Annotated in this window: 52 protein-coding genes and 2 pseudogenes (2 of these 54 cut by a window edge); 24 read left to right on the top strand and 30 right to left on the bottom strand. The window is 71.1% G+C overall.

From position 1 onward, the window contains the following. Together ACZ5DS_RS30545 and ACZ5DS_RS30540 are read left to right on the top strand one after the other, a co-directional pair. A protein-coding gene (locus ACZ5DS_RS30545; protein WP_468245280.1) for a thymidine phosphorylase crosses the window boundary here: on the top strand, window positions 1–113 show its end. The gene continues 1,165 nt to the left of window position 1, outside the view; the window shows 113 of its 1,278 coding nt (coding positions 1,166–1,278); its start codon lies beyond the left edge, outside the window; its stop codon occupies window positions 111–113. A 170-nt stretch (window positions 114–283) separates the two neighbouring features. After that, window positions 284–763, top strand: coding sequence for a Uma2 family endonuclease (locus ACZ5DS_RS30540; RefSeq protein ID WP_468244885.1), 480 nt, complete (start codon window positions 284–286; stop codon window positions 761–763). A 3-nt stretch (window positions 764–766) separates the two neighbouring features. Here the strand turns inward: ACZ5DS_RS30540 and ACZ5DS_RS30535 are convergent. Then, window positions 767–1,686, bottom strand: a pseudogene (locus tag ACZ5DS_RS30535) (AEC family transporter). A 62-nt stretch (window positions 1,687–1,748) separates the two neighbouring features. Here ACZ5DS_RS30535 and ACZ5DS_RS30530 point away from each other — a divergent pair. Next, window positions 1,749–2,135: an STAS domain-containing protein gene (locus tag ACZ5DS_RS30530; protein ID WP_468245278.1), complete on the top strand. Its 387-nt coding sequence runs from the start codon at window positions 1,749–1,751 to the stop codon at window positions 2,133–2,135. Here ACZ5DS_RS30530 and ACZ5DS_RS30525 read toward each other — a convergent pair. From ACZ5DS_RS30525 to ACZ5DS_RS30515, 3 genes are all read right to left on the bottom strand, one after another. Further along, the gene (locus ACZ5DS_RS30525; RefSeq protein ID WP_468244883.1) at window positions 2,019–3,032 is read right to left on the bottom strand and encodes a sigma-70 family RNA polymerase sigma factor; all 1,014 of its coding nucleotides are present in this window, start codon (window positions 3,030–3,032) and stop codon (window positions 2,019–2,021) included. The two genes, ACZ5DS_RS30530 and ACZ5DS_RS30525, sit on opposite strands and share 117 nt — an antisense overlap. Before the next feature lie 108 nt (window positions 3,033–3,140). Continuing rightward, window positions 3,141–4,262 carry a DNA polymerase III subunit beta gene (gene dnaN, locus ACZ5DS_RS30520; protein WP_468244881.1) on the bottom strand — a complete coding sequence of 374 codons (1,122 nt, stop codon included), beginning with the start codon at window positions 4,260–4,262 and terminating at the stop codon, window positions 3,141–3,143. Window positions 4,263–4,359: 97 nt separating this feature from the next. Next, window positions 4,360–5,649, bottom strand: a complete 1,290-nt coding sequence (locus ACZ5DS_RS30515; protein WP_468244878.1) for an MFS transporter — start codon at window positions 5,647–5,649, stop codon at window positions 4,360–4,362. 63 nt (window positions 5,650–5,712) lie between these two features. Here ACZ5DS_RS30515 and ACZ5DS_RS30510 point away from each other — a divergent pair, with 63 nt between their 5' ends. After that, window positions 5,713–6,675: a LysR family transcriptional regulator gene (locus tag ACZ5DS_RS30510; RefSeq protein ID WP_468244875.1), complete on the top strand. Its 963-nt coding sequence runs from the start codon at window positions 5,713–5,715 to the stop codon at window positions 6,673–6,675. On the opposite strand, the gene ACZ5DS_RS30505 is transcribed toward ACZ5DS_RS30510, so the two are convergent. Both ACZ5DS_RS30505 and ACZ5DS_RS30500 read right to left on the bottom strand, forming a co-directional pair. Continuing rightward, entirely contained in the window at window positions 6,646–8,013 is a 1,368-nt protein-coding gene (locus ACZ5DS_RS30505) for a S28 family serine protease (RefSeq protein WP_468244872.1), read from the bottom strand. The genes ACZ5DS_RS30510 and ACZ5DS_RS30505 overlap by 30 nt on opposite strands. Before the next feature lie 202 nt (window positions 8,014–8,215). Beyond that, a complete protein-coding gene (locus ACZ5DS_RS30500) occupies window positions 8,216–8,977 on the bottom strand; it encodes a prolyl oligopeptidase family serine peptidase (protein ID WP_468244869.1) in 762 nt (253 codons plus the stop codon). A 121-nt stretch (window positions 8,978–9,098) separates the two neighbouring features. Between ACZ5DS_RS30500 and ACZ5DS_RS30495 the strand changes: the two genes are divergently transcribed. Continuing rightward, window positions 9,099–10,262, top strand: coding sequence for an adenosine deaminase (locus ACZ5DS_RS30495; protein ID WP_468244866.1), 1,164 nt, complete (start codon window positions 9,099–9,101; stop codon window positions 10,260–10,262). Between the two features lie 153 nt (window positions 10,263–10,415). Then, window positions 10,416–10,790: an ATP-binding protein gene (locus tag ACZ5DS_RS30490; protein WP_468244863.1), complete on the top strand. Its 375-nt coding sequence runs from the start codon at window positions 10,416–10,418 to the stop codon at window positions 10,788–10,790. A 77-nt stretch (window positions 10,791–10,867) separates the two neighbouring features. On the opposite strand, the gene ACZ5DS_RS30485 is transcribed toward ACZ5DS_RS30490, so the two are convergent. The 5 genes from ACZ5DS_RS30485 to afsQ1 form a co-directional block, all read right to left on the bottom strand. After that, window positions 10,868–11,071: a PspC domain-containing protein gene (locus ACZ5DS_RS30485; protein WP_468244861.1), complete on the bottom strand. Its 204-nt coding sequence runs from the start codon at window positions 11,069–11,071 to the stop codon at window positions 10,868–10,870. A 93-nt stretch (window positions 11,072–11,164) separates the two neighbouring features. After that, window positions 11,165–11,722 carry a VanZ family protein gene (locus ACZ5DS_RS30480; protein ID WP_468244859.1) on the bottom strand — a complete coding sequence of 186 codons (558 nt, stop codon included), beginning with the start codon at window positions 11,720–11,722 and terminating at the stop codon, window positions 11,165–11,167. Window positions 11,723–11,814: 92 nt separating this feature from the next. Further along, on the bottom strand, window positions 11,815–12,417 hold the full coding sequence (locus ACZ5DS_RS30475; RefSeq protein ID WP_468244856.1) for a hypothetical protein: 603 nt from the start codon (window positions 12,415–12,417) through the stop codon (window positions 11,815–11,817). Beyond that, window positions 12,414–14,000: an ATP-binding protein gene (locus ACZ5DS_RS30470; protein WP_468244853.1), complete on the bottom strand. Its 1,587-nt coding sequence runs from the start codon at window positions 13,998–14,000 to the stop codon at window positions 12,414–12,416. Before ACZ5DS_RS30470 ends, ACZ5DS_RS30475 begins: the two co-directional genes overlap by 4 nt. Further along, entirely contained in the window at window positions 13,997–14,674 is a 678-nt protein-coding gene (gene afsQ1 / locus ACZ5DS_RS30465) for a two-component system response regulator AfsQ1 (RefSeq protein ID WP_190012869.1), read from the bottom strand. The genes ACZ5DS_RS30470 and afsQ1 overlap by 4 nt, the downstream gene beginning before the upstream one ends. Before the next feature lie 229 nt (window positions 14,675–14,903). On the opposite strand from afsQ1, the gene ACZ5DS_RS30460 reads away from it, so the two are divergent. Next, the gene (locus ACZ5DS_RS30460; RefSeq protein WP_468244849.1) at window positions 14,904–15,665 is read left to right on the top strand and encodes a SigE family RNA polymerase sigma factor; all 762 of its coding nucleotides are present in this window, start codon (window positions 14,904–14,906) and stop codon (window positions 15,663–15,665) included. A gap of 175 nt (window positions 15,666–15,840) precedes the next feature. On the opposite strand, the gene ACZ5DS_RS30455 is transcribed toward ACZ5DS_RS30460, so the two are convergent. Then, window positions 15,841–16,476 (bottom strand): uridine kinase family protein, encoded by a 636-nt coding sequence (locus ACZ5DS_RS30455; protein WP_468244846.1) that lies wholly within the window; start codon window positions 16,474–16,476, stop codon window positions 15,841–15,843. A gap of 127 nt (window positions 16,477–16,603) precedes the next feature. On the opposite strand from ACZ5DS_RS30455, the gene ACZ5DS_RS30450 reads away from it, so the two are divergent. Next, window positions 16,604–16,966 (top strand): hypothetical protein, encoded by a 363-nt coding sequence (locus tag ACZ5DS_RS30450; protein WP_468244843.1) that lies wholly within the window; start codon window positions 16,604–16,606, stop codon window positions 16,964–16,966. Between the two features lie 91 nt (window positions 16,967–17,057). Here the strand turns inward: ACZ5DS_RS30450 and ACZ5DS_RS30445 are convergent, their stop codons facing one another. From ACZ5DS_RS30445 to deoC, 3 genes are read right to left on the bottom strand one after another with little or no spacing between them, the layout of a single operon-like run. Continuing rightward, on the bottom strand, window positions 17,058–17,966 hold the full coding sequence (locus tag ACZ5DS_RS30445; protein ID WP_468244840.1) for an aldehyde dehydrogenase family protein: 909 nt from the start codon (window positions 17,964–17,966) through the stop codon (window positions 17,058–17,060). Further along, window positions 17,959–19,395, bottom strand: a complete 1,437-nt coding sequence (locus ACZ5DS_RS30440; protein WP_468244837.1) for an aldehyde dehydrogenase family protein — start codon at window positions 19,393–19,395, stop codon at window positions 17,959–17,961. Before ACZ5DS_RS30440 ends, ACZ5DS_RS30445 begins: the two co-directional genes overlap by 8 nt. A 5-nt stretch (window positions 19,396–19,400) precedes the next feature. After that, complete coding sequence (deoC, locus tag ACZ5DS_RS30435) at window positions 19,401–20,360, bottom strand: deoxyribose-phosphate aldolase (RefSeq protein ID WP_468245276.1); 960 nt, start codon at window positions 20,358–20,360, stop codon at window positions 19,401–19,403. A gap of 137 nt (window positions 20,361–20,497) precedes the next feature. Between deoC and ACZ5DS_RS30430 the strand changes: the two genes are divergently transcribed. Further along, window positions 20,498–21,169, top strand: a complete 672-nt coding sequence (locus ACZ5DS_RS30430; RefSeq protein ID WP_468244835.1) for a PH domain-containing protein — start codon at window positions 20,498–20,500, stop codon at window positions 21,167–21,169. A 132-nt stretch (window positions 21,170–21,301) separates the two neighbouring features. Here the strand turns inward: ACZ5DS_RS30430 and ACZ5DS_RS30425 are convergent, their stop codons facing one another. From ACZ5DS_RS30425 to ACZ5DS_RS30410, 4 genes are all read right to left on the bottom strand, one after another. Beyond that, a complete protein-coding gene (locus ACZ5DS_RS30425) occupies window positions 21,302–22,948 on the bottom strand; it encodes a phospho-sugar mutase (RefSeq protein ID WP_468244832.1) in 1,647 nt (548 codons plus the stop codon). Between the two features lie 65 nt (window positions 22,949–23,013). Then, window positions 23,014–23,838 carry a purine-nucleoside phosphorylase gene (locus ACZ5DS_RS30420; RefSeq protein ID WP_468244830.1) on the bottom strand — a complete coding sequence of 275 codons (825 nt, stop codon included), beginning with the start codon at window positions 23,836–23,838 and terminating at the stop codon, window positions 23,014–23,016. A gap of 104 nt (window positions 23,839–23,942) precedes the next feature. Next, on the bottom strand, window positions 23,943–24,224 hold the full coding sequence (locus ACZ5DS_RS30415; RefSeq protein ID WP_468244828.1) for a type II toxin-antitoxin system RelE family toxin: 282 nt from the start codon (window positions 24,222–24,224) through the stop codon (window positions 23,943–23,945). 53 nt (window positions 24,225–24,277) lie between these two features. Beyond that, entirely contained in the window at window positions 24,278–24,715 is a 438-nt protein-coding gene (locus tag ACZ5DS_RS30410; RefSeq protein ID WP_468244826.1) for a gamma-glutamylcyclotransferase family protein, read from the bottom strand. A 110-nt stretch (window positions 24,716–24,825) separates the two neighbouring features. Between ACZ5DS_RS30410 and ACZ5DS_RS30405 the strand changes: the two genes are divergently transcribed. Further along, the gene (locus ACZ5DS_RS30405) at window positions 24,826–26,274 is read left to right on the top strand and encodes an NAD(P)H-quinone dehydrogenase (RefSeq protein WP_468244823.1); all 1,449 of its coding nucleotides are present in this window, start codon (window positions 24,826–24,828) and stop codon (window positions 26,272–26,274) included. A 202-nt stretch (window positions 26,275–26,476) separates the two neighbouring features. After that, complete coding sequence (locus ACZ5DS_RS30400; RefSeq protein WP_468244820.1) at window positions 26,477–27,373, top strand: DeoR/GlpR family DNA-binding transcription regulator; 897 nt, start codon at window positions 26,477–26,479, stop codon at window positions 27,371–27,373. 100 nt (window positions 27,374–27,473) lie between these two features. Here the strand turns inward: ACZ5DS_RS30400 and ACZ5DS_RS30395 are convergent, their stop codons facing one another. After that, a complete protein-coding gene (locus tag ACZ5DS_RS30395) occupies window positions 27,474–29,246 on the bottom strand; it encodes an acetyl/propionyl/methylcrotonyl-CoA carboxylase subunit alpha (RefSeq protein WP_468244817.1) in 1,773 nt (590 codons plus the stop codon). Window positions 29,247–29,636: 390 nt separating this feature from the next. On the opposite strand from ACZ5DS_RS30395, the gene ACZ5DS_RS30390 reads away from it, so the two are divergent. Then, window positions 29,637–30,203, top strand: a complete 567-nt coding sequence (locus ACZ5DS_RS30390; protein ID WP_468244814.1) for a hypothetical protein — start codon at window positions 29,637–29,639, stop codon at window positions 30,201–30,203. Here ACZ5DS_RS30390 and ACZ5DS_RS30385 read toward each other — a convergent pair. From ACZ5DS_RS30385 to ACZ5DS_RS30370, 4 genes are all read right to left on the bottom strand, one after another. Next, on the bottom strand, window positions 30,175–30,792 hold the full coding sequence (locus ACZ5DS_RS30385; protein ID WP_468244811.1) for a Maf family protein: 618 nt from the start codon (window positions 30,790–30,792) through the stop codon (window positions 30,175–30,177). The genes ACZ5DS_RS30390 and ACZ5DS_RS30385 overlap by 29 nt on opposite strands. Window positions 30,793–30,861: 69 nt before the next feature. Further along, window positions 30,862–30,990 (bottom strand): morphogenic membrane protein MmpB, encoded by a 129-nt coding sequence (gene mmpB, locus ACZ5DS_RS30380; RefSeq protein WP_468244809.1) that lies wholly within the window; start codon window positions 30,988–30,990, stop codon window positions 30,862–30,864. Between the two features lie 175 nt (window positions 30,991–31,165). After that, window positions 31,166–31,375 carry an acyl-CoA carboxylase epsilon subunit gene (locus ACZ5DS_RS30375; RefSeq protein WP_468244806.1) on the bottom strand — a complete coding sequence of 70 codons (210 nt, stop codon included), beginning with the start codon at window positions 31,373–31,375 and terminating at the stop codon, window positions 31,166–31,168. Between the two features lie 24 nt (window positions 31,376–31,399). Next, window positions 31,400–32,995: an acyl-CoA carboxylase subunit beta gene (locus ACZ5DS_RS30370; RefSeq protein ID WP_468244803.1), complete on the bottom strand. Its 1,596-nt coding sequence runs from the start codon at window positions 32,993–32,995 to the stop codon at window positions 31,400–31,402. Between the two features lie 111 nt (window positions 32,996–33,106). On the opposite strand from ACZ5DS_RS30370, the gene ACZ5DS_RS30365 reads away from it, so the two are divergent. Both ACZ5DS_RS30365 and ACZ5DS_RS30360 read left to right on the top strand, forming a co-directional pair. Next, window positions 33,107–33,967, top strand: a complete 861-nt coding sequence (locus ACZ5DS_RS30365; protein WP_468244800.1) for a biotin--[acetyl-CoA-carboxylase] ligase — start codon at window positions 33,107–33,109, stop codon at window positions 33,965–33,967. Window positions 33,968–34,288: 321 nt separating this feature from the next. Then, the gene (locus ACZ5DS_RS30360) at window positions 34,289–35,413 is read left to right on the top strand and encodes an adenylate/guanylate cyclase domain-containing protein (RefSeq protein ID WP_468244798.1); all 1,125 of its coding nucleotides are present in this window, start codon (window positions 34,289–34,291) and stop codon (window positions 35,411–35,413) included. Window positions 35,414–35,444: 31 nt separating this feature from the next. On the opposite strand, the gene ACZ5DS_RS30355 is transcribed toward ACZ5DS_RS30360, so the two are convergent. Then, the gene (locus ACZ5DS_RS30355; RefSeq protein ID WP_468244795.1) at window positions 35,445–36,023 is read right to left on the bottom strand and encodes a hypothetical protein; all 579 of its coding nucleotides are present in this window, start codon (window positions 36,021–36,023) and stop codon (window positions 35,445–35,447) included. 202 nt (window positions 36,024–36,225) lie between these two features. Here ACZ5DS_RS30355 and ACZ5DS_RS30350 point away from each other — a divergent pair, with 202 nt between their 5' ends. The 3 genes from ACZ5DS_RS30350 (at window position 36,226) to hutH (ending at window position 39,934) form a co-directional block, all read left to right on the top strand. Beyond that, window positions 36,226–37,020, top strand: coding sequence for an enoyl-CoA hydratase/isomerase family protein (locus ACZ5DS_RS30350; RefSeq protein ID WP_468244793.1), 795 nt, complete (start codon window positions 36,226–36,228; stop codon window positions 37,018–37,020). A gap of 124 nt (window positions 37,021–37,144) precedes the next feature. Further along, the gene (locus ACZ5DS_RS30345) at window positions 37,145–38,296 is read left to right on the top strand and encodes a GGDEF domain-containing protein (RefSeq protein ID WP_468244791.1); all 1,152 of its coding nucleotides are present in this window, start codon (window positions 37,145–37,147) and stop codon (window positions 38,294–38,296) included. Window positions 38,297–38,395: 99 nt separating this feature from the next. Beyond that, window positions 38,396–39,934: a histidine ammonia-lyase gene (hutH, locus tag ACZ5DS_RS30340; protein WP_468245274.1), complete on the top strand. Its 1,539-nt coding sequence runs from the start codon at window positions 38,396–38,398 to the stop codon at window positions 39,932–39,934. A 61-nt stretch (window positions 39,935–39,995) separates the two neighbouring features. Here hutH and ACZ5DS_RS30335 read toward each other — a convergent pair whose 3' ends face one another. Then, complete coding sequence (locus tag ACZ5DS_RS30335; protein ID WP_468244788.1) at window positions 39,996–40,766, bottom strand: hypothetical protein; 771 nt, start codon at window positions 40,764–40,766, stop codon at window positions 39,996–39,998. Window positions 40,767–40,808: 42 nt separating this feature from the next. Then, the gene (locus ACZ5DS_RS30330) at window positions 40,809–41,126 is read right to left on the bottom strand and encodes an LAETG motif-containing sortase-dependent surface protein (protein WP_468244785.1); all 318 of its coding nucleotides are present in this window, start codon (window positions 41,124–41,126) and stop codon (window positions 40,809–40,811) included. A 109-nt stretch (window positions 41,127–41,235) separates the two neighbouring features. On the opposite strand from ACZ5DS_RS30330, the gene ACZ5DS_RS30325 reads away from it, so the two are divergent. The 6 genes and pseudogenes from ACZ5DS_RS30325 (at window position 41,236) to ACZ5DS_RS30300 (ending at window position 49,103) form a co-directional block, all read left to right on the top strand. Further along, the gene (locus tag ACZ5DS_RS30325) at window positions 41,236–41,583 is read left to right on the top strand and encodes a hypothetical protein (protein ID WP_468244783.1); all 348 of its coding nucleotides are present in this window, start codon (window positions 41,236–41,238) and stop codon (window positions 41,581–41,583) included. 218 nt (window positions 41,584–41,801) lie between these two features. Further along, window positions 41,802–43,049, top strand: coding sequence for a L,D-transpeptidase (locus ACZ5DS_RS30320; protein ID WP_468244780.1), 1,248 nt, complete (start codon window positions 41,802–41,804; stop codon window positions 43,047–43,049). Window positions 43,050–43,376: 327 nt separating this feature from the next. Further along, window positions 43,377–44,579, top strand: coding sequence for an RNA-guided endonuclease InsQ/TnpB family protein (locus ACZ5DS_RS30315; protein ID WP_468244778.1), 1,203 nt, complete (start codon window positions 43,377–43,379; stop codon window positions 44,577–44,579). A 33-nt stretch (window positions 44,580–44,612) separates the two neighbouring features. Further along, window positions 44,613–44,705 (top strand): annotated as a pseudogene (locus tag ACZ5DS_RS30310) (ABC transporter ATP-binding protein); the annotation flags it as partial. 242 nt (window positions 44,706–44,947) lie between these two features. Next, on the top strand, window positions 44,948–48,250 hold the full coding sequence (locus tag ACZ5DS_RS30305; RefSeq protein WP_468244775.1) for a S8 family peptidase: 3,303 nt from the start codon (window positions 44,948–44,950) through the stop codon (window positions 48,248–48,250). 82 nt (window positions 48,251–48,332) lie between these two features. Further along, window positions 48,333–49,103 (top strand): globin domain-containing protein, encoded by a 771-nt coding sequence (locus tag ACZ5DS_RS30300; RefSeq protein WP_468244773.1) that lies wholly within the window; start codon window positions 48,333–48,335, stop codon window positions 49,101–49,103. A gap of 19 nt (window positions 49,104–49,122) precedes the next feature. On the opposite strand, the gene ACZ5DS_RS30295 is transcribed toward ACZ5DS_RS30300, so the two are convergent. Then, window positions 49,123–50,022 (bottom strand): helix-turn-helix domain-containing protein, encoded by a 900-nt coding sequence (locus ACZ5DS_RS30295; RefSeq protein ID WP_468244770.1) that lies wholly within the window; start codon window positions 50,020–50,022, stop codon window positions 49,123–49,125. Window positions 50,023–50,200: 178 nt separating this feature from the next. On the opposite strand from ACZ5DS_RS30295, the gene ACZ5DS_RS30290 reads away from it, so the two are divergent. After that, complete coding sequence (locus tag ACZ5DS_RS30290; RefSeq protein ID WP_468244767.1) at window positions 50,201–51,244, top strand: NAD(P)-dependent alcohol dehydrogenase; 1,044 nt, start codon at window positions 50,201–50,203, stop codon at window positions 51,242–51,244. 24 nt (window positions 51,245–51,268) lie between these two features. Here ACZ5DS_RS30290 and ACZ5DS_RS30285 read toward each other — a convergent pair whose 3' ends face one another. Together ACZ5DS_RS30285 and ACZ5DS_RS30280 are read right to left on the bottom strand one after the other, a co-directional pair. Next, complete coding sequence (locus tag ACZ5DS_RS30285) at window positions 51,269–53,686, bottom strand: SpoIIE family protein phosphatase (RefSeq protein ID WP_468244765.1); 2,418 nt, start codon at window positions 53,684–53,686, stop codon at window positions 51,269–51,271. A gap of 108 nt (window positions 53,687–53,794) precedes the next feature. Beyond that, window positions 53,795–55,648: the 3' portion of a SpoIIE family protein phosphatase gene (locus ACZ5DS_RS30280; protein WP_468244763.1), read on the bottom strand. It continues 597 nt past the right edge of the window; 1,854 of the gene's 2,451 nt are visible here — the last part of the coding sequence; its start codon lies beyond the right edge, outside the window — the gene reads right to left on this strand; its stop codon occupies window positions 53,795–53,797.

Here is a 55,648-nt window from a genome sequence, read left to right as displayed (position 1 = left end):
ACACCCCCGAGCGCTTCGAGTACGCACTCCAGGCGGTCGAGGGCTCGTACGACATCGCGGCGGCGGGGACGGACTTCACGGCTTCGCCGGTGGTGCTGGAACGTATTGCCTGACCTGGGGATTCATCTTTCGGGTGAACGGGATCGGTGGACCACTGCCGGTCCCGTTCGGCATGTTTGATGAGCCCATGGACGCGTTCGAGGGCGACTACCTCCTGACCGATGACGAGTGGGAAGAACTCCTCTGGGTCTGAAAGCAGACCGACGCGCCCAAAGGCTGCAAGGTGGAGATCATCAAGGGGCTCGTCACCGTGGCTCCCTATTCCGCCGTTGCCCACCACAGGGTCTTGGAGCCCATGCAGCGGCACCTTTATGGGGTGATCCCGGAGTCCTGGGGCGTCTACCAGCGCTTGGCCTTGGCCGTTCCATCGCGGCTGGAACTGTATGTGCCGGATCTGTGTGTGGTGCCCGAGAAGGGGCAGTGGGGAGAGGACGAGTACTTCGCTCCCGCAGGCGTGGCCGAACTCGTCGTGGAGATCACCTCGGCCACCACCGCGCAGAACGACCGTACGACGAAGGCTGCGGGCTACGCAGAGGCAGGCGTCCCGTTGTACATCCTCGTCGACAGGCTGGCCCCGGCAGGACCGACGGTCACGCTGTACGGGGATGCGGAGGGTGGGGCCTACCGGGCATGCGAGGTGGTGGGGTTCGGTACACCGGTCGGGTTGCCGGGGCCCTTCCACCGCACGCTCCCAGCCGGCTGACCCTCACCCCAACACCGCCGCCACCCCCACCAACACCGGCACCGACACCACCGTCGACAACAGAACCGACTCCCGGGCCAGAGCCTCGGCCACCCGATACCGGCTCGCGTACGTGAACAGGTTCTGCGCGGCCGGCAGCGCCGACGTCACCACCACGTCCAGCAACGGCGCTCCGTGCAACCCGAAGACGCCCCGCGCCAGCACCCACGCCACCAGCGGCTGTCCCACCGACTTCAACACCACGGACAGCTGGACCAGTTTCCGGTCCCGCCCCCGGCCAGGGGCCGCGCTGCCGTGCAGGGACATGCCGAAGGCCAGCAGGGCCGCCGGGACGGACATGTTGCCGATCAGGGTGAGGGGGTCCATGACGGGGTCCGGGACCTTCCAGCCCGCCGTGGACACCACGACACCCGACAGTGAGCCCACCGCTATGGGGTTGCGCAGCGGGGTCAGCAGGCGCCGCCACACCGTGCCCTTCTCGCCCTTGCCGGAGAGGTCCAGGATCGTCAGCGCGACGGGGTGACCAGGACGACCTGGAACAGCAGCACCGGTGCCACCAGGGACGCGTCGCCCAGGACGTACGCGGCGATCGGGATGCCCAGGTTGCCCGAGTTGACGTAGCCGGAGCACAGGGCGCCGATCGTGGTGCGGCCCACGCCCCAGCGGCGCAGCGCGCCGATCGCCACGAAGCCCCCGGAGACCGCCGCCGTGCTCAGGGCCGTCACCAGCAGGCGGGACGAGAACAGCACCGAGAGGTCGGCACGCGCGAGGGTCGTGAAGAGCAGCGCCGGGCCCGCCACCGTGAAGGCCAGACCCGTCAGCACCTCGCGGCCCTGAGCGCCGAGCGAGCCGCGCCGCCCGAGCACATAGCCCACCCCGATGACGACCGCGATCACCGCGAACCCGCTCAGCACCCCCTGCACGCAGCCCACCCTCCGGCGGAGCGGGGGAGCGGGTCAATGTGATCTTTGCCTGGGCCGCCGCGATGAGTTACGCCCGCCGTGCCGGTCTACCGCACGTGGACGATGAGACACCCGCTGTGCTCGTGCTGGCCGGATTCGTCACCCGGGACGAGGTGCCGGGGCTGTGCGACGACGTACGGGCGCTGCTGGACGTCACCGGGGCCGGGGTTGTCGTCTGTGACGTGGGCGGGCTCGGGCCGCCCGGCCTGGGCGCAGTCGATCTGCTCGCCCGGCTGGAGCTGGCCGCACGGCGGGCCGGGGGGCGGATACGGCTCCGGGAGCCCAGCCCGGGACTACGCGCCCTCCTCGATCTTGTCGGGCTCCGCTTCCAGGTGGAGGGGCAGGCCGAAGAGCGGGAACCACCGCTGGGTGTCGAGGAAGAAGTGGAACCCGGTCAGCCAGCCGTCTGATATCTCCAGGACCTGGATCGACCACGGTGTGAAGCCGCCCGCTTCCGGGTCCGGCTTGTACTGGGCGAAGCCGGGCAGCCCGTTGACCTGCACGGGCAGCAGGCGGGAGCCGGCGCAGGCGGCGCCCAGGGTGGTCATGAAGCCGGTGATGTCGTCATGGCCGGTCAGCCACAGGTCGAACGGCGGCATCGTCATGACGGCGTCCTCGTGCAGCAACGCCGTCAGCGCCGTCATGTCGTAGCCCTCGAAGGCCTTCACATAGCGCTCCAGGAGCTTCTGCTGCTCCTCGTCGAGCGGGTCGGAGACCGCCGCGCCGACGCCGGACTGCTCCCGCTCGGCAAGCGTCGCCCGAGCCCGCTGGAGCGCGCTGTTCACCGAGGCGACCGAGGTGTCCAGCAGCTCGGCGACCTCGCTCGCCTTCCAGGCCAGCACCTCGCGCAGGATCAGCACCGCCCGCTGCTTGGGCGGCAGCTGCTGCAGGGCTGCCATGAACGCCAGCCGGATCGACTCCTTGGCGACGGCCGCCTCCGCCGGGTCCTCGACCGTCGGCAGCACGCGCGCGTCCGGCACCGGCTCCAGCCAGGTGTTGTCCGGGCGAGGGGCGAGGGCCGCCTGCGCGAGGGGCGTCGAGTCGGTGAGGTCCATGGGCCGGGCCCGCTTGTTCCCGGCCGTCAGCATGTCCAGGCACACGTTCGTCGCGATCCGGTACAGCCACGAACGGAGGCTGGAACGGCCCTCGAACTTGTCGTAGCTCCGCCAGGCCCGCACCAGGGTGTCCTGCACCGCGTCCTCGGCCTCGAAGGACGAGCCGAGCATCCGGTAGCAGTACCCGGTCAGTTCGGTCCGGTGCTTCTCCAGTGCGACGTCCAGGTCCGCCGTCGCCGTGCTGTTGCCCATCGTCCACCCACCCCTGTGGCCGTCCCGTACACGCGCCTTCGCGTTCCAGCACTTCGGAAGCTACCGCAGCCCACTGACAATGGCTCCCGGAGCGCGAAAAGGCCCAGCTCAGACCAGTTGCTTCACGGACATGAGCAGATGCCGGTGCCCGGCGCCCGCGCCCAGCAGGACCCGCTGCCCCGACCCGAGCAGCTCCAGCCGCAGCTCAGGCCCCTCGAAGGAGTTCAGCGCGTCCAGCAGATACGCCGGGTTGAAGGCCACGACGACCTGTTCGGCACCGCGCAGCACGGCCGGCAGTCGCTGCGCCGCCACGTCGTCGCCGAACCCGGCCCGCACCGCGACGGACCCGTCCTCGCCGGAGAACTCCAGCCGCACCGGGCCGTTCGCCTCCGCCACCACGGCCACCCTGCGCACCGCCTCGGTCAGCGCCCCGCACGCGACCTCGGCGACCGCCGCCCCCGCAAGATCGAACAGTGAGCCGTACCCCGGCAGCCGCCCCTCCAGCCGCAGCAGCACCGTCCGCGTCCGCCCGCCCTCGAACCCGACCATGCCCCCACCGGCCTCTTCGGACGGATCGAGCCCGATCCGCAGGGTCCCGCTCCGGGCCAGCGACCGTGCCGCCTCCAGCAGCCGCCGCGCGGGCAGCAGCACCTCCACGGCCTCCCCGGTCGCCCCCACTTCAGGCTTCCACTCCAGCCGCCGCACGGCATACCGGTACCGGTCGGACGCCGACAGGATCATCTCCTCGCCCTCCAGGCGCAGTTGGACCCCGGTGAGTACCGGCAGCGTGTCGTCCCGGCCCGCCGCCACGGCCACCTGCCCGACGGCCGTCGCGAACGCGGCCGCGTCCACACCGCCGTACACCGGGGGCACCTCCGGAAGCGCCGGATACTCCTCGTACGGCAGCGTCGACAGCCCGAACCGGGTGCCGCCCGCCTCCACCGTGAACCGGGAGCCCTCCAGCACGCAGCTCACCGGACCTTCCGGCAGCACCCGGCAGATGTCCAGCAGTCTGCGTCCCAGGACCAGCACCCGCCCCTCGGCCACGGTCTCGGCGTCCGTCTCGACCCGAGCGGCCGTCTCGAAGTCGAACCCCGACACCGTCAGCCGTCCCGCCCCTGCCGTCAGTGCGAGGCCGCCCAGCACCGGCACGGGCGTCCGGGCCGGCAGTGCCCGTGCCGCCCACGCCACCGCCTCGGCGAGGTCCGCCCGTGCGATCCGGAACTCCATACGACAATCCCCCTGCTCGTCCGTCCAGTTGATCTGCGGACGCTATCCGCGGCCACTGACAACGGGCGGTGAGCAGGGGGAATGCGAGGAGCGAAGGTCAGTGCGCCGCCACCGGCGCCCGCCGGGCGGCCACCCGGGCCGCTCGCGAGCCGAACACCGTGATCGTGACGACGCCGAGGACCGCGAGGATGCCGACCGTGACCGTGCCGGCCCAGCCGCCCCCGCGGAAGGCCATCGCGCCGACCGTGCTGCCGGCGCTGGAGCCGATGTAGTACGCGGACTGGTAGAGGGCCGAGGCCTGGGCGCGGCCGTGGGTGGCCGTCCTGCTGACCGCCGAGGAGGCGACCGCGTGGCCCGCGAAGAAGCCCGCGGTGATCAGCACCAGGCCCAGCAGGACCAGGAGGAGGGAGTCGGCCAGCGACAGGAGCAGGCCCGTCGCCGTCGTGCCGCCCGCCAGGTACAGCGCGCCCCGGCGGCCGAGGCGGCCCACCAGACGGCCCGCGGTCGACGCCGACACCGTGCCCACCAGGTACACCAGGAAGATCGAGCCGACGATGCCCTGGGGGAGGGAGAAGGGGGCTTCCGTCAGCCGGTACCCGATCACCGTGTAGACACCGCCGAACACCGTCATGAACAGCGCGCCGATCGCGTACAGGCGGCGCAGCAGCGGGTCGGAGAGGTGGTCGCGGACCGTGCCGAGCAGGACACGCGGGCGCAGCGAGCCGGGCCTGAAGTGCTGCGGGGCCGGCAGCAGCAGGCGGAACGCCACCGCGCAGGCCACCGCGATCGCGCCGATCACGCCGACGGCCACCCGCCAGCCCCACTCCTGCGCGACCCAGCCGGTGATCACCCGGCCGCTCATCCCGCCGACGCTGTTGCCCGCCACGAACAGCCCGATCGCCGTGACCAGCGCCTTCGGCCGGACCTCCTCGGCCAGGTACGCCGTCGCCGAAGCGGGCAGTCCGGCCAGCGCCGCGCCCTGCACCGCCCGCAGCACCACCAGGGTGCCGAGGGAGGGCGCGAAGGGCACCAGCAGGCCGACGCCCACCGCGACCGCCAGCGAGGCCGTCATCACCGTACGGCGGCCGTAGCGCTCGGAGAGGGCGCTCATCGGCAGCACGAACAGCGCCAGACCCGCGGTCGCGGCCGCCACCGTCCAGCTCGCCTCGCTCGCCGCGACCCCGAACTCCCCGGAGATCAGCGGGAGCAGGGCCTGCGTGGAGTAGAGGAGGGCGAAGGTCGCGACTCCGGCGAGGAAGAGGGCGAAGCTCATCCGGCGGTAGCCGGGTCCGCCCGGCGCCATGCGGGAGTCGGACGCGGAGTCGGAGGAACGGACGGGCGCGACGGCGTCCACGCTGGTGGACGCCCCGGTACTGGCGGGAGACATGCTTCGAAGCTACGTACGGGTCCGCTCATCCGTCCAATGCATGGAATCGCCATAATCGTTCCCATGGTGCATCAGCAAAGCTCACAGGCTCGACTGTCACCGTCCGGTGACACAGAAGACATGACCGAGATGTCGAGGCTGCTCGCGCCTCGCCTCGCGTACTTCGCCGGCGTCGCCCGTACCGAGCACGTCACCCGGGCCGCCCACGACATGAACGTCCCGCAGTCGACCCTCTCGCGCGCGATGGCCCGGCTGGAACAGGACCTGGGCGTCGACCTCTTCGCCCGCCACGGCCGTACGGTCTCCCTCACCACCGCCGGCCGTACCTTCCTCGCCTCCGTCGAACGTGCCCTCGCCGAGGTGGAGCGCGCCGCCGAGGAGGTCCGGGCCGACGCCGATCCGGCCACCGGCAAGGTCGCCTTCGGCTTTCTGCACACCATGGGCGCCGAGACCGTCCCCGGCCTGCTGCACGCCTTCCGCGCCGACCATCCGCGCGTCCGCTTCAGCCTCGTCCAGAACTACGGCGAGGCGATGCTGGAGCGGCTGCGGGCCGGTGAGCTGGACCTCTGTCTGACCTCGCCGGTGCCCGACGCCCCCGACCTCGTCGCCCGCCGCCTGGACGAGCAGAAACTCCGCCTGGTCGTCCCGGCCGACCACCGCCTGGCCGCCCGCAGACGTATCCGGCTGGCCGAGGCGTCCGACGAGACCTTCGTGACCCTGGAGCCCGGCTACGGCCTGCGCCGCATCACCGACGCCCTGTGCCGCGAGGCCGGCTTCAAGCCCCGCATCGCCTTCGAGGGCGAGGAGGCCGAGACCCTGCGGGGTCTGGTCGCGGCCGGGCTGGGGGTCGCCCTGCTCCCTCCCCCGACGGTCCCGCGCCCGGGTGTGGTGGAACTGACGGTCACGGCCCCGAGGGCGGTCCGGGAGATCGGCGTCGCCTGGCTGGCGGACCGCCCGGACACCCCGCCCGTGTCCGCCTTCAAGAAGTTCCTGCTGTCACGCCGAGGGAGCCTCCTGCCCGCCTGACGGGACCCGGGCCCAGCGGGTCAGCATGCCGACGGCCTCCGCCCGGTCGGCGGGGGAGAGCTCGGCGATCGCGGTGCTGTGGTTGGCGTCGGGGGCCCACAGGATACGCGCGTCGCGGGTGCCGGGCCGGAAGGGCTCGGCGACGGAGGGGTCCTGGGCGCCGTTGACGAAGAGCATCCGGCTGCCGTGCCGGCGGACCCAGCGGTCGATGTCCGGCATCGCGTCACGGTCGAAGCGCATCGGGATGTCGCGCGGGACGAACGTGCGGGGCTCGATGGCGTTCGGGTACCGCAGGAGGTCGGACAGGTGGCCGGTGGCGAAGCCGACGTACCCCAGCTGGGTGCCGAGTTGGTAGAAGTACGGGATGTAGTGCTGCAGGGCCGCGTCGGCGTAGAGGGGCAGGCCCGTGATGTCGTCCAGCCACGCGTACAGCTCGTCGGTGCCGGCGTCCGGGCCGGGTATGACGGCGCCCTCCGCCGCGGTGTGGCGCTGCCAGAACATGAACGGGGCGCGCAGGACGGCGATCTCGAGGGCCTTGTCGGCGCTGCCGACGAGCCGGAACGCGGTGTTGTGGGCGGCGGCCCAGGCCTCGTAGCGGGCGACCAGGTCGGCGCGGCGCAGCAGGGCCTGCCGCTGCACGGTCCGCAGGGCCTCGCGGAGCTCGGCGCTGCCCACGCTCTCCAGGAACCGCACATACGCGGTGTTGTCACGGTCGTCGACGTTGTTCGGGGCGGAGTAGGCCACGGTGCCGTCCACGTCGTGGGGGTGGAAACGCCGGTGGTAGACGCTGGTCATGCCGCCCTTGCTGCCGCCGGTGGAGATCCACGCGCCGCGGTACAGCCCGCGGAAGAGGCGGACGACGCGGTGGTGGTCGTCGGCGGCCTGGCGGATGGTCAGCAGGGAGTAGTCGGCTGTCGCCGGGCGTGAGGTGCCGAAGAAGCGGTGCTCGACCTGGAGCTGGTTGCCGCCCAGCAGCACGGTCGGTTCGGCTCGCCGGGGCGAGAGCACCGCCTCGTAGCCCGTGGTGAACAGGACGGTGGGGCGGTCGACGGACGTGTGCAGCAGGGTGAGGCGCTGCTCGAAGGTCCCGGCCGCGGGGTTCGTGTGGTCGGCCGGCTGGCGCAGGCCGAGGACGAAGAAGCGGTACCCCGGCTCGGCGCCCTGGCGTTCCTCGATCACCCGCAGTCCCGGCAGCGCCTGCAGGGCGGTCAGGATGTCGTCGTTGCCGAGGCGGGCCCGTGACCCCACCGCGGCGGTCGCGGGTGCGGCCGCCGTGACGGCGAGGCCCGCCGTCATCGCCGCCGAGGTCAGCAGACGCCGTCTCGTCCACCTGTGCATCGTGATTCCTCCCGGGCCCACGGCCGCCGCCACGGCACCGGACCCGGTGCGGTGCAGCGGTCTCTTCCCTGACTGGCTGACCGCTCCAGTACAGCCGCCGGGCGCCGTAGAAAGATCCCGCGCTCGGGGGGATCGTCTCCCCCGGGCGGGGGAGACGCGGGACACCGCGCGATGTGCCCCGGACGGGAACCAGGCCCGGGTCCTAGCGCCGCAACGACCTGCCGAACCCCGCGGCCAGCGGCATCCGGAGGCCGATCGGCGGCGGAGCGGCCAGTGCGTCCTCCACCGGACGGGACAGCGCGCACCCGAACAGCGCCCCCATCACGAAGTCCACGGCGAGGGACAGCACTTCGTCCCGGTGCTGGTGCAGCCCATGACCGTCGGAGTGCACCTCGAACCGGCACACGTCCCGGTTCGCCTTCTTCGCCCGCGCCGCCAGCCGGAAGGACAGTTCCGGATCGGTGCGCTCGTCGTTCGTGCCGTGCACGATCAGCACCCGGCGCCCGGCCAGCTGCCGCACCGGCTCCTCGGGTGCGGCGACATCCTCCTCCGGCAGCCAAGGGGCCAGCGCGACAATGGAGTTGACCGCCTCATGGCCTGCGGAGCGCAGCGCGGCCCGGCCGCCCATGTCCAGGCCGACCAGGCACACCGGAACATCCCCGTAGCGTCGTACGATCTCGTCGGCGGCCCACTCGGCATCGGCCGCCAGATGCGCCTCGTTGCCGTTCCAGCCCCGGTAGCGGTAGTGGACGGTGTGGACGGCCAGCCCCTCCTCGCGGCCCGCGCGGGCGAGGCGGCGGCCGAGGGAGCGGACGAAGGGCGCCGCCCGGACGAAGGACGGCCTGCGGGCGGAGACCTCCTCGCCGCCGGGGAGCAGCAGGACCGCCCCGCTCACCGCCGTCGGCTCCGGGCCGACTGCCTTTCCCAGCCCGGCCGTTCGCACCGGCGTCGCTTGCTGTCCCATGACAGAACAGTGTCAGAAGGCTCGGTGTACGAAACCCGTCCGTGCGGTCACCGTTCCATCTCGACGGAAAAGTACCTGCGGCCTACGAGCGCTCTACGCGCGTAGGCGTTAGAGTGCGGCAATGACGAGCCAGACTGCACCGACTGGGACCGTCCCGACGTCTGACCAGATCCGGCGGGCACCCAAGGTTCTGCTGCACGATCATCTCGACGGCGGCCTCCGCCCCGGAACCGTCGTCGAACTGGCCCAGGAGACGGGCTACTCCCACCTCCCCGAGACCGACCCCGACAAGCTGGGTATCTGGTTCCGCGAGGCCGCCGACTCCGGCTCGCTGGAACGGTATCTGGAGACCTTCTCGCACACCGTCGGCGTGATGCAGACCCGGGAGGCGCTGGTCCGGGTCGCCCGGGAGTGCGCCGAGGACCTCGCCGAGGACGGCGTCGTCTACGCGGAGGTGCGCTACGCGCCCGAGCAGCACCTTGAGGCCGGGCTGAGCCTGGAGGAGGTCGTCGAGGCGGTCAACGAGGGCTTCCGGCAGGGGGAGCGGCTCGCCCGCGAGAACGGCCACCGCATCCGGGTCGGCGCCCTGCTGACCGCCATGCGGCACGCGGCCCGCGCCCTGGAGATCGCCGAACTCGCCAACCGCTACCGCGACCTGGGCGTGGTCGGCTTCGACATCGCCGGCGCCGAGGCCGGCTACCCGCCCACCCGGCACCTGGACGCGTTCGAGTACCTCAAGCGGGAGAACAACCACTTCACCATCCACGCCGGCGAGGCCTTCGGGCTGCCGTCCATCTGGCAGGCCCTGCAGTGGTGCGGCGCCGACCGGCTCGGGCACGGAGTGCGGATCATCGACGACATCAAGGTCCGCGAGGACGGCTCGGTGACCCTCGGACGGCTCGCGTCCTACGTCCGGGACAAGCGGATCCCGCTGGAACTGTGCCCCAGCTCCAATCTGCAGACCGGGGCCGCGTCCTCGTACGCCGAGCACCCGATCGGGCTGTTGCGCCGGCTGCACTTCCGGGCCACGGTGAACACCGACAATCGGTTGATGTCGCACACGAGCATGAGCCGGGAATTCGAGCATCTAGTCGGCGTTTTCGGTTACACGCTCGACGACCTCCAGTGGTTCTCCGTCAATGCGATGAAATCAGCGTTCATTCCTTTCGATGAACGACTGGCCATGATCAATGACGTGATCAAGCCCGGATATGCAGAGCTGAAATCCGAATGGCTGTTCCGGCAGACCGCCTCCACCAGCGGTTCTGCTGGTCCGGGAGAGTAGCGGCGGCTCGATCGAGGGTGCGGAATGCGGACGGGCTTTCACAACACGTCCGCATTTCGATGTTTGCGGCCGGTGGTCCGGCGTGTTTACGGTCGTGGAACCGCTCAGATCTTTTTTGAATTCCCCGACTCCGTATTCAAGGACGCATTCACCATGAAGCAGTCTGCTGTCAAGACCCTCGGTGTCGCCGCCCTCGGTGCCGCCTTCGCCGCCGTGGGCGCGGGCGCCGCAAGCGCGGCCCCGGCCGTCCCGGACACCACCCAGGCGCTGAACGCCGTCACCAGGACGCTGCCGGCCGAGAACACCGCCATGACGCAGCCGAGCGCCGCCGACGCCCTCACCCGCGGGCAGGACGCGCTGTCCCGCGGGCAGGACGCCCTGGGTTTCGGCATGGCCGCCGCGCAGCCGGCCGTCGCGAACGCGCTGGCCGGGCCGACCGGGCCGAACGGGCCCGTCAACAGCCGCATCGGCGGACTGCCGATGAAGGGCCTGCCCGCGCCCGGCCTGAATCCGGTCACGCTCGGCTGACGCCGACTGCTGGACGACGCCGCTGGGGCGCCCCGGAGCTGTCCGGGAGCGCCCCAGCGGCGTTCGCGTGCGCGGACTCACCAGGCCGTGCCGCGGGCCTTGTCCTCCGACGGCAGCAGGATCCAGAGGGCTATGTAGAGCAGGAACTGCGGGCCGGGCAGCAGACAGGACAGCAGGAAGATCACCCGCATCGTCGTCGCGGAGGTGCCGAAGCGCCGGGCCAGCGCGGCGCACACTCCGCCGATCATGCGGCCGTGGGTGGGGCGGGCGAGGCTGGACATCTGCGGCTCCTTGGTGGGCGTCGGGTGAGGCTCTCCGGTCGGCTGCCTCAACTGTCTTCCACGGTACGGAGACGAACGGGACGAAGCGTCGCTCTACGGGGCGATCCCGACCCTGGGAATCGTCGGGGTCCGCCCCTGAGAGAGGTCCTCCTGGACGGTGACCTTCCCGGCCCTGCGGGGGCCGCGCTCGCCCCGCCGCCGCAGCCAGGCGCGGCCCGCGGGCACCACGGCCAGGTGGGCCAGGATCACGCCCACCGTGTTCAGCAGCAGCGAGTCGACGTCCACGACCCTGCCCGGCACACCCGTCTGCAGCAGGGCGATGCCCAGCGAGATCAGGGCGCCCGTGGCGGCCGTACGGACCAGGGAGGCGAGCGGGGAGACGTCGAGTCGGCCAGTCATCGGCAGCAGCACGCCCAGCGGCGCCAGCAGGGCCAGCCCCTCGCCGATGCGCCGGGCGGCCTCGGGCCAGCCCAGCGCCAGATCGGCCCGGATGCCGGCCAGCGGGCGCAGGTTGGCGGGCATCACCCAGGGCACGTCCAGGGGCCGCAGCATCAGCCAGGCGACGAGCCCGAGGTGTGCGACGAGGAGGACACCTCCCGTCACACGGATGCGGATCGCGGCGCTGCCGCCGATGGAGCCTTGACGCTGCACGACCCCCAAGACGCCCCGGTGCACACGATCGGTTCCGCATCCGTCACGCGGATGCACATGAGGCGTCCGCCACACCGGCCGAAGCCGGCTTCTCAGCCCGCCGCGACCTCGCTGGACGGCGGCTCGGTGCTGCCCGGCCTGTTGCGGACGTCGTCGGTGCACGCGTAGCGGCGCAGCGGGCCGGTACCCGGGCCGCCCAGGATCACCGAGCCGTCGCCCTCCGTGGCCGTCGAGTCGGACAGCGTGCACACGAGCTGGGCGAGGGCGTACGAGGTGAGGCGCTCCGGTGCGGTCGTCAGCCGCAGCGCGTCCTCCGGGTCCTTCGGGCCCGGCCCGGTCACGCTCAGGCCGCCGGGCACGTACGTCATGTAGCGGGCGGCCTTCTCGGCGGCCGACGGGGACGCGGCGAGCTGGTCCAGCAGGCCCTGCGCCACGATGATCCGGCGCTTCGCGTCCGGCGTGCCGTCCGGGACGGGCACGCTCCGGTCGACCGCCACCAGGGAGGAGCCGCACAGCAGGAAGACCCGCACGGGCACCCCGTGCGAGGACTGCGTGGACACATCGGGCCCGGACAGCGAGCACGGCACCCGGGAGGGCGCCGCGCCGAAGTCCGTCGGCACCTCGGTGGGCCGGATCCCGCACCCGGTCAGGAGCAGCGCGAGGAGGGGCACCGCCAGCAGTCTTCGTCCGATCATGACCCCTCCTTCCCGCAGTCCCGGTCCTCGTTGTTGTCCTCGGTGCCCTCGCCCTTGTCCTCCGTCAGCCGTGAGGCGTCCCGCGGCAGCCGCAGCGTGAACACCGCACCCCCGTCCGGGGAGTTGGCCGCGGTGATCTCACCGCCGTGGATGTGGGCGTTCTCCATGGCGATGGACAGGCCCAGGCCGCTGCCCTCCGAGCGCGGCCGGGAGGCGCTGGCCTTGTAGAACCGGTCGAAGACGTGCGGCAGGACGTCCTCGGGGATGCCGGGCCCGTGGTCGCGCACCGCGATGACGAGGTCCTCGCCGTCGATGCGCACCGACACCCGCACCGGCGACCCGCCGTGCTTGAGCGCGTTGCCGATCAGGTTGGCCAGTATGACGTCGAGGCGGCGCGGGTCGAGACGGGCGTGGGTGCCGCGCTCGGCGTCCAGCTCGACGGCGTCCAGCCAGGCGCGGGCGTCGATGCAGGCGGTGATCTGGTCGGCGATGTCGACGTCGTCCAGGACCAGCCGGGCGGTGCCCGCGTCGAAGCGGGTGACCTCCATCAGGTTCTCGACCAGGTCGTTCAGCCGCCGGGTCTCGCTGACCACCAGCCGTACGGCCGGCTCGACCATCGGGTCGATACCCCCGGCCTCGGACTCCAGCTCCTCCTCCAGCACCTCCGTGACGGCGGTGATGGCGGTCAGCGGCGTCCGCAGCTCATGGGACATGTCGGCCACGAAGCGCCGGGACGCCTCGTCGCGCGCGGCCATCTCGGCCACCCGCTGCTCCAGCGCCTCGGCCGCGTTGTTGAACGTCCGCGACAGATCGGCGAGTTCGTCCGTGCCCGACACCCTGAGCCGGGTGTCCAGCCTGCCCTCCCCGAGCCGCCGGGCGGCCACCCCGAGCCGGTGCACCGGCTTCAGTACGGTCGTGGCGGCGGCCTGCGCGAGCAGTGCCGAGCCGATCAGCGCGAGGCCCGTCGCGATCCCCAGCGACCAGGCCAGCGAGTTGAGGTCCTTGGCCTCCGGCTCCAGCGACTTCGCCATGTAGCCCGTCGGACCGCCGCCGATCAGCCGCGTACCGGCCACCAGATACGGCGTGCCGTGGTCGTCGACCCGCTGCCAGTACAGGTGGTACGGCGACTTGTTGCCCTCGGTCACCGGCTGCCGCTTGTTCACCGCGGCACGCAGCGACTTCGGTACGTCCTCCAGCGAGAAGCCGTTGATGCCGCCCGAGGTGCCGTACACCGTCTTGCCGTTCGGGTCCTCGGCGACCAGCAGCACGCTGAACCGCTGGCTGCTGCCGGCCATCTGGCCCGCCGCCCGCTGCAGTTCGTCCTGCGAGGGGTGCACGTGCAGCGCACCCGCCCGGTTCTGCATCTCCTGCTGGAAGTCGCGCAGCACCGCGCCCTGGGCGCGGGTGAGCACCGCCTCCCGGTTCAGCCAGTACGCGATGCCCGACGCCGACACCGCGGCGGTGAGCGCGACCAGACCGAAGACCAGCACCAGTCGCAGCCGCAGGCTGGTGAAACGCAGCCGCGACAGGTGTCCCTTGCGCCCCGCGGTCCAGCCGCGCAGCCCCCCTTGCGTATCGGTCACTGAGGGGTGTCCAGGCGGTAGCCGACACCACGGACGGTACGGATGAGGGTCGGGGACGAGGGCACGTCCTCCACCTTGGCGCGCAGCCGCTGCACACAGGCGTCCACCAGGCGCGAGTCGCCCAGATAGTCGTGCTCCCACACCAGCCGCAGCAGCTGCTGCCGGGACAGCGCCTGGCCGGGCCGGCGGCTCAGCTCCAGCAGCAGCCTCAGCTCGGTCGGCGTCAGCTGCAGGTCCTCGCCGTTCTTGGTCACGGTCATCGCCGACCGGTCGATGACGAGGCTGCCGAAGGTCGCCGAGTCGCTGGACTCGCGCTCCCCGCGCCGCAGCACGGCGCGGATCCGGGCGTCCAGCACCCGGCCCTGCACCGGTTTCACGACGTAGTCGTCGGCCCCGGACTCCAGCCCCACGACCACGTCGATGTCATCACTGCGGGCGGTCAGCAGGATGATCGGCAGCTGGTCGGTGCGCCGGATGCGCCGGCACACCTCGAATCCGTCGATGCCGGGCAGCATCACGTCCAGCACGATCAGATCCGGTCGCTGCTCGCGCAGCAGCTTCAGACCGTCCTCACCGCTGGCAGCGGTGGCCACCCGGTGACCCTGGCGCGTCAGGGAGAGCTCCAGGGCCGTGCGGATGGCGTCGTCGTCCTCGATCAGCAACAGGGAAGGCACGGGCACATTCTGGCCCATGGACGGGCTCTCGTACGACCTGCCGACACAGGCCCTCTGTACCGCCACCTCCTGTGCGCGCTCTGTGACGGCTTTGGGCCGGACCCCTGTGACAGGTCTGTGACAGTCGACGGACACGGCCATGAAGGTCGATCGGCAAGCTTTTCGGCATCGGCAAGGAACCGCCGCCGAGCAGAGCCGAACACCGGAAATCCACGACGGGGAGCGCGGAATGAACACGCTGCACAGCATCAGCACCAGCGCAGTGGTCACGCGTCTGCACGACGTGCACCGGGGTTCAGAGAAGTCCGGTGCCGTGAGCGGGCGGGGGTGCGCTCGCGGCGCCGGGCGTCAGCACACCGGTTACATGACGGTGGTTGACACGCACATGGGGGAGCCCGCGACGGCAGCCGTCACGGGCACGCACGGGGGATCCGCGTACAGGGAGGACTCGGGGGAGCGTCGTTCACTGACCGAGGCGGAGTTCACCGCCTACGTCCAGGAGCGCCGCGCCTCCCTGTACGCCACCGCCTACCACCTGACCGGCGATCGCTTCGAGGCCGAGGACCTGCTGCAGAGCGCGCTGTTCTCGACGTACAAGGCGTGGGACCGGATCAGCGACAAGGCGGCGGTCGGCGGCTATCTGCGCCGCACCATGACCAACCTGCACATCAGCGCCTGGCGGCGCCGCAAGCTCAACGAGTACCCGACCGAGGAACTGCCGGAGACGCCCGGCGAGACGGACGCGATGCGCGGCACCGAGCTGCGCGCGGTCCTGTGGCAGGCGCTGGCCCGGCTGCCCGAGCTCCAGCGCACCATGCTGGTCCTGCGCTACTACGAGGGCCGCACGGACCCGGAGATCGCGGAGATCCTCGACATCAGTGTCGGCACGGTGAAGTCCAGCATCTGGCGCTCGCTGCGCCGGCTGCGCGAGGACGAGGTCCTCAGCTTCGGCCGTGACGAGGAGGACGCCTTCGGCGAACTGGTCGCCTGAAGGTCAGGGGTCACTGGGGGGTGACCCCGCGGGGGAGAACACGGGGGACCACGGGGGAACCACTGGGGGGTGGAACCCACGGGGGAAACACGGGGGAAACACGGGGGAGCACAGAGGAACGGGACTGGTGGGCCGGGGGGTCCAACCAGTCCCGTTTCGCGTTTCCGTACGACGCTCAGGCCGCGGTTCTGCTGCCGTGCCTGACGGCCCACCCCGCTGCCGCCAGCCGCCCCAGGGCCTCGTCCCGGTCGCACGGATAGGCACCCAAGGACACCTGGCGGGCCACGATCGACCGCTCCGCGCGCATCAGGCGCCAGCCGCGGCGCAGCAGGAACGGCACCGACTTGCGGCCCTCCTTCAGGTCCCGCAGGAAACGCCGGCGGAAGGTGGTCACCGACCCGCGGGTCAGGCACAGCGCGTCCGCCAGCAACCCGAGTTCACGGCAGCGCTCCACGATCTCCGCGGCGAAGATGCCCTCCGCGATGAACAGCGGGGTGCGCCCGATGTGCAAGGTCTCCTCGCCGGTACGGGCGCTCAGCGCGATGTCGTACACCGGCACCGGCGCCGACCCCGAGGCGCACAGCCGGGCGATGGCCTCGACCGCGACGTCCGCGTCCCACGACTCCGGGTGGTCCCAGTCGATGTCCGAACTCCCCGCCACCACGGGCAGCGTCGGGTCGTCGCCCTCCTTGTAGAAGTCGTCCAGGCGCAGCACGGGGAGCCCGGAACGGGCGGCGACGAGTGACTTGCCCGAGCCCGAGGGGCCGCACAGCAGCACGACACGGGCGGGGGACGGGGGATGAATGCTCACGGAACACCAGTTTGACGCATGGGGGGCCGCCTGCCGACCCCGCGGGTCGGCTTTTGAGCGTGAGTCACACCTCAATTACGCTACGTGTCGATCCCCTTACCCTGCGCACCAGAAGGCGGCCCCAGCGATGGCCCGACACACCTCCCCCCACACCACCCGACGCGCCCTGGTCGCCCTCGCGACCGCCGGAGTGGCCCTGGGCGCTGGCGCGGCGACCGCGTCCGCTCAGGACAACGCGCTGGTCGGGGTGTCCTCCAGCTCGCTCGGCCACCTCGCCCCGCAGAGCGGGGAGGCCCTCAGGGGCTCGGTCCACCGCGCCGCCGACCCGGCCGCCGGCTTCGGGGCCACCACGCTCACCCGGTCCGTCCGCCCGGCGGACAGCGACGCCCCGCTCTCCGGCCTGACCGGCCCGATCGCCCAGGCAAGTTGGCTCGAAGCCGTCCCGGCGCTGGAGGGCGTCGGGGGGCTGTTCGGCGGCGAGACGGGCTGACGGCGCACGAGAGAGAGCCGCGTCTGCCCCGGACGGAGGGCAGACGCGGCTCTCGGCCTTAAGGGCGGGTCCGCTGCGGTGGGTGTCCCGCTCAGTACGACGAGCCGGACGCGCCCAGCGAACCCGTCGGGTGCCAGACCGTCTTCGTCTCCAGGAAGGCGGTCATCCGGTCGATGCCGGGCGTCTGGATGTAATCCACAGCCTGTGGACGGAGAACCCGCTTCAGGTTGTCCGCCGCCGCGATCTCCAGCTCCTTCGCCAGCACGTCGTCGGCGCCGGCGAGGTCGATCGCGTTGACGTCCTGGTGCGCGGCGAGCGGCGCCGCGATCTCCGCCGTACGGCCGGACAGGACGTTGACGACACCGCCGGGGAGGTCGGAGGTGGCCAGGACCTCGCCCAGGGACAGGGCGGGCAGCGGGGCCTTCTCGGATGCGACCACGACCGCCGTGTTGCCGGTCGCGATCACCGGGGCGAGCACCGAGACCAGGCCGAGGAAGGACGACTCCTGCGGCGCCAGTACGGCCACCACGCCGGTCGGCTCGGGGGAGGACAGGTTGAAGAACGGGCCCGCGACCGGGTTCGCGCCGCCGATCACCTGGGCGATCTTGTCGGTCCAGCCCGCGTACCAGACCCAGCGGTCGATCGCCGCGTCCACGACCGCGGTGGCCTTCGCCTTGGACAGGCCCTCGGCGTCGGCGACCTCCCGGACGAACTGCTCCTTGCGGCCCTCCAGCATCTCGGCGATGCGGTAGAGGATCTGGCCCCGGTTGTACGCCGTCGCGCCCGCCCAGCCGCCGAACGCCTTGCGCGCTGCCACGACCGCGTCACGGGCGTCCTTGCGGGAGGACTGGGGAGCGTTGGCCAGCCACTTGCCCTTCGAGTCGGTCACCTCGTACACCCGGCCGCTCTCGGAACGCGGGAACTTCCCGCCGACGTACAGCTTGTAGGTCTTGAAGACCGTCAGTCGCTGCTGCTCGGTCTTGTCGGTCTTCTCAGACATCGAGGTACGCCTCCAGGCCGTGGCGGCCGCCCTCGCGGCCGAAGCCCGACTCCTTGTAGCCGCCGAACGGCGAGGTCGGGTCGAACTTGTTGAACGTGTTGGACCAGATCACGCCGGCGCGGAGCTTGCTCGCCACCGCCAGGATGCGGGAGCCCTTCTCCGTCCAGATGCCCGCCGACAGGCCGTACTGCGTGTTGTTGGCCTTGGCGACCGCCTCGTCGGGCGTACGGAAGGTCAGCACGGACAGCACCGGGCCGAAGATCTCGTCGCGGGCGATGGTGTGCGCCTGGGTGACGTTCGTGAAGAGCGTCGGCGCGAACCAGTAGCCGGAGCTGGGCAGTTCGCAGGCCGGGGACCAGCGCTCGGCGCCCTCCGCCTCGCCCTGCTCGGCGAGCGCGGTGATCCGGGCCAGCTGCTCGGCCGAGTTGATCGCGCCGATGTCGGTGTTCTTGTCCAGCGGGTCGCCGAGGCGCAGGGTGGACAGGCGGCGCTTGAGGGAGTCCAGCAGCTCGTCCTGGATCGACTCCTGGACCAGGAGGCGGCTGCCCGCGCAGCAGACCTGGCCCTGGTTGAAGAAGATGCCGGTGACGATGCCCTCGACGGCCTGGTCGATCGGGGCGTCGTCGAAGACGATGTTGGCGCCCTTGCCGCCCAGTTCGAGGGTGAGCTTCTTCTGCGTACCCGCGACCGTCCGCGCGATCTCCTTGCCGACGGCCGTCGAGCCCGTGAAGGCGACCTTGTTGACGTCCGGGTGCGCGACGAGTGCGGCGCCCGCGTCGCCGTAGCCCGGGAGGATGTTGACGACACCCTTGGGCAGGCCCGCCTGGCGGCAGATGTCCGCGAAGAACAGGGCGGAGAGCGGGGTGGTCTCGGCGGGCTTGAGGACGACCGTGTTGCCGGTCGCCAGGGCCGGGGCGATCTTCCACGCCAGCATCAGGAGGGGGAAGTTCCAGGGGATGACCTGGCCGGCCACGCCCAGCGGGCGCGGGTTCGTGCCGAAGCCGGCGTGGTCGAGCTTGTCGGCCCAGCCCGCGTAGTAGAAGAAGTGCGCGGCGACCAGCGGGAGGTCCGCGTCGCGGGTCTCCTTGATCGGCTTGCCGTTGTCCAGCGTCTCCAGGACGGCCAGCTCACGGCTGCGCTCCTGGATGATCCGCGCGATGCGGAACAGGTACTTCGCGCGCTCGGAGCCGGGCAGCGCCGACCACTTCTCGAACGCCTTGCGGGCGGCCTTGACGGCACGGTCGACGTCTTCTGCGCCGGCCTGCGCGACCTCGGACAGCACCTCTTCCGTGCTGGGGCTGACCGTCTTGAAGACCTTGCCGTCGGCCGCCTCGGTGAACTCGCCGTCGATGAACAGGCCGTAGGAAGGGGCGATGTCGACGACGGAGCGGGACTCGGGCGCCGGTGCGTACTCGAAGAGAGATGCCATGGTGATCAGTCCACCGTCACGTAGTCGGGGCCGGAGTAGCGGCCGGTGGCCAGCTTCTGACGCTGCATCAGCAGGTCGTTCAGGAGCGAGGAGGCGCCGAAGCGGAACCAGTGGTTGTCCAGCCAGTCCTCGCCCGCGGTCTCGTTGACCAGGACCAGGAACTTGATCGCGTCCTTGGTGGTGCGGATGCCGCCGGCGGGCTTCACGCCGATCTGGACGCCGGTCTGGGCGCGGAAGTCGCGCACCGCCTCCAGCATGAGGAGGGTGTTGGCGGGGGTCGCGTTGACGGCGACCTTGCCGGTGGAGGTCTTGATGAAGTCCGCGCCCGCCAGCATGCCCAGCCAGCTCGCCCGGCGGATGTTGTCGTACGTCGACAGCTCGCCGGTCTCGAAGATGGCCTTCAGACGGGCGCTCGTCCCGCAGGCCTCCTTCACGGCGACGATCTCGTCGTACACCTTCAGGTACTTGCCCGCGAGGAACGCGCCCCGGTCGATGACCATGTCGATCTCGTCGGCGCCCGCGGCGACGGCGTCGCGCACGTCGGCCAGCTTCACGTCGAGGGCGGCACGCCCGGCCGGGAAGGCGGTGGCGACCGAGGCGACCTTGACGCCGGAGCCGGCGACGGCCTCCTTGGCGACGGCCACCATGTCGGGATAGACGCAGACGGCCGCGGTCGTGGGGGTCGTCCGGTCCGTCGGGTCCGGATGGACCGCCTTGGCGCCGAGCGCCCGGACCTTGCCCGGGGTGTCCGCGCCTTCCAGCGTCGTCAGGTCGACCATCGAGATGGCGAGGTCGATGGCGTACGCCTTCGCGGTGGTCTTGATGGAACGGGTGCCGAGAGACGCGGCACGCGCCTCCAGGCCGACCGCGTCGACGCCGGGCAGCCCGTGGAGGAAGCGGCGCAGCGTGCTGTCGGACGCGGTGACGTCAGCGAGAGCGTGTGCTGTGGGTGCAGTGGTGGGCATGGTCACCAGACGAGCATATCTACGCGCGTAGCGGCTGTATAGCCCCGGGTGCTCATTGCCTCGCTGTTGATCACGGATGAGCGCGTGGGCCGGGGCGCATCGAGGTGGTTCCGGCCACGTCGGGCAGAATCGGGACCATGACGACCCCGGACCGCCAGCCCTCCGCGCCGCAGCCTCCCGTGCCCGCCGCCAGGGACCTGGTCTACCGCTCACCCCTGGCGCTCGTGGCCGGCGTACTGCTGCTCGTGCTGGCCTTCTGGCTGGGCTTCGACGCGCTGGTCAAGGGAGACGGGCGGACCCCCTGGCTCGCGCTCGCCGCGATGATCCTGATCGTCCCGCTGGTGATCGCCTTCACCCTGCGCCCCGCGGTCTTCGCGGGCGAGGACCGGCTGCGGGTGCGCAACCCGTTCCGGGTGATCACCCTGCCCTGGGGCGAGGTCGCCTCCCTGCGCTCCGGCTACAGCAACGAGGTCATCGCCCGTTCCGGCGCCAAGTTCCAGCTGTGGGCCATCCCCGTCTCGCTGCGCGCCCGCAAGAAGGCGGCCCGGAGGCAGGCGCGGGCGGGGAAGGGTGAGGGCCGGTCCGGGGGCCTGGGGCTCGGCGGATTCGGCGGACTCGGTGCCGTCGGCGACGGCGGTCCGACCCGCGCGGAGACCGACCAGATCATGCACGACCTGCGGGAGCTGCAGGAGCGGCGCGGCAATGCCAAGTCGGCTCAGGGCGAGGTCACCGTGCGCTGGTCCTACGAGGTGATCGCACCCGCGGTCGCCGGGGCGGTCCTGCTGGTGGTTCTGCTGGCGACCGGCTGAGGGCTGCTCCGCAGGTGAGGTGGGCGGGGTCTGTACCGGCTGCTACAACAGGAGCACCGGGGTCCTCAGGGTCATCGACCTTTGACGAAATGGGGTGCCCCCGAGCGGGGCACCCCATCGATGTCGTACGGCTCAGATGCCGGCCGCTGCCGACAGGTCTCGCTTGATCGCCGTCAGGAGTTCCGTCGCGTGGGCGCGGGCCGCTGGGAGGCCGGTGTGGTCCGGGACCGGGACGACGACCTCCAGGTAGCACTTCAGCTTCGGCTCGGTGCCGCTCGGGCGGACGATGACGCGGGCGCCGTCGAGGGTGTAGCGCAGGCCGTCGGTGGGCGGCAGCTTGTCCGTACCCTGCGTGAGGTCCTCGGCGCGGACGACGGACAGGCCCGCCAGCTCGGTCGGCGGCTGCTCGCGCAGGCGGCGCATCGCGTCCGAGATCACGGAGAGGTCCTGGACGCGGACCGACAGCTGGTCGGTGGCGTGCAGGCCGTGTTCCACGGCCAGGTCGTCGAGGAGGTCGAGGAGGGTGCGCCCCTGCTCCTTGAGGACCGAGGCCAGCTCGGTGATCAGGAGGGCGGCGGTGATGCCGTCCTTGTCGCGCACGCCCTCGGGGTCCACGCAGTAGCCGAGGGCCTCCTCGTAGCCGTAGCGCAGGCCGTCCACACGGGCGATCCACTTGAAGCCCGTGAGGGTCTCCTCGTACGGGAGGTTCGCCTTCTCGGCGATCCGGCCGAGCAGGGAGGAGGAGACGATCGACTCCGCGAAGGTGCCGGTGGCCCCGCGGGCCACCAGGTGGGCGGCGAGGAGTGCGCCGACCTCGTCGCCGCGCAGCATGCGCCAGTCGCCGCCGTCCTTGACGGCCACGGCGCAGCGGTCCGCGTCGGGGTCGTTGGCGATGACCAGGTCCGGGTCGGTCGCGCGGGCCTGCGCGAACGCCAGGTCCATCGCGCCCGGCTCCTCCGGGTTGGGGAAGGCGACCGTCGGGAAGTCCGGGTCCGGGTCGGCCTGCTCGGCGACCAGCACCGGCTCGGGGAAGCCGGCGCGGGCGAACGCGGCCAGCAGGACGTCCTTGCCGACGCCGTGCATCGCCGTGTAGACCGTGCGGGCGGTGCGCGGGGAGTCGGGGGCGAGGACCGCGTCCGTACGGGCCAGGTAGGCGTCCAGGACCGTGTCGTCCAGGGTCTCCCAGCCGGCCTCCGGGCGGGGTACGTCGTTCAGGGAGGCGATCGCGTCGATCTCGGCGGCGATCTCCGCGTCCGCGGGCGGCACGATCTGGGAGCCGTCGCCGAGGTAGACCTTGTAGCCGTTGTCCCGGGGCGGGTTGTGGCTGGCGGTGACCTCCACGCCCGCGACCGCGCCCAGGTGCCTTATCGCGAAGGCCAGCACGGGGGTGGGCAGGGGGCGCGGGAGGACCGCTGCGCGCAGGCCGGCGCCGGTCATCACTGCGGCGGTGTCCCGGGCGAAGTCGGCGGACTTGTGGCGGGCGTCGTAGCCGATCACGACGAGTCCGGCAGTGTCGTCCCCGTGGGGGGTCCCGCTCTTCTTCAGGTACGCGGCGAGGCCCGCGGCGGCGCGGATGACGACGCTGCGGTTCATGCGCATCGGGCCGGCGCCCAGCTCGCCGCGGAGGCCTGCGGTGCCGAACTGGAGGGTGCCGCTGAAGCGGGCGGAGAGTTCGGTGACGTCCCCGGCGTCGATCAGCTTGGCGAGTTCCTCACGGGTCTCCGCGTCGGGGTCCTCGGCGAGCCATGCCTCGGCCCGGGCGATGAGATCGTCGTGCACCTTGGGATCAACCTCTCGTTGTTCGTGGTGCGGGTACCTGGGGGCTCCGCCCCCAGACCCTCCGCTTACAGCTTGCCCAGAACCTGACCGAGCAGCTCGCCCATCCGTGCCGCCGAGTCGCGGCCCGCCTGGAGGACCTCCTCGTGGTTGAGGGGCTCGCCGGTCATGCCCGCCGCGAGGTTGGTGACCAGGGAGATGCCCAGCACCTCGGCACCCGCCTCACGCGCGGCGATAGCCTCGAGGACCGTGGACATGCCGACCAGGTCCGCGCCGATGACACGGGCCATGCGGATCTCGGCCGGGGTCTCGTAGTGCGGGCCGGGGAACTGCGCGTAGACGCCCTCCTCCAGGGAGGGGTCGATCTCCTTGCACAGGGCGCGCAGCCGCGGGGAGTAGAGGTCCGTCAGGTCGACGAAGTTGGCGCCGACGATCGGGGAGGTGGCCGTCAGGTTGATGTGGTCGCTGATCAGCACCGGCTGGCCGGGGCGCATGCCCTCGCGCAGGCCGCCGCAGCCGTTGGTGAGGACGATCGTCTTGCAGCCGGCCGCCACGGCCGTACGGACGCCGTGGGCGACGGCGGCGACGCCACGTCCCTCGTAGTAGTGCGTGCGGCCCAGGAAGACCAGCGCGCGCTTGTCACCGAAGGTGTACGAGCGGATCTTGCCGCCGTGTCCCTCGACGGCCGGCGGCGGGAAGCCGGGCAGCTCGGTGACCTGGAACTCGGCGTCGGGAGCCCCCAGGGCGTCGACGGCCGGAGCCCAGCCGGAGCCCATCACGAGGGCGACGTCGTGGGTCTCGGCGCCGGTGAGTTCGCGCAGGCGCGCGGCGGCGGCGTCGGCGGCGGCGTAGGGGTCGCCCTGGATGTCGTCCGGAAGAAGAGATGCGTTCACGTCGACGAGGGTAGCCGCTCTTCGCCTACGCGCGTAGATGACAGACCTCACGGGATGGGGATCGTTGCCTTGTCGTTTCCGACGAAAGCGCCTCCGTGTGACGTTCAGACGCCCGTGACGTAGATGTCCTTGTCGTTGAAGACCTCGACGATGAAGATCAACAGTCGGCCCACGCTGATGGTGTATTCGATGAGGATGTTCTGCGTGAGCCGAATCGTCCGGTCGTCTCCCGTGGAGCTTATGGGCCGGGACAGGTCCGGGAACGGGTCCTGGGCGAGCATCATGATGCCCTTGTCGAACGCGGCGCGCTGCGGTTCGTCGAGGCGGTCCCGAGCTGCCGCCGCCTGCTCCGTGTAGTAGACCTGGTACGCAGTCCTGCCGGTCATCACGCTCTCCCATTTCGTGCGCCAATCCCGACCAAGTTTAGGGTCAGTCGCCTTCAGCAAGGCCTCTTCCGCAGCTCCATCACGTAATCGTGTGGCGCACCGGCCGACTCCGCGGCATCCGCGATCTCCCCGAGGTACCGGGCCGAGGGCAGCCCGCCCTCGTAGGCGTTGAGGACGTAGGTCCAGGCCGACTCCTCGCCGTCCAGGGTGTGCACGCGGACCCGGATGCGCCGGTAGATGCCGAGGCCCACGCCCTCCCAGTGGTCCAGCGACTCCTCGTCCAGGGGCGCGATGTCGTACAGGCCGACGAAGACCTGGGCCCCGGGCTCCTCGACGACCGTCGCCAGTGCGCCCTCCCAGCCCAGCTGCTCGCCGCCGAAGGTCAGCCGCCACCCGTTCAGCCAGCCCACGGCGCGCAGCGGGGAGTGCGGGGCGCGGCGGGACATCAGCCGCGTTTCGAGGTTGCCTGCGTACGCGGCGTAGAGCGACATGAGGAGAGCGTACGGCGGAGACCTTACGGCGGGGAAAACTCCCGTCCCTCGCGTCCCGGGAGCCGCGGCCCGGCGCCCCCGGGCAGTAGCACCTTGAAGCGTGCGGGACAATGGGGTACGTGACTCGGATCGTGATCATCGGTGGCGGACCCGGCGGATACGAGGCGGCTCTGGTGGCCGCCCAGCTCGGTGCGGAGGTGACCGTCGTCGACTGCGACGGTCTGGGCGGAGCGTCGGTGCTGACCGACTGCGTGCCGTCGAAGACCCTTATCGCTACGGCCGAGGTGATGACCACCTTCGACTCCTCGTACGAGGAGCTGGGGATCATCGTCGCCGACGACACCCCGCCGCTGGAGCAGGCGGCCCGGGTGGTGGGTGTGGATCTGGGGAAGGTGAACCGCCGTGTGAAGCGGCTCGCGCTCGCCCAGTCGCACGACATCACCGCCTCCGTCACGCGTGCAGGCGCCCGGGTCCTGCGCGGCCGCGGCCGGCTGGACGGCATGCAGGCCCTCGACGGCTCCCGCAAGGTCGTCGTCACCGCCGCCGACGGCACCGAGGAGACCCTCACCGCCGACGCCGTCCTCATCGCCACCGGCGGTCACCCGCGCGAGCTGCCCGACGCCCAGCCCGACGGCGAGCGCATCCTCAACTGGACCCAGGTCTACGACCTCGACGAGCTGCCCGAAGAGCTGATCGTGGTCGGTTCGGGTGTGACCGGTGCCGAGTTCGCCGGTGCCTATCAGGCGCTCGGGTCCAAGGTCACTCTGGTCTCCTCGCGGGACCGGGTGCTGCCGGGTGAGGACCCGGACGCCGCCGCCGTCCTGGAGGACGTCTTCCGGCGCCGTGGCATGAACGTCATGGCCCGCTCCCGCGCGCAGTCCGCCAAGCGCGTCGGCGACCGGGTCGAGGTCACCCTCGCCGACGGCCGCGTGATCACCGGCTCCCACTGCCTCATGGCCGTCGGCGCGATCCCGAACAGCGCGGGCCTGGGGCTGGAGGAGGCGGGTGTGAAGCTGCGCGACTCCGGCCACATCTGGACCGACAAGGTCTCGCGGACGACCGCTCCGGGCGTCTACGCCGCCGGTGACGTGACCGGAGTCTTCGCCCTCGCGTCCGTCGCCGCCATGCAGGGACGTATCGCCATGTACCACTTCCTGGGCGACGCGGTGGCCCCGCTGAACCTCAAGACGGTCTCCTCGAACGTCTTCACCGACCCCGAGATCGCCACCGTCGGCTACACCCAGGCCGACATCGACTCCGGCAAGATCGAGGCACGCGCCGTCAAGCTCCCCCTGCTGCGCAACCCGCGCGCCAAGATGCAGGGCATCCGGGACGGCTTCGTGAAAATCTTCTGCCGGCCGGGTACGGGGATCGTCGTGGGCGGTGTCGTGGTGGCACCGCGCGCCTCGGAACTCATCCACCCCATCTCGATCGCCGTCGACAACAATCTGACGGTCGAACAGATCGCGAACGCCTTCACGGTGTACCCCTCCCTTTCGGGGTCGATCGCGGAGGTGGCACGGCAGCTGCACACGCGCAAGATCAACGGCGAGGCCTGACGGGCCGTCCCGACTTCCCCCTGGTCACGGGGAGTTGTCGAGCATGCGTGCGGCATAGGCGGGAAGGATAGGCCCTATACCACTTCCCGCCTTGCCATGCGAACAACTTCTGTTATTCGGCGCAAACTGCTGAAAGCAGACGGTCGTTGGGGTTACTGTCAGTTTCGTGTTCGCTGCAGAACGTCGCCAATTGATCCTCGAAATGGTGCGAGCGAACGGGGCCGTGTCGCTCCGTGAACTCGCCCGCGTCGTCCAGACCTCCGAAGTGACCGTACGGCGGGACGTGCGCGCACTGGAGGCAGAAGGACTCCTCGACCGCCGGCACGGCGGTGCGGTACTGCCGGGCGGGTTCACGCGGGAGTCCGGCTTTCCGCAGAAGTCCCATCTCGCGACCGCGGAGAAGACGGCCATCGCCGACCTCGCCGCGGGACTCGTCGAAGAGGGCGAGGCCATCGTGGTCGGCGCGGGTACGACCACGCAGGAGCTTGCGCGTCGGCTCGCGCGGGTGCCCGGACTCACCGTCGTCACCAATTCCCTGTTGGTGGCGCAGGCGTTGGCACACGCCAACCGGGTCGAGGTCGTGATGACCGGCGGCACCCTGCGCGGCTCCAACTACGCCCTCGTCGGCTCCGGAGCGGAGCAGTCCCTGCAGGGGCTGAGAGTGTCCAAGGCGTTCCTGTCCGGGAGCGGGCTCACCGCCGAGCGGGGGCTGTCCACGTCCAACATGCTCTCGGCGTCCGTCGACCGGGCGCTGGTGCAGGCCGCCGCGGAGGTCGTGGTCCTCGCGGACCACACCAAGCTGGGTACGGACACGATGTTCCAGACGGTGCCGACGGATGTCATCACGCGGCTGGTCACCGATGAGCCGCCTGCGCATGACGATCGTGCCGCCACGGAGTTGCAGGCCCTCGCCGATCAGGGGGTGCAGATCGCCGTGGCGGGGGCGAGTGGCCCTCCGGGGGGTGAGCAGGTCCCGGCGCGGCGGGCTCCGCTGCCGGGGCCGAGGCGGGGACAGGTGAACGGGGGTGGGCTGCGGGGGATGTTGGAGCAGTCGGCCGGCGCCGAGCGAGGGCGTGTGGCTGACCTTCGCAGGCGTTGAGCGTGCCCCGCGCCCCTGACGTCGGCTGCCCCTCAGGTGACTCCACAAGGGAACGCCCGGCAGACATGTCGTCCACCGGGCGTCACTCGGATTCCTGACGTCAGTCCTTGATCTCGCAGATCGCCGCGCCGGATGTGACGGAGGCGCCGACCTCGAAGTTCAGGCCCTTGATGGTGCCTGCCTTGTGGGCGTTGAGGGGCTGCTCCATCTTCATGGCCTCGAGGACGACGACGAGGTCGCCTTCCTTGACCTCCTGGCCTTCTTCGACGGCGACCTTGACGATGGTGCCCTGCATCGGGGAGGCGAGGGTGTCGCCGGAGGCGACGGGGCCGGACTTCTTGGCCGCGCGGCGCTTGGGCTTGGCGCCGGCGGCGAGGCCGGTGCGGGCCAGGGACATGCCCAGGGAGGCCGGGAGGGAGACCTCCAGGCGCTTGCCGCCGACCTCGACGACGACCGTCTCGCGGCCGGCGTCCTCCTCCGCCTCGGTCTCGGCGGGGGTGGCGAAGGGCTTGATCTCGTTGACGAACTCGGTCTCGATCCAGCGGGTGTGGACCGTGAACGCCTCGTCGGAGCCGGTCAGCTCGGGGGCGAAGGCGGCGTCGGTGACCACCGCGCGGTGGAAGGGGATCGCGGTGGCCATGCCCTCGACCCGGAACTCCTCCAGGGCGCGGGCGGCCCGCTGCAGGGCCTCCTTGCGGGTGCGGCCGGTGACGATCAGCTTGGCCAGCAGGGAGTCCCAGGCCGGGCCGATCACGCTGCCGGACTCCACGCCCGCGTCCAGGCGCACGCCGGGGCCGGACGGCGGGGCGAACGCGGTCACCGTGCCGGGGGCGGGCAGGAAGTTGCGGCCGGGGTCCTCGCCGTTGATGCGGAACTCGAAGGAGTGGCCGCGCAGGGCGGGGTCGTCGTAGCCGAGTTCCTCGCCGTCGGCGATGCGGAACATCTCGCGGACCAGGTCGATGCCGGTGACCTCTTCGGTGACCGGGTGCTCGACCTGCAGGCGGGTGTTGACCTCCAGGAAGGAGATCGTGCCGTCCTGGCCGACCAGGAACTCACACGTGCCGGCGCCGACGTAGCCGGCCTCCTTCAGGATCGCCTTGGAGGCGCTGTACAGCTCGGCGACCTGCTCCTCGGACAGGAAGGGGGCGGGGGCCTCCTCGACCAGCTTCTGGTGGCGGCGCTGCAGCGAGCAGTCACGGGTGGAGACCACGACCACGTTGCCGTGCTTGTCGGCCAGGCACTGGGTCTCCACGTGGCGGGGGCGGTCGAGGTAGCGCTCGACGAAGCACTCGCCGCGGCCGAACGCGGCGACCGCCTCGCGGACCGCGGACTCGTACAGCTCGGGGACCTCTTCGAGGGTGCGGGCGACCTTCAGGCCGCGCCCGCCGCCGCCGAAGGCGGCCTTGATGGCGATCGGCAGGCCGTGCTGCTCGGCGAAGGCGACGACCTCCTCCGCACCGCTCACCGGGTCGGGGGTGCCGGCGACCAGGGGGGCGCCGGCACGCTGGGCGATGTGCCGGGCGGCGACCTTGTCACCCAGGTCGCGGATGGCCTGCGGCGGGGGGCCGATCCAGATCAGGCCGGCGTCCAGGACGGCCTGGGCGAAGTCGGCGTTCTCGGAGAGGAAGCCGTAGCCGGGGTGGATGGCGTCCGCGCCGGACTCGCGTGCCGCGTTCAGGACCTTGTCGATGTCCAGGTAGCTGGTGGCCGGGGTGTCACCGCCCAGGGCGAACGCCTCATCCGCGGCGCGGACGTGCAGAGCGTCCCGGTCGGGCTCTGCATAGACGGCCACGCTCGCGATCCCGGCGTCCCGGCAGGCCCGGGCCACGCGGACAGCGATTTCGCCACGGTTGGCGATGAGCACCTTGCGCACGATTGAGGCTCCCTCCTTGAAACAAGCCGAGTTTAGGGACTGCCGACACGGCACTTCGACCCGTCCCCAATGGTGAGCTTGCCCACACGGAGCGTGATGCGGGGCTCGCCCGAACCGCGAAAGCCCTTGTCGCACCGCGGTACGCAGGGCTCCTCCGGAAAACCCTAGCCCCGTCGTGTGGTCAAGGTCTCTGTGAGAGCGTGCTGCGGCCCACTCTGTTTCTTTGTCGAGTCCCTACGAATGGCCCAATGATTCTTTGCTGGTGTCCGAACCCTTGTCCCCCGGTTTACCCGTTAGTAGCGTGCGCGATGACTCGAACGTACTTCAGGTAACAGCAGCTCTGCTCGGGCTGAGGTCGAAAGTGGGTGGGGACCGGTGGTGCGCAGACCGGTGGCATGGGTCGTAGCGGTCGTCCTCCTGGTCGAGGCGTTCGCGATCGGAGCACTGAACTGGTTCCTCGGAGTGGTCGTGGACCGGCAGGACATGTCCCTGGCCGGCCTCGACACCGACGTCATGTCGACGTCCTCGAAGATCGGCGGCCTCGTCTTCGGTCTCTACTTCGCCCTCTGCGCCCTGGTGGCCCTCCTCGTGGCGATACGCAACCGGCCGCCCGCCGGCTTCGGCCGGGTCCTGCTGATCAGCGTCGCGGTGGTGCACGGCCTGCTCGGCGCGTTCACCTGGGGCCTGGTGGGCTGGAAGGCCTTCGTGTTCATGGTGGTCGTGCTCGGCCTCGTCGTGCTGCTCCTGATGACGTACGACCACGACGGCGGCCGGGAGCAGGCCCCCTCCGACGGCGCCCCGGAGGAGGGCGGCGACCCGAAGGCCGAGGGCGAGCCCGCCCCCGTGGACACGGCGGGCGGGTCGCACAGCCGGACGGGTGAGCCCCAGGACGGCGACGAGGAGCCGCAGGACTCCGTGCCCGCCCAGGTCACTCAGCCGGTGCCCACAACTCCGTGATGCCGACGCCCAGTTCGGCCAGCAGGCGCCGTACCAGGGGCAGGCTGATACCGATCACGTTGCCGTGGTCGCCGTCGATGCCCTCGATGAACGGTGCCGAGCGGCCGTCCAGGGTGAAGGCTCCGGCGACGAAGAGAGGCTCGCCGGACGCGACGTACGCGGCGATCTCCTCGTCGCTCGGTTCGCCGAAGTGGACGACGGTGGAGGCGACCCCGGCGACGAACCGCTTGGCCGCCGTGTCCCAGATGCAGTGCCCCGTCTGGAGGGTTCCGGCCCGCCCGCGCATCGCCTTCCAGCGGGCGGTGGCCTCCTCCGCGTCCGTGGGCTTGCCGAGCGCCTGCCCGTCCAGCTCCAGCACCGAGTCGCAGCCGATCACCAGGGCGCCCTGCACCTCCGGCTTGGCCGCCACGACCGAGGCCTTGGCCTCGGCGAGCGCGAGCGCCAGCTCGGCCGGGGTGGGCGCGGTGACGGCATCCTCGTCGATCCCGCTCACGATCACCTCGGGCGCGAGGCCGGCCTGGCGGAGGAGGCCCAGGCGGGCGGGGGACTTGGAAGCGAGCACGAGGCGTCTGCGCGGCTTAGCAGTCATGCGGTCAGGTTAGGCCAGGGCGTGTGCGCCGGCCTCACTGTCCTCACCTCGGGTCCCCTCCTCGGGTCCTCATCTCAGGCCGATGACGATCATTCCGAGGAGCATGGCCAGGGCCAGGACGAAGCCGAGCCGCCGGAGCATCTCCTGCATGTCGCGGAGTTCCTTCGGCGGCTCGTTCTCGGGGTCTGACCACAGCATGCCACCAGCGTGGGGCTTGGGCCGGGGAGGGTGCCTGAGTAGGCGTACTCAAATTGGCACCCGGTGTTGCACGGGGTTGTGCGGGGCGCGGGTCGCTGCGGGTCCGTTGTGGCTGGTCGCGCCCCGCGGCGGAGCCGCATATCGATGCAGCCCCGCGCCCCTGGGGAGTCAGGCCTCAGCTCGGCCAGTAGGTGCGGGTCCATGACGCCGGGCCCGGGCGCGGGACGTGGTGGCCTGCGATGCGGGCCGGGTCCGACCAGGAGTCCCGCGGGCCCGGTGCGCCGGGCGGCACCGCTGCTGCCGCCGCGGCGCGGGCGCGGACCACCGCCAGGGCGGCGGCCAGCTCCTCGGGGGTGGGGTTGCCTCGTACGACCTTGATGTTCATGACCGCTCCAAAGGTCAGCGGGGCCTAGAGGGGGATGTTGCCGTGCTTCTTCGGAGGCAGGGATTCCCGCTTCGTGCGCAGCTGACGCAGGCCGCGCACGATGTGGGCCCGGGTGTCCGACGGCATGATCACCGCGTCGATGTAACCTCGCTCGGCCGCGATGTAGGGGTTGAGGAGGGTGTCCTCGTACTCCTGGATCAGGCGGGCGCGGACCGCCTCGAGGTCCTCTCCGTTCGCCTCCGCCTCCGCGATCGTGCGGCGGTGCAGGATGTTGACGGCACCCTGCGCGCCCATGACGGCGATCTGGGCGGTCGGCCAGGCCAGGTTGAGGTCCGCACCCAGGTGCTTGGAGCCCATGACGTCGTAGGCGCCGCCGAAGGCCTTGCGGGTGATGACCGTGATGAGCGGGACGGTGGCTTCCGCGTAGGCGTAGATCAGCTTCGCGCCTCGGCGGATGATGCCCGTGTGCTCCTGGTCGACGCCGGGGAGGAACCCGGGCACGTCGACGAAGGTGAGCACCGGGAGGTTGAACGCGTCGCACGTGCGGACGAAGCGGGCCGCCTTCTCGCTCGCGTCGATGTCGAGGCAGCCGGCGAACTGCATCGGCTGGTTCGCGACGATGCCCACCGGGTGGCCCTCGACCCGGCCGAAGCCGGTGACGATGTTCGGCGCGAAGAGCGACTGGGTTTCGAAGAACTCGGCGTCGTCCAGGACGTGTTCGATCACCGTGCGGATGTCGTACGGCTGGTTCGCGCTGTCCGGGACCAGGGTGTCCAGCTCCAGGTCCTCGGCGCCGACCGCGAGGTCCGCCTCCTCCGGGAACACCGGGGGCTCGCTGAGGTTGTTGGACGGCAGGTACGACAGCAGCTGCTTGACGTACTCGATCGCGTCCTTCTCGTCGCCCGCCATGTGGTGCGCCACGCCGGAGGTGGCGTTGTGGGTGCGGGCGCCGCCCAGTTCCTCGAAGCCGACGTCCTCGCCGGTGACGGTCTTGATGACGTCCGGGCCGGTGATGAACATGTGCGAGGTCTGGTCGACCATGACCGTGAAGTCGGTGATCGCGGGGGAGTAGACCGCGCCGCCCGCGCACGGGCCGACGACCAGGCTGATCTGCGGGATCACGCCCGAGGCGTGGGTGTTGCGGCGGAAGATCTCGCCGTACGCGCCGAGGGAGGCGACTCCCTCCTGGATGCGCGCGCCGCCCGAGTCGTTGATGCCGATGACCGGGCAGCCCGTCTTCAGGGCGAAGTCCATCACCTTGACGATCTTCTGGCCGTAGACCTCGCCGAGTGCGCCGCCGAAGACCGTGAAGTCCTGGGAGAACACGGCTACCGGGCGGCCGTCGACCGTGCCGTAACCGGTCACCACGCCGTCGCCGTACGGGCGGTTCTTGTCCAGGCCGAAGTTGGTGGAGCGGTGACGGGCGAACTCGTCCAACTCCACGAAGGAGCCCTCGTCGAGGAGGAGCTCGATGCGCTCACGGGCCGTCAGTTTGCCCTTGGCGTGCTGCTTTTCTACGGCGCGCTCCGAGCCTGCGTGCGTCGCCTCGTGGACACGGCGCTGCAGATCCGCGAGCTTGCCCGCGGTCGTGTGAATGTCGATCTCTTCCGGCTCGGACATCGGGATCGCGGCTCCCTGCCTGCTCAAAAGGGGGGACGGTTACTCATCCGTAGCGTAGTGGTGTGGCCTGGCGTCGGCAGTGCGGCGTTTCCCACACCTAGGGTGACTTGCATGACGCCGCACAATGCATCAGACGACAGCCGTTGGTCCGACCTCGAGCGCCCGCCCCTGAACGCCGCGGGGCTGCGGCGCGGGCTGGTCCGGGAGGGCGGTCTGTGGTCGGAGGTCGAGGTGGTCCAGCGCACCGGCTCCACCAACTCCGACCTGGTGGACCGGGCCGCGGCCGGAAAGGCGGGCGAGGGCGCGGTCCTGGTCGCCGAGGAGCAGACCGCCGGGCGGGGGCGGCTGGAGCGGCAGTGGACCGCGCCGGCTCGGTCGGGTCTCTTCTTCTCCGTCCTGCTCAAGCCGGTCGAGGTGCCGGTGGCTCGGTGGGGGTGGCTGCCGCTGCTCACCGGGGTGGCGGTGGCTTCGGGGTTGTCCCGGGCGACGGGTGTGGATACGGCGCTGAAGTGGCCGAACGATCTGCTGGTGTCCGTCGGCGGTGAGGAGCGCAAGGCCGGGGGCATCCTTGCCGAGCGGGCCGGGGACGACGGGGTGGTCGTGGGCGTCGGCATCAACGTCTCCCTGCGGGCCGAGGAGCTGCCTGTGCCCCAGGCGGGGTCGCTGGCGCTGGCCGGGGCGGTGAGCACGGACCGGGATCCGTTGCTGCGGGCTGTGCTGCGGTCGCTGGAGGAGTGGTACGGGCGGTGGCGGGGTGCCGGGGGTGATCCGGGCGTCTCTGGGCTGCAGGAGACGTATGCGGAGGAGTGCGCGACGTTGGGGCGGGTGGTGCGGGCCGAGCTGCCGGGGGATCGGGCGATCGTGGGGGAGGCGGTGGCTGTCGATGGGGACGGGCGGCTGGTGATTGCCACGGAGGGTGGTGTGCAGGAGCCCGTGGGGGCCGGGGACATCGTGCATCTGCGGCCTGCTTGACGGTGCCTGCGGCGCGGGTGCCTGCGGCGCCTGTGCGGGTGGGTGGGGTTTGTGTAACGCCCAGTGTGGGGTCGTCGTCGGGGCCGCGCCGGGGGGTGTCCGTCCTCGGAACGGCGCGGAATCGGTTCCTTTGCGAGGTGCAGGTGTTGACGCGCCAACCGCTGCGGGCGGACACCCCCCGGCACGGCCCCTTCCCGCCGTGGGCGGGTGCCGCACCTCCAGCCTGTCCGGCCCGAACCCGACGGAGTGAGCTGGCGCACACCTGCCGTAGAGTTGAGGCCGGTCGATATCTGACCGCGGCAGATCGGAAGGGCAGCAGGCGTGACCGTTGACGAGACGGGCTCCGGCGCGGACGGGGACGGCCGGGTGGAACCCCACGCCGCCGCGTCCGGCGAGGATCCGCTCGCGCTGCGTCTGGAACATCTCATCCTGGGCGCGGAGCGGCGCTACACCCCCTTCCAGGCTGCCCGCAGCGCCGGTGTCTCCATGGAGCTGGCGTCGCGGTTCTGGCGGGCCATGGGGTTCGCGGACATCGGGCAGGCCAAGGCGCTCACCGAGGCCGACGTACTGGCCCTGCGGCGCCTGGCCGGTCTCGTCGAGGCGGGGCTGCTCAGCGAGGCCATGGCCGTGCAGGTCGCGCGGTCGACCGGGCAGACCACCGCCCGTTTGGCGGAGTGGCAGATGGACTCCTTCCTGGAGGGGTTGACCGAGCCGCCCGAGCCGGGCATGACCCGCACCGAGGTGACGTACCCGATCGTCGAGCTGCTCCTGCCCGAGCTGGAGGAGTTCCTGGTCTATGTGTGGCGCCGCCAGCTCGCCGCCTCGGCCGGCCGGGTCGTGCAGGCCGCCGACGACGAGGAGATGGTCGACCGGCGGCTGGCCGTCGGCTTCGCCGATCTCGTCGGGTTCACGCGGCTGACCCGGCGGATGGAGGAGGAGGAGCTCGGCGAGCTGGTCGAGGCCTTCGAGACCACCGCTGCCGATCTGGTGGCCGCCCGGGGCGGGCGGCTCATCAAGACGCTTGGTGACGAGGTGCTGTACGCCGCGGACGACGCGGGTACGGCCGCTGACATCGCCCTGCGGCTCGTTGAGACGATGGCGAACGACGAGACCATGCCCGAGCTGCGGGTCGGGATGGCGTTCGGGACCGTCACCACCCGGATGGGTGATGTCTTCGGTACGACCGTCAATCTCGCCTCGCGGCTGACGTCGATAGCGCCCCGTGACGCCGTGCTGGTGGACAGTGCCTTCGCGGAGGAGTTGATCCGCACCAGTGAGGCGCCCGCCTCGGAGGCGGAGGCCGCCGAGGCCGCGGCCGCCGCGGAGAAGGAGGGCGAGGAGCCGCCGGTGTATCGGTTTGCGCTCCAGCCGATGTGGCAGCGTCCGGTCCGTGGGCTCGGTGTCGTCGAGCCGTGGCTGCTCAATCGTCGGGACGGGCAGTCCTGACGATCTTGGTTTTGTCGCGGGCCTGACGTTCTTATTTCTGCCGGGCTCCTGGTAGGTCCACGCACAGGCCGATCACCGGTACGCACACCCCGTCGGGTGGAGGCGTGGCTGTGCTGTGGCTCGGGGCCGGTGTCGGAGGACGGGTGGGTGCGGGGGTCGTCGGCGTCGCGCGGGGGGCCGTAGTGGACGGGGTCGTCGGCTCGGGGGCGGCCGTCGGGATGGTGGTGGGGACGTCCGCGTTGCCGGGGTGTGGGGTGGGCGTGGCCGGTGGAGTGGCTGCGCCTGTGGGTGTTGGGGTGGCGCTTTGTCCGCCCATCGCCGAGGTGGCCGACGGTCGTGGTGTGGGGGTGGGGGTGGTCTTGCTGGTGGCGCCCGTGTCCAGGCGGGGCTCGGCCTCCGCTGTGCCGGGGGCCACCACCCCGGACTCCGGCGCGACTCGGACGAGGCTGAGGACTCCGGCCGCGAGGGCCATGCCGCCGGCGGCCAGCAGCACCTTGCGGGGGCGGGGCTTGCGGTGGCGGCCGCGGCGGAGGATGGGCAGGACCGTTTCCCTCGGCTCGGCCTGGTGGTTCGTTTCGGGCTGACCGGGCTGTGCAGGTATCGCTGTCATGAGATGTCCTCCCCGCCGTGCGCCCCGGGCGCGCCGTGGCGGTGCGCACGCTATGCGCTCCTGTGGGCGGTGTGGGGTGAGACGGCCGGGATGTCACTCGAACGGGCGTAGAACAGCGGCGGGGGCGGCTCTTTCCCGGGGCGGGGTACGGCTGCGATGATCGGGGCGGCAGTGAGTTAACCCGCGTTAACCGGAGGGTGTCATGAGCGAGGAGCGGTTCGGGGAGTTCGTGCTGGTGCGGCGGCACGGGCATGTGGCGGAGCTGGTGCTGGACCGGCCCAAGGCCATGAACGCCGTCTCGACCGAGATGGCCCGTTCCATCGCGTCCGCGTGCGCGGCGCTCGGTGCCGACCGGGAGGCGCGGGTCGTCGTGGTGACCTCGTCCCATGAGCGGGCGTTCTGTGTCGGGGCCGATCTGAAGGAGCGGAATTCCTTCAGTGATGCCGATCTGGTGCGGCAGCGGCCGGTGGCGCGGGGGGCGTACACCGGGGTGCTGGAGCTGCCTGTGCCGACGATCGCTGCGGTGCATGGCTTCGCGCTGGGTGGCGGGTTCGAGCTGGCCCTGTCCTGCGATCTGATCGTGGCGGACCGTACGGCGGTCGTGGGGCTGCCGGAGGTGTCCGTCGGCGTGATTCCGGGGGGCGGCGGTACGCAGCTGCTGCCGCGACGGGTGGGGGCCGCGCGGGCGGCCGAGTTGATCTTCACGGCGCGGCGGTTGGAGGCCGTGGAGGCTGCCGAGCTGGGGCTCGTGGACCAGCTGGTGGAGGACGGGCGGGACCGTGAGGAGGCGCTGGCGCTGGCGGCGCGCATCGCCGGGAACTCGCCGGTGGGGCTGCGGGCGGCGAAGCGGGCGCTGCGGCTGGGGCACGGGCTGGATCTGCGGGCCGGGTTGGAGGTCGAGGACGCGGCGTGGCGCTCGGTGGCGTTCTCGGGGGACCGGGCGGAGGGTGTTGCGGCCTTCAACGAGAAGCGGAAGCCGGAGTGGCCGGGGGAGTGAGTCTGCAGTGTGTGCGGTGCGTGTGCGGTCGGCGGTGCATCGGCTGCGCCTGATGATCGGTCGCGGCCACCTGATCGGTTCACCTATCTCCCCATTTGTTGGATTTCGTCCCTAACCTGGGGTAATGGGTGACGACAAGCGGCTCGCCGCCGTGGTGGCGCTGGCCCAGGGGATGGCGGCGGCGCACACCCCCCGGGAGTCGTGGCGGGCCGCCGCGCTCGGTGCGTGCCGGGCTCTGGACGGGAGCTTCGCCGCGCTGTCGGTGTGGGAGCGGGAGCTGGGGCGGCTGCGGGTCCTGGTGAACGTGGGGGAGCGTCGCCCGGACGAGGCGGAGTTCCCGGAGGCCGAGGCCTATCCGGTGCACCAGTTCCCGGAGATCACCCAGTTCCTGCACGAGCGGTGGGCGGGCGGCCGCGGGGCGAACGCGTGGGTGGAGACCGCCGAGGGAACGGCGGCCGGTACCCCCGGCTACTTCCACCGGCGGGTCGCCGCCCTGCGCCGCAGGGGCCGCGGCTGCTGCGTGGTCGCCCCCGTCGTGCTGCACGGCAGGGCCTGGGGCGAGCTGTACGTCGCCCGCGGGGTCGACGTGCCCGTGTTCGACGGGGCGGACGCGGACCTCGCCACCGTGCTCGCCTCCGTTGTCGCCGCCGGGCTCGCGCAGACCGAGCGGCTGGAGGAGGCCCGCCGGCTCGCGTACACCGACGCCCTCACCGGGCTCGCCAACCGCCGTGCGGTGGACGTACGCCTGGAGGAGGCCGTCGAGCGGCATCGCGCGGACGGGGTGGTCGTCAGTCTTGTGGTCTGCGACCTCAATGGGCTCAAGCGGGTCAACGACACCCTCGGGCATGCCGTGGGGGACCGGCTGCTGGAGCGGTTCGGGTCGGTGCTGTCGCTGTGCGGGGCGATGGTGCCGGGCGCGCTCGCGGCACGGCTCGGCGGGGACGAGTTCTGTCTGCTGGCGGTGGGGCCGCCTGCCGATGACGTGGTCAAGGCGGCGGACGAACTGTGCCGCCGCGCCGCCGAGCTGGAGTTGGGGGAGGGAGTGGCGTGCGGGGTCGCCTCGACCGAGGAGGGCATCGGGCCGGTGCGGGACGCCCGGCGGCTGTTCCGGCTGGCCGACGCCGCTCAGTACCGGGCCAAGGCCGTGCGCGCGGACCGGCCTGTGGTGGCGGGCCGGGAAGGAGCGGACGATCCCGTCGTGCGGCTCGCCGACGAGCCGTCGGCCGGGCGGGTCGAGCACGGCGAGCGGCGCCGGTTCCGGGGGCGTCGGCCGTGACGGGCGAGTGTGAGGTGAAGCACGCGGATGAGTAAGGGGCACTCCCGTTTCCCACTAGTGACATCAACGCATTCAATGCGTACGCTCCTGAATATGGATATGCACACTGTGGTGGTGGGGACGTCCGGTGTCACCGCGTCCGACGTTCTCGCCGTGGCGCGCGGCGGCGCCCGGGTCGAGCTGTCGGCGGAGGCGGTGGCGGCCCTCGCGGCGGCCCGGGAGATCGTGGACGCCCTGGCGGCCAAGCCGGACCCGGTCTACGGCGTCTCCACCGGTTTCGGAGCCCTGGCGACCCGGCACATCAGCCAGGAACTGCGCGCCCAGCTGCAGCGCAACATCGTCCGCTCGCACGCCGCCGGCATGGGCCCGCGGGTCGAGCGGGAAGTCGTACGGGCCCTGATGTTCCTGCGGCTCAAGACCGTCTGCTCCGGGCACACCGGTGTCCGGCCCGAGGTCGCGCAGACCATGGCCGACGTGCTGAACGCCGGGATCACCCCGGTCGTGCACGAGTACGGCTCCCTCGGCTGCTCCGGCGACCTGGCCCCACTGTCCCACTGCGCCCTCACGCTCATGGGAGAGGGGGAGGCGGAGGGTCCCGACGGCAGCATCCGCCCGGCCGGTGAGCTGCTTGCCGAACACGGGATCCAGGCCGTCGAGCTGCGCGAGAAGGAGGGGCTGGCCCTCCTCAACGGCACCGACGGCATGCTCGGCATGCTGGTCATGGCCCTCGCCGACCTGGACACCCTGTACAAGTCCGCCGACGTCACCGCCGCCCTCAGCATGGAGGCGCTGCTCGGCACGGACAAGGTCCTCGCGCCTGAGCTGCACGCCATCCGGCCGCACCCGGGCCAGGGTGCCTCCGCCGCCAACATGCTCGCCGTCCTCAAGGGGTCCGGGCTCACCGGGCACCACCAGGACGACGCTCCCCGCGTCCAGGACGCCTACTCGGTGCGCTGTGCCCCGCAGGTCGCCGGCGCCGGACGCGACACCCTTGCGCACGCCCGGCTCGTCGCCGAGCGGGAGCTCGCCTCCGCCGTCGACAACCCGGTCGTGCTGCCCGACGGCCGCGTCGAGTCCAACGGCAACTTCCACGGCGCCCCGGTGGCCTACGTCCTGGACTTCCTCGCCATCGCCGCCGCGGACCTCGGCTCCATCGCCGAGCGTCGCACCGACCGGCTGCTGGACAAGAACCGCAGCCACGGGCTTCCGCCGTTCCTCGCCGACGACGCCGGTGTCGACTCCGGGCTCATGATCGCCCAGTACACGCAGGCCGCGCTGGTGAGCGAGATGAAGCGGCTGGCCGTGCCCGCCTCCGCGGACTCCATTCCGTCCTCCGCGATGCAGGAGGACCACGTGTCCATGGGCTGGTCGGCCGCGCGCAAGCTGCGCACCGCCGTCGACAACCTGACCCGGATCATCGCCGTCGAGCTGTACGCCGCCACCCGCGGCATCGAGCTGCGCGAGGGCCTGACCCCGGCGCCAGCCTCGCAGGCCGTGATCGACGCCGTCCGCGCCGCCGGTGTGCAGGGCCCCGGCCCGGACCGGTTCCTGGCGCCCGACCTGGCCGCCGCCGACGCGTTCGTGCGCGGGGGGCACCTCGTCGCCGCCGTGGAGACGGTCACCGGCCCGCTTCGGTAAGGCGGGAAGAAAGGGGCCCTGTCCGGCGACAGGGCCCCTCTTTCCTTCTCTCGTTCCTACGTCACTTCAGCTTGGCCGACTGCGCCTTGACGACGGCGGCCGACACCGCGTACGTCTTCTTGGCCATCATCGCGCCGATGTTCACCGTGTAGTACGACGCCAGGGTGCTGCCGTGCCGGACGACCTCGCCGTAGACGGGAGCCGCCTCCCCGTCCTCCATGGAGGTCATCGCCGCGAACGCCACCGACGCGTCCCCCGCGCCCGCGGGCTTCGCCTCTGCGACCTTGGTGAACTTGACCGCGGTGCCCGCCTGCTTGCCGCCGAAGCCGCCCGCGCAGGCCTTCATCGCCTCGGAGACGGAGGCGAGGGCCTTCGCCGCGCCGTCCCCGTCGTACGAGGACAGGTTGACCGTGGTGACGTCCATGTCCATGGACCTGTTGATCGCGTCCTCGACCTTGCCGTCGGCCAGGGACGTCGCGTTGTCCTTGGGGGCCTTCGTCGGTTTCTCCGTGGCCAGCCGGTCCGTCTGCGCCGCCGCGTCGACCGGCGGGAGCCCGGACAGGACGCGGGCCAGCGGCCGGCACTCCGCGCTGTCGGTCGTGATCGGCTTGGCGCGGGTGGCGGGCACGGCCCCGACCTTGTACCCGGGCACCTCGCCCTCGGCGATGATCAGCTTCTTCAGCTCGGCGGCGCTCAGCGTCTTCCCGGCCGAGCCGGCCTTGCCGTTCCCGGAGTCCTTGGAACCCCCGTCGGAACAGCCCGTGACAAGGGCGAGTGACAGCGCGCTCACAGCAGCGGTGGCGCACAGCCGCACGCCCGATGATCTCTTCATGCGCGGACTATGCGTTCTCTGTCAAAGAATCGTCAAGCGCAATTAAAAGCCGAGGCGTTCCCGGCGCACCGAATACACGACGAATCCGGCGCCCACGGCGAGGAACAGGCTGCCGCCGACGACGTACGGCGTGGTGTCGAAGCTGCCGGTGTCGGCGAGCTGGGTGGCCTCCGAGGAGCCCGTGGCCGTCGCCTCGCCCAGTGCCTTCGCCTGCTGGGTGACCTGCGTCGTCGAGGCCGCCTGCGTCGTCGTCCGTGCCGGGCTGTTCTGGGACGCACCGGCGGACGGGACGAACCACAGGGCACACAGGAGGGTCCCCGCGGCGGTGGCGGTCAGCAACGGGCGGCGAGCGGATGACACGGAATATCGATCCCCTTGTGACGCTGGCGAATTGGCCGTGTGGGGCGATGTTAGTGAAAGTCGCGGGTCACAGGAAAGTCACGGGAGGTTTCGGCCGTACGCTCCCCGCATGAACGATGAAGAGACATCACGTTTTGTACGGCTTCGTGTGGAGCTGGTGCTCGAGGTGCACGACGAGGGCGAGGTCACCAAGGCCGCGCTGCGCCGGCTCGCCGCCGACCCGGAGCTGCCCCAGGAGGAGCGGGTCCATGCCGAGGGCGCTGTGACGGAGGACACCGCGGAGGCCCTCGCCTATCTCGTGGACCCGTTCGACCTGGTCAACGAGGTGCCCGGGGTGGAGCTCCAGCAGGCCTCCTGGTCCAGCGAGCACATCGAGTACGACCCGGATTCGCCGGACTGGGACCTGGACGAGGATGATGGGGCGGACGACGACGAAGACGAGGACGGCATCGGCTGAGCGTCCCGGGGCAGTCATGACCCCGGACGGCAACCGCCGTCCGGGGTTTCGTCGTCTCAGGGGGCGCACGGACGACTTCCGCACCACCCGCTCCGGGCGGACGTGGTGTTACCCACACCCGCGAACTATGTGGAACGGGACGAATCGCCCGTAGCGTTGATGGTTCCCGACGGGGACTCGGGGTATTCGCGGATTCGGCAACGATGGAGAAGCGTGTGATGACGGACAGTAAGCGGCGCAGGGGCCTGACGGTCGCGTCCGCACTGCTCGGCGGTGTGCTGGCACTCACCGGATGTTCCGGCGGCGGCAACGCCAAGGCCGCCGACAACGGAGACACCTCTCAGGCCAAGGCCGACGAGGCGGCCGCCAAGAAGTCGTCCGAGGCGCAGATCACGATCACGCCCAAGGACGGCTCCAACAACGCCTCCATCAACAACTCGGCCGCCGTCCAGGTCGCCAAGGGCACCCTCACCGGTGTGACGATGACCACAGAGGACGGCAAGGCCGTCGCGGGCGCGCTGTCCGCCGACAAGACCAGCTGGAAGCCCACCGCCCAGCTGGAGCGCTCGACCACCTACAAGGTCGCCGCCGAGGCCAAGGACTCCGCGGGCCGCGTGGCCCACGAGAACGCCTCCTTCACCACGGTCTCCCCGACCAACAGCTTCATAGGCAACTTCACGCCGGACAACGGGACCACCGTCGGCGTGGGCATGCCCGTGTCGATCAACTTCGACAAGGCGATCACCAACAAGGCCGCCGTCCAGAAGGGCATCACGGTCACCTCCAGCAGCGGCCAGGAGGTCGTGGGCCACTGGTTCAACGCCAACCGCATCGACTTCCGGCCGGAGACGTACTGGCAGGAGAACTCCACCGTCACGCTGAAGCTGAACCTCGACGGTGTGCAGGGCGCGAGCGGTGTCTACGGCGTGCAGCAGAAGACGGTCACCTTCCACATCGGCCGTAACCAGGTCTCCTACGTCGACGCGCAGACCAAGCAGATGAAGGTCACGCAGGACGGCAAGGTCGTCAAGACCATCCCGATCTCCGCCGGCTCGCCGGAGAACAAGACGTACGAGGGCATCATGGTGATGTCCGAGAAGTTCAAGCAGACGCGCATGAACGGCGCGACCGTCGGCTTCACCGACGACGACGGCAAGGGCGAGTACGACATCAAGGACGTGCCGCACGCCATCCGCCTCACCAGCTCCGGCACCTTCCTGCACGGCAACTACTGGGGCGCGAAGTCCATCTTCGGCAGCGTGAACACCAGCCACGGCTGCGTGGGCCTGTCCGACACCAAGGGCGCGGGCGACCCGAGCACGCCGGCCGCGTGGATGTACAACAACTCCCTGCTCGGTGACGTCGTGGTCGTCCAGCACACCGGCGACAAGACCGTCTCCCCGGACAACGGCCTCAACGGCTGGAACATGGACTGGGCGCAGTGGAAGGCCGGTTCGGCCGTCTGACAGCCCGTTCACAGCCTTTCCGATGCCGCCCCCAGGGGCGGCATCGGTGTTTCCGGGGCCTTCCTGGGGCCTTCCTGGGCGGGGCCACAGTCTTCTCATGCATCTCCTATGCCGGCGTTAAGTGAGTCGTCACGCGCCGTCCCCAGCTTGCGGCGCATGTTCTTCACCGGGATTCCAGGTAGGGCGAACGTGCGTGCGCTCGTTCGCTGGTTGGGGTGGCGTTGGCGAAACGCGGGTGCGGGTGTTCGTGTGTCGTACGTACGGTCTGGTGGTGGAGGCCGGGTGATCCGGGCGGGCGGGGCCGGGTGTGAGGGCGGGGGTGACGGTGTGGCGGCGGTGAAGGAGTCCGATGGGGCGGGGCATGCCCGCTACACGTACCGGCTGCGGGTGTCGTCAACGGCCCGGGCGGGGCTGTTGGCGGAGTGGGACCGGTGCCGGTGGATCTGGAACGAGTGCGTCGCCCGTTCCAAGAAGGCTCACACCGATGGGGAGGAGTGCGGTCCGGCGCGGCTGGACCGGCTGCTGACCCAGGCTCGCGCGATGACCCCGTGGCCGGCGGAGGGGGCCAGCGTTCCGCAGCAGCAGCTCATCCGTGACTTCGGCAAGTCCCGTACCAAAGCCCTGAAGGACATCAAGGACCGGCTGCCGTTGAGGCAGCGGGCCGGGATGCCGGGCTCCAAGAAGAAGCACGAGGCCGATCCGAGCCTGAACTACACGCGGCGCGGCTTCCGGCTCAAGGACGGGCGGCTGCATCTGGCGGGCGGGATCGTCCTTAGGGTGGTGTGGTCTCGGGAGCTGCCGGCCGAACCCACCTCGGTGCGGGTGTACCGGGACAGCGTCGGCGACTGGTACGCCTCGTTCGTCGTCCCCGCCCGGGTCGAGCCGCTGCCGGAGACCGGCCGGGCTCTCGGTGTGGACTGGGGCGTGAAGGAGATTGCGACCACCACCAGTGACGCCCACGACCTCCCGCACCCCGAGCACGGCAGGAAGATGAAGGCGAAGCTGTCGCGGTACGACCGGATGATGGCTCGCCGCAAGCCGAAGAAGGGACAGGCCGCGTCGAAGGGCTACCGGGAGGCGAAGAAGTGGCGGGCGAAGACCTACCAGAAGGTCGCCCGCCAACGGCAGGATGCGGCCCGCAAGTGGGCCAAGCGGATCGTGCGGGACCATGACGCGGTCGCGGTGGAGGACTTCCGCCCGAAGTTCCTCGCCAAGACGTCGATGGCGCGCAAGGCAGCGGACGCCGCGATCGGCGCCACCAAGAGGGCCCTGCTGGAACTGGGCCGCAAGCACGGGCGGGACGTGCACCTGGTGCATCCCGCGCACACCACCATGGACTGCGGACGGTGCGGAGCAAGAACCAAGCACGCACTCCCGCTGTCGGAACGCACCTACACCTGCACCGCGTGCGGAGCCGTGTCCCCCAGGGACAAGAACTCCGCGCGTGTGATGCTCGTCCGGGCCGGTCTGGCCCCGGCTGGTGTCGAGGGCGTAAGACCTCCTGGAGCGCTGCTCCAGGAGGCGGCCTGAGCCAGGAATCCCCTCCCTTCAGGGAGGAGAGCAGTCAACCACGACTCCGCGATCGCGAAGAAGGCCCCGCGGTTGGCCACCATCCGCAAGGGCCGGCTCACCGTGAAGGAGAACGCGGGCGCCTGAGCCGTACAACGCGGTTTACACATACGGGAGTTCGCGGTTCTGTAACGGTGTGCCCCCCGGTGCGTAACAGTTCCGGACAGCGCTTTCTCATGGTCCTCTCACCTATTGAGCCGTCAGACGGCCCCCCGGCATACTGCGTGATCCGGGGGGTTGACGTGCAGATGTACGGGACTGCCCCCGGCCGGGTGAATGGGGAAATTCACCCGGTACTCCGTCTCCCAGGGGGAGTCTTGCGCAGACAAGTGAAGAATGCGGCAGCGGCCACCGTGGCCACCGCCGCAGCTGTCGCCCTCGCAGCGGGTATGACCAGCCCCGCGTCGGCGAAGCCCGGGCAGCGTCTTACGCACGCAGCCGCCTCGCTCACCGCCAAGCACCACGTCACCCTGATCACCGGCGACCGCGTCGCCCTCGACGGCAAGGGCCGTGTCGTCGGCCTGCAGCGGGCCAAGGGGCGGGAGCACATACCCGTCCAGGTCCGCAGGGCCGAGGGGCACACGCTGGTCGTTCCCGCGGACGCGGCCCGCCTGGTCGCCTCCGGCAAGCTGGACCAGCGGCTGTTCGACGTCACCGAGCTGAACAAGGCCGCCACCCGCAAGGCCCAGAAGAACGGCCTGAAGGTCATCGTCGGCTACAGCGGGTCCGCCACGGCCGCGAAGGAGGACGTCCGCGACGCGGGCCGGCTGCGCCGCAGCCTCAAGGCGCTGAACGCGGACGCCGTGCAGACCCCGGCCAAGGACACCGCCGCGCTGTGGTCCGCCGTCACCAACGGCGACAGGACGGCCTCGGGCATCGCGCACGTCTGGCTCGACGGCGTCCGCAAGGCCTCGCTCGACAAGTCGGTGCCGCAGATCGGCGCCCCGACCGCGTGGGCCGCCGGCTACACCGGCAAGGGCGTGAAGGTCGCCGTCCTGGACACGGGTGTGGACGCCAGTCACCCGGACCTCAAGGACCAGGTGATCGAGTCCAAGAACTTCACCCCGGCGGCCGACGCCAAGGACCACTTCGGCCACGGCACGCACGTCGCCTCCATCGTGGCGGGCACCGGCGCCAAGTCGGGCGGCACGTACAAGGGTGTCGCCCCGGACGCCAAGATCCTCAACGGCAAGGTCCTGGACGACACCGGCTCCGGTGACGACTCCGGCATCCTCGCCGGCATGGAGTGGGCGGCCGCGCAGGGCGCCTCCGTCATCAACCTGAGCCTCGGCGGCTACGACACACCCGAGGTCGACCCGCTCGAGGCCGAGGTCAACAAGCTCTCCGCCGAGAAGGGCGTCCTGTTCGCGATCGCCGCGGGCAACGAGGGCCCCCAGTCGATCGGTTCGCCGGGCAGCGCGGACGCCGCCCTCACCGTCGGCGCGGTCGACGACAAGGACAAGCTGGCCGACTTCTCCTCGACCGGCCCGCGCACCGGCGACGGCGCCATCAAGCCGGACGTCACCGCGCCCGGTGTGGACATCACCGCCGCCGCGGCCAAGGGCAGCGTCATCGACCAGGAGGTCGGCGAGAAGCCCGAGGGTTACCTGACCATCTCCGGCACCTCGATGGCCACCCCGCACGTCGCGGGCGCCGCCGCGATCCTGAAGCAGGAGCACCCCGACTGGGGCTACGCCGAGCTGAAGGGCGCGCTCACCGGCTCCACCAAGGGCGGCACGTACACGCCGTTCCAGCAGGGTTCGGGCCGGATCGCGGTGAACAAGGCGATCAAGCAGTCCGTGATCGCCGACCCGGTGTCGGTCGGCTTCGGGGTGGCGCAGTGGCCGCACACCGACGACGCGCCGATCACCAAGCAGGTGTCGTACCGCAACCTCGGCGACAAGGACGTCACGCTCAACCTGACCAGCACCGCCACCAACCCCAAGGGGCAGGCGGCTCCGGCGGGCTTCTTCAAGCTCGGCGCGACCAAGGTGACGGTCCCGGCGCACGGCAAGGCCTCCGTCGACCTCACGGCCGACACCAAGCTGGGCGGCACCCTCGACGGCGCCTACTCCGCGTACGTGACCGCGACCGGCGGCGGGCAGACCGTCCGCACGGCCGCCGCGGTGCAGCGGGAGGTGGAGTCGTACGACGTCACGCTGAAGTTCATCGGCCGTGACGGCAAGCCGGCCCCGTACTACAACGCCGACCTGAACGGTGTGGCGGGCCTGGCAGGCGGCACGGAACTCACCCCGTACGACAAGTCCGGCACGGTGAAGGCGCGCGCGCCCAAGGGCACGTACATCCTCAACACCGCGATCTTCGGGGACCCGCAGGACGCCTCCAAGGGCATCGACTGGATCGCCCAGCCGAAGCTGACCGTCGGCAAGGCCCAGTCGATCACGATCGACGCGCGCAAGGCCAAGCCGGTGGACATCACCGTCCCGGCCACGGGCGTCAAGTCCGAGTTCGCCATGCCGGGGTGGGACCTCACGATCGGCGACGGCGAGTACGGCTACGGCTGGTTCCTCACCACGTTCGAGAACTTCCACACCGCCCACCTGGGCGCGTCGCTGCCCGCCGGCACGCTGTTCCAGCAGTGGGACGCCCACTGGTCCAAGGGCGCGACCGAGGAGTACGACATCACCACGGGCGGCCAGGTCACCCGGCTCGCCACCGGCTACACCAAGCACTACAAGGCGAGTGACCTGGCCACGCTGAAGGCCCGGATGGGCGCCTCCGCGAGCGGCAAGAAGGGCTCCGTCAGCGCGAACGGCTGGCTGCCCGGCAGCACCGGCGCCTCCTCCATCGCCCTGCAGCAGACGCTGCCCGGCACCCGCACCCTGCACCTGTCCGCCCAGGGCGGCGTGAAGTGGGGGCTGGAGTTCGAGCAGGACGGCGGGGTCGACGCGGACGGCTTCCCGATCGCCGAGGCCGCCTACTCGGTGCCCGCCCAGTCCCTTACGGCGGGCAAGACGTACACGAAGACCGTCAACACCGCGGTCTTCGCCCCGCTCGTCAACGCCGACCTCGGCCTGTTCCGGGACGGCAACAAGATCTACGGCTCGCTGCCGCTGTTCGCCGACGGCGCCAGGGACACGGGGAACTCGAACATCGCCTCGGCGACCACGACCCTGTACCGCAACGGCACCAAGGTCGGCTCCAACGACGACCCGCTGTTCGGCGACAAGGTCTTCAAGGTCCCGGCCGGTGACGCCGCCTACAAGCTGACCACCTCGGTCAAGCGCGCGGCGGCGGTGGCGCAGGCCTCCTCGCGGATCGACGCGACCTGGACCTTCCGGTCCAAGAAGCCGGCGAACGACTTCGCCAAGCTCCCCGCGTCCACCCTGCGCTTCGGCGCCACGACCGGCCTGGACAGCCGCGTCGACGCCGACAGGACGGTCACCTTCCCGGTCACCGTCGAGGGCTCGGCCGCGGGCCGCAACCTGAAGTCCCTCGCGGTGTACGTCTCCTACGACGGCAAGACCTTCAAGAAGGTCGACGTCCGCGGCGGCAAGATCACCGTGAGGAACCCGGCGAAGGGCAAGGGCATCTCGTTCCGCGCCAAGATCGCCGACAAGAAGGGCAACACGGCGACGATCACGATCTACAACGCGTACTACGGCAAGTGAGCCGTACCCGCTGAATAGGCCGTGAGCGAACGGCCCGCCGGAGCAGCAGCGTCCGGCGGGCCGTTCGTGCTTTCGTGCATGCATGACGGCTCACACGGTCGAATACATCCGTTACCGCGTCCCCGAGCAGCAGTCGGCGGAGTTCCTCGCCGCCTACACCCGTGCCGCCGCCCAGCTGGCCGCGGCCCCACAGTGCGTCGACTACGACCTGGCCCGGTGCGAGGAGGAGCCCGAGTCCTGGATCCTGCGGATCACCTGGACGTCCATACAGGACCATCTGGAGGGTTTTCGCCGGTCGGAGCTGTTTCCGCCGTTCTTCGCGGAGATCCGCCCGTACGTCGAGAACATCGAGGAGATGCGCCACTACCGGCCGACCGGCGTGCACGGCAGCGGGGCCGCCGTCCCCACCCTGTACGACTGGGCGGGGGGCGCGGAGGCCTTCTCCCGCCTGACCGAGGTCTTCTACGCCAAGGTCCTGAAGGACGACCTCCTGGCCCCGCTCTTCGCCGACCTGCCCCCCGAGCACGCGGAGCACGTGGCCCTGTGGCTGGGCGAGGTCTTCGGCGGACCGGCCCGCTACTCCGAGACCCAGGGCGGCCACAGCCACATGGTCGCCAAGCACCTCGGCCGCAATATCACCGAGCCCCAGCGCCGCCGGTGGGTGAACCTCGTCCAGGACGCCGCCGACGAGGCGGGTCTGCCGACGGACGCGGAGTTCCGCTCGGCCTTCCTGGCCTATGTGGAGTGGGGCACCCGGCTGGCGGTGTACTTCTCCGGCCCGGACGCCCAGCATCCCGCCGAGCAGCCGGTGCCGAAGTGGACGTGGGGAGCCATGCCGCCCTACCAGGGGTGACAGCTGCCCCGCGGCGGGCTCAGACCGACGGCACGGCCCGGGTGGCGTCCGTCCCCCAGCTGGCCAGGAGGCGCAGGGCCTCCGCCGACGGGGAGTGCGGCTCCGCGTGGTAGATGATCAGCCCCTGGTCGGCGTCGTCCGCCACCCGGAACGTCTCGTAGTGCAGGGACAGGTCCCCGACCAGCGGATGGTGCAGGCGCTTGACGCCATGGCTCTTCTCCTTGACGTCATGGGTCGCCCACAGACGCCGGAACTCCTCGCTCTTGACCGAGAGTTCGCCCACCAGGGCGGACAGCCGCGCGTCGTCGGGATAGCAGCCCGCGTCCATCCGCAGGGCACAGACGATGTCGATCGCCTTCTGCTCCCAGTCGATGAACAGCTCACGGTACTCGGGGTGCAGGAAGACGAGCCGGGCCCAGTTGCGTTCGCCGGGCGGGAGCTGTGACCAGTCACCGAAGACGGCCGCCGCCATCCGGTTCCAGGCGAGGATCTCCGCGCGCCGGCCGACGATGTACGCGGGCACGCCGTCCATGGTGTCCAGCAGCCGGCACAGCGCCCCCCGAACCTGCTGCTGCCGTGCCGCGGGCTTCTTCTTGTGGGCCTTCGGCTTGGCCAGGTGGGTGAGGTGGGCATGCTCGGCGTCCGTCAGCCGCAGGGCGCGGGCGATCGAGTCCAGGACCTCGGCCGAGACGTTGCGTCCGTTGCCCTGTTCCAGCCGGGTGTAGTACGCCACCGACATCCCGGCCAGCTGGGCCAGCTCCTCGCGGCGCAGCCCGGGCACCCGGCGGTGCCGTCCGAAGTCGGGCAGCCCCACGTCCTCCGGCTTCAGCCGGGCCCGCCGGCTGCGCAGGAACTCGCTCAGCTCGGCCCGCCGGTCCAGGGGCCGACCGGCGGCGGCTGCTTCCGGCTGTTCGTCCATACGGCCAGTATCGGCCCTGTCACCTGGTCGTACGCCCGTGAGCCTGACCCCGCCAGTGATAGGCACAGCGGTCGTACGCAAACCGGTGGACTGGGTGGTGCGGGGGATCGGGCGCAGGCTGGACGACGTACCCGGTGGAAGGCAGCCGGGCACGGAACCCCCGCTAGGAGAACCCGGCATGACCACTGTGTCTGCTTACGCCGCGCCCGCACCGAAGGCCCCACTGGAGCGGACCACCATCGAGCGGCGCGCGGTCGGCGAGTTCGACGTCCTGATCGACATCAAGTTCGCCGGTATCTGCCACTCCGACATCCACCAGGCCCAGGACGGCTGGCGCCCCGGCATCTTCCCGATGGTCCCCGGCCATGAGATCGCGGGCGTCGTCGCCGAGGTCGGCTCCGGCGTGACGAGGTTCGCCGTCGGTGACCGGGTGGGCGTCGGCTGCATGGTCGACTCCTGCCGTGAGTGCGACAACTGCAAGGCCGGCCTGGAGCAGTACTGCACGGGCGGCGGCCCCACCTGGACGTACAACGACACCGGCAAGGACGGCGAGCCCACCTACGGCGGCTACTCGCAGAAGGTCGTCGTCGACGAGAACTACGTCGTCCGCATCCCCGAGGGGCTGTCGCTGGACGTGGCCGCGCCGCTGCTCTGCGCGGGCATCACCACGTACTCGCCGCTGAAGCACTGGAACGCCGGCCCCGGCAAGAAGGTCGCCGTCGTCGGCCTGGGCGGTCTCGGCCACATGGGCGTCAAGATCGCGCACGCGCTCGGCGCCGAGGTCACCGTGCTGTCGCAGTCCCTGCGCAAGAAGGACGACGGCCTGCGGCTCGGTACCGATCACTACTACGCGACCGGCGACCCCGACACCTTCGAGGAGCTGGCGGGCACGTTCGACATCATCCTGAACACCGTCTCGGCCCCGCTCGACTTCGCCGCGTACCTGTCCCTGCTGCGCACGGACGGCACGATGGTGAACGTCGGCCTCCCCGAGGAGCCGGTGCAGATCGTCCTGCAGTCCCTGCTCGGCAACCGCCGCAGCATCAGCACCTCCGGCATCGGCGGTATCCCCGAGACCCAGGAGATGCTGGACTTCTGCGCCGAGCACGGCCTCGGCTCGGAGATCGAGCTGATCCGTGCCGACCAGATCAACGAGGCCTACGAGCGGGTGCAGGCCAGCGACGTCCGCTACCGCTTCGTCATCGACACCGCCACCATCTGACCGACGGCCGTGCTGGGCCGACCGTCAGCGGGACAGCGACTGTTCGGCCCAGATGGTCTTGCCGCGTTCGTGGTACCGGGTGCCCCAGCCCTGCGTCAGCCGGGTGATGAGGTACAGGCCGCGTCCGCCCTCGTCCGTGTCCTTGGCCCGCCGCACATGGGGGGAGGTGCTGCTGCCGTCCGACACCTCGCAGATCAGGTGGCGATCGTGGATCAGCCGCAGGGTGATCGGCTCCGCGCCGTAGCGCAGCGCGTTCGTGACCAGCTCGCTGACGATCAGCTCGGTGGTGAACGACTCCTCCTCCAGCCCCCACCGCGCCATCTGCCGTTCCGTCAGCTCTCTCGCCCGGCCGACCATCTCCTCCCGCGCCTCGATCTCCCAGGTGACATGGCGGTCGGCGGCCAGGCCGCTCGTACGGGCCGCCAGGACCGCCACGTCGTCCTGCTGCCGCGTCGGCAGCAGCTCACGGACCAGCGTGTCGCACACCTCCTGCGGCGAAGCCGCCGAGGACGTGCGGGACAGGACGTCGCGCATACGGCGCAGTCCGGTGTCGAAGTCCTGCTCCCGCGACTCCAGCAGACCGTCGGTGTACAGCACCAAGAGGTCTCCGTCGCCCAGCGCGATCTCCCGCTGCTCGAACACGACACCGCCCAGGCCCAGCGAAGGGCCGCCGGGCAGTTCGACGAAGTCGACGGTGCCGTCCGCCGAGACCACGGCCGGGGGCGGATGACCGGCGCGGGCCAGCAGGCAGCGGCGGGACACGGGGTCGTACACCGCGTACAGACAGGTTGCTCCCGGCGCCTGGGCGCCTTCGTCGCCGCGCTCGTCGAGGAAACGGTTCATCTGGTCGTCCAGATGCGTGAGCAGCTCGCCCGGGGGCAGGTCGAGATCCGCGAGCGTGCGGACGGCGCTGCGCAGGCGGCCCATGGTGACGACGGACTGCAGGTCGTGTCCGACCACGTCCCCCACCACGAGGGCCACCCGCGCACCGGACAGCGGGATCACGTCGAACCAGTCGCCGCCCAGGCCCGTGTGCCCGCTCGCCGGCAGGTAGCGGGACGCCGTCCGCACGGTCGACGGCGAGGGCAGCCACTGCGGGAGCAGGCTGCGCTGGAGGGTCAGGGCCGTCGTCCGTTCCCGGTGGTAGCGGCTGGCGTTGTCCACGCACACCGCCGCGCGGGTCACGATCTCCTCCGCGAGCAGCACGTCGTCCGGCTCGAACCGGCGGGGACTGCGGGAGCGCACGAAGACCGCGGCACCCAGGGCGACGCCGCGGGCGAGCAGGGGCACGAGCACCCAGGAGTGGGGCTTCGGCCCGCTGGTCGGCTCCCGGCCGGGGGTGACGACGGCGAGCACCTGCTCGTCCGTCAGCAGGACGGACTCGCCCTTGGCGAGGGCGTCGACGAACGGCGAGCCGGGCGCCGTCGCCTGTACGTCGGCCTCGCCCACCTTCACCGTGTCACCGCCGTCCGGATCCGTGTCCCCGGCCGCCGCGGCGCGTGCGGCGCGGCGGAGCAGCAGGGGAGGGGGCCGCCGGCCGCGGGTCGGCTCCCGGCCGGGGAAGACGGAGTCCAGCAGGTCGACGTAGCAGAGGTCCGCGAAGTCCGGCACGACGACATCGGCCAGTTCCCGGGCGGTGCGCCACAGGTCCAGGGTGGTGCCGATCCGGTTGGCCGCCTCGTTCGCCAGCGTCAGCCGCTCGCGCGAACGGACCCGCTGGGTCACGTCGGAGACCACATGGGCCAGCGCGATCACCGTCCCCGACGCGTCTCTGAGCGGCAGGATCGACTCCGACCAGACGTAGTCGCGCGGAGAACCGGGTACGGGGTGGCCGGCCACCTCGGTGTCGAGGAGGGCCTGGCCCGTCTCCAGCACCCGGCGCTGCCGGGCCTCCAGGGCGTCGAAGTCCAGCAGACCGGGCGGGGCCATCTCGCGCATGGTGTGCCCGGCGTACTCGCCCCGCCGGAACACCCCGGCGCGTCGTTCCGTGAGGTTCTGGGCGACGAAGCGCAGCTGCGTGTCGAAGACGTCGATGTGGAACGGCGAGTCGGTGAACAGCCCCTTCAGCAGGGCACGCCCGAACTCGTACGTCCGCAGCGCCTCCGGGCCGGCCGCCTGCACGAGCCACGGCCCTTCACCGCTCGCGGAGGCGAGCGGTCGGGCCCACACCTCGGCCTGAAGCGGCTCACCGCTGCGCCGCCGCAGCACCAGGGGCCCGCGCCGCACGCCATCCCTCCAGCGCCGTACGAGGTCCGCAGCCTCGGCAGGGTCGTAGAGCAGCTCGTCCGCGCGACGGCCGAGCACCTCCTCCGCCCGGTACCCGAGCATCCTGCGGGCCCCCGGCCCCCAGGCCGTCACCCGCCCGCGGGCGTCCACCAGAACGTCCGCCTCGCCTCCGGGCTCCGGAAACTCGCTGCCCCCGCGGAAGGTGATGTCACGCATCCCGTACCTCGTCGAGAGAGTCCCGCAGCCCGGCGGCGTTCGTCAGTCCATCGTCCAACGGAGCCGACGACACCGCACGTGCACGGCCTGTCCGGGCGGGCCCGGTGATCAGTCCGAGGAAGAGGCCGAGGGCGGCAGAGGCTGTTCGGTCCAGACGGTCTTGCCGTCGTGGGTGTAGCGGGTGCCCCACCGCTCCGTGAGCTGCGCGACCAGGAAGAGCCCGCGTCCGCCCTCGTCCGTGCTGAGGGCCCGCCGCAGGTGAGGGGAAGTGTGGCTGGTGTCGGAGACCTCACAGATCAGGCAGTGCGTACGGACGAGGCGCAGGGTGACGGGGCCTGCCGCGTACCGGTAGGCGTTGGTGACGAGCTCGCTGGCGACCAGCTCGGTGGTGAAGGCCAGTTCCGCCAGCCCCCATTCGGTCAGTTTCGCCGTGGTCAGCTCCCTGGCGCGGGCGGCGGCGGTCGCTTCCAGAGGCAGCTGCCATGTGGCGACATTCCGTGGCGGCAGCACCCGGGTACGGGCGATGAGCAGCGCGATGTCGTCGGTGGGGCGGTGACCCTTGGGCAGCAGTGCTTCGAACACGGCGTCGCAGGTGCGGTCCAGCGGATCGGCGGGGTGGGCGAGACATGCGTGCAGGTTCTCCAGCGCCGCGTCGATGTCGCCGTCGCGCGCCTCCAGGAGGCCGTTGGTGTAGAGCGTGAGCAGGCTGCCCTCGGGGAGGTCGAGGTCGTACGTCTCGAACGGCAGTCCGCCCAGTCCGAGCGGTGGGCCTGAGGGCAGGTCGAGCACGGTCACCTGGCCTTCCGGCGTGGACACCATCGGTGCCGGGTGGCCGGCGCGTGCCAGTGAGCAGTGCCGGGAGACCGGATCGTAGACCGCGTAGACGCAGGTGGCCCCGAGCACCTGCTCGATCGCCGACCGGTTGCCATCGGCGTTCGCCTCCAGCTCGGCGGCCAGCAGACTGACCAGATCGTCCAGCCGCGCCACCACCTCGTCCGGTTCCAGGTCGAGGCTGGCCAGGGTGCGCACGGCGGCGCGCAGACGGCCCATCGAGGCCGCCGCGTGGATCCCGTGGCCGACCACGTCCCCCACGACGAGGGCGACCCGGGCACCTGACAACGGGATCACGTCGAACCAGTCACCGCCGATGCCCGGTTCACCGCTCGCCGGGAGATATCGGCACGCCACCGCGACGGCCGGCAGGTCGGACGCCACGCTCGGCAGCAGACTGCGCTGCAGGGTCAGGGCGGCGCTCTGCTGCTGGGCGAAGCGGCGCGCATTGTCGATGCAGACGGCCGCACGCGAGGAAATCTCCTGGGCCACCGCGGCATCGTCGTCCTCGAAAGGCTCCGAATGGCGCGATCGCCACAGGCTTACGACGCCCAGTACCAGGCCGCGTGCAACGAGGGGCACCGCGATCAGCGAATGAACGCCGAGCCCCAGGGCGATCTCGATCCGCCGCCGGTCGATGGCGTACCACTCGGGGCGCAGGGACAGCAGCCCTTCGAGAATCGGGCGACGCTCGGCCAGGCACCGCGCCTGCGGAGATTCCGGAAGCAGCGGGACCACATCGCCCTCCTGGAACGGGACCCGGTGCTCCGGGGGTGAGAGGGCTGCTCGGAGCAGCGGACCTGCCGTATCGGAGGATGGTTCGTCACCCAGTGTCACCGGCTGGAGGAGGTCCACCGAGCAGTGGTCGGCCAGGCCGTGGACGGCCACCTCGGCCAGTTCCCGAGCGGTCTGTGTCACGTCCAGTGAGGTGCCGATCCGGGCGCTTGCCTCGTTCAGCAGGGCGAGCCTGCGCTGGGCCCGGTGGCGGTCGGTCACGTCCTCGATCGTCTCGGCCACGCCGAGAACCCGGCCCGCGGGATCTTCCATCCGGAACGCGGAGACGGACACAAACCGTTCCCGGCCCGGATCGTGGCGCGCCCGGGCGGACTGCTCCGTGAAGATCAACGGCTC

The organism is Streptomyces sp. NPDC031100 (assembly GCF_055570785.1).
This window is presented reverse-complemented; position numbering and strand designations above follow the sequence as displayed.

Coding starts and splice junctions, on each gene's coding strand:
- ACZ5DS_RS30495 (WP_468244866.1), top strand. CDS start 9,099: ATGACGAGCCAGACTGCACCGACTGGGACCGTCCCGACGTCTGACCAG.
- ACZ5DS_RS30365 (WP_468244800.1), top strand. CDS start 33,107: ATGACGCCGCACAATGCATCAGACGACAGCCGTTGGTCCGACCTCGAG.
- ACZ5DS_RS30385 (WP_468244811.1), bottom strand. CDS start 30,792: ATGACTGCTAAGCCGCGCAGACGCCTCGTGCTCGCTTCCAAGTCCCCC.
- ACZ5DS_RS30295 (WP_468244770.1), bottom strand. CDS start 50,022: ATGGACGAACAGCCGGAAGCAGCCGCCGCCGGTCGGCCCCTGGACCGG.
- ACZ5DS_RS30290 (WP_468244767.1), top strand. CDS start 50,201: ATGACCACTGTGTCTGCTTACGCCGCGCCCGCACCGAAGGCCCCACTG.
- ACZ5DS_RS30300 (WP_468244773.1), top strand. CDS start 48,333: ATGACGGCTCACACGGTCGAATACATCCGTTACCGCGTCCCCGAGCAG.
- ACZ5DS_RS30375 (WP_468244806.1), bottom strand. CDS start 31,375: ATGAACATCAAGGTCGTACGAGGCAACCCCACCCCCGAGGAGCTGGCC.
- ACZ5DS_RS30405 (WP_468244823.1), top strand. CDS start 24,826: ATGGGGTACGTGACTCGGATCGTGATCATCGGTGGCGGACCCGGCGGA.
- ACZ5DS_RS30320 (WP_468244780.1), top strand. CDS start 41,802: ATGACGGACAGTAAGCGGCGCAGGGGCCTGACGGTCGCGTCCGCACTG.
- ACZ5DS_RS30490 (WP_468244863.1), top strand. CDS start 10,416: ATGAAGCAGTCTGCTGTCAAGACCCTCGGTGTCGCCGCCCTCGGTGCC.
- ACZ5DS_RS30415 (WP_468244828.1), bottom strand. CDS start 24,224: ATGACCGGCAGGACTGCGTACCAGGTCTACTACACGGAGCAGGCGGCG.
- ACZ5DS_RS30350 (WP_468244793.1), top strand. CDS start 36,226: ATGAGCGAGGAGCGGTTCGGGGAGTTCGTGCTGGTGCGGCGGCACGGG.
- ACZ5DS_RS30370 (WP_468244803.1), bottom strand. CDS start 32,995: ATGTCCGAGCCGGAAGAGATCGACATTCACACGACCGCGGGCAAGCTC.
- ACZ5DS_RS30510 (WP_468244875.1), top strand. CDS start 5,713: ATGGTGCATCAGCAAAGCTCACAGGCTCGACTGTCACCGTCCGGTGAC.
- ACZ5DS_RS30475 (WP_468244856.1), bottom strand. CDS start 12,417: ATGATCGGACGAAGACTGCTGGCGGTGCCCCTCCTCGCGCTGCTCCTG.
- ACZ5DS_RS30355 (WP_468244795.1), bottom strand. CDS start 36,023: ATGACAGCGATACCTGCACAGCCCGGTCAGCCCGAAACGAACCACCAG.
- ACZ5DS_RS30430 (WP_468244835.1), top strand. CDS start 20,498: ATGACGACCCCGGACCGCCAGCCCTCCGCGCCGCAGCCTCCCGTGCCC.
- ACZ5DS_RS30515 (WP_468244878.1), bottom strand. CDS start 5,649: ATGTCTCCCGCCAGTACCGGGGCGTCCACCAGCGTGGACGCCGTCGCG.
- ACZ5DS_RS30325 (WP_468244783.1), top strand. CDS start 41,236: ATGAACGATGAAGAGACATCACGTTTTGTACGGCTTCGTGTGGAGCTG.
- ACZ5DS_RS30500 (WP_468244869.1), bottom strand. CDS start 8,977: ATGGGACAGCAAGCGACGCCGGTGCGAACGGCCGGGCTGGGAAAGGCA.
- mmpB (WP_468244809.1), bottom strand. CDS start 30,990: ATGCTGTGGTCAGACCCCGAGAACGAGCCGCCGAAGGAACTCCGCGAC.
- dnaN (WP_468244881.1), bottom strand. CDS start 4,262: ATGGAGTTCCGGATCGCACGGGCGGACCTCGCCGAGGCGGTGGCGTGG.
- ACZ5DS_RS30445 (WP_468244840.1), bottom strand. CDS start 17,966: ATGTCTGAGAAGACCGACAAGACCGAGCAGCAGCGACTGACGGTCTTC.
- ACZ5DS_RS30400 (WP_468244820.1), top strand. CDS start 26,477: ATGGTGCGAGCGAACGGGGCCGTGTCGCTCCGTGAACTCGCCCGCGTC.
- ACZ5DS_RS30410 (WP_468244826.1), bottom strand. CDS start 24,715: ATGTCGCTCTACGCCGCGTACGCAGGCAACCTCGAAACGCGGCTGATG.
- ACZ5DS_RS30530 (WP_468245278.1), top strand. CDS start 1,749: ATGAGTTACGCCCGCCGTGCCGGTCTACCGCACGTGGACGATGAGACA.
- deoC (WP_468245276.1), bottom strand. CDS start 20,360: ATGCCCACCACTGCACCCACAGCACACGCTCTCGCTGACGTCACCGCG.
- ACZ5DS_RS30460 (WP_468244849.1), top strand. CDS start 14,904: ATGAACACGCTGCACAGCATCAGCACCAGCGCAGTGGTCACGCGTCTG.
- ACZ5DS_RS30505 (WP_468244872.1), bottom strand. CDS start 8,013: ATGCACAGGTGGACGAGACGGCGTCTGCTGACCTCGGCGGCGATGACG.
- ACZ5DS_RS30285 (WP_468244765.1), bottom strand. CDS start 53,686: ATGCGTGACATCACCTTCCGCGGGGGCAGCGAGTTTCCGGAGCCCGGA.
- ACZ5DS_RS30440 (WP_468244837.1), bottom strand. CDS start 19,395: ATGGCATCTCTCTTCGAGTACGCACCGGCGCCCGAGTCCCGCTCCGTC.
- ACZ5DS_RS30450 (WP_468244843.1), top strand. CDS start 16,604: ATGGCCCGACACACCTCCCCCCACACCACCCGACGCGCCCTGGTCGCC.
- ACZ5DS_RS30485 (WP_468244861.1), bottom strand. CDS start 11,071: ATGTCCAGCCTCGCCCGCCCCACCCACGGCCGCATGATCGGCGGAGTG.
- hutH (WP_468245274.1), top strand. CDS start 38,396: ATGCACACTGTGGTGGTGGGGACGTCCGGTGTCACCGCGTCCGACGTT.
- ACZ5DS_RS30525 (WP_468244883.1), bottom strand. CDS start 3,032: ATGGGCAACAGCACGGCGACGGCGGACCTGGACGTCGCACTGGAGAAG.
- ACZ5DS_RS30345 (WP_468244791.1), top strand. CDS start 37,145: ATGGGTGACGACAAGCGGCTCGCCGCCGTGGTGGCGCTGGCCCAGGGG.
- ACZ5DS_RS30335 (WP_468244788.1), bottom strand. CDS start 40,766: ATGAAGAGATCATCGGGCGTGCGGCTGTGCGCCACCGCTGCTGTGAGC.